51 protein-coding genes, 8 tRNA genes and 1 pseudogene (1 of these 60 running past the window's edge) are annotated in these 57,671 nt (G+C 40.3%); 25 read left to right on the forward strand and 35 right to left on the reverse strand.

The window, feature by feature from the left end:
* On the forward strand, positions 1-272 hold a 272-nt coding region (locus DPG01_RS04345), incomplete at its 5' end, for a nitroreductase family protein (protein ID WP_171327351.1).
* A gap of 77 nt (positions 273-349) precedes the next feature.
* Here the strand turns inward: DPG01_RS04345 and DPG01_RS04350 are convergent.
* Entirely contained in the window at positions 350-1,558 is a 1,209-nt protein-coding gene (locus tag DPG01_RS04350) for a multidrug effflux MFS transporter (protein WP_086208504.1), read from the reverse strand.
* Positions 1,559-1,698: 140 nt separating this feature from the next.
* Here DPG01_RS04350 and yccS point away from each other — a divergent pair, with 140 nt between their 5' ends.
* The 4 genes from yccS (at position 1,699) to DPG01_RS04370 (ending at position 8,217) form a co-directional block, all read left to right on the forward strand.
* Complete coding sequence (gene yccS, locus DPG01_RS04355; RefSeq protein ID WP_110974304.1) at positions 1,699-3,873, forward strand: YccS family putative transporter; 2,175 nt, start codon at positions 1,699-1,701, stop codon at positions 3,871-3,873.
* A gap of 85 nt (positions 3,874-3,958) precedes the next feature.
* Entirely contained in the window at positions 3,959-4,519 is a 561-nt protein-coding gene (locus DPG01_RS04360) for a YcxB family protein (RefSeq protein ID WP_086208506.1), read from the forward strand.
* A gap of 167 nt (positions 4,520-4,686) precedes the next feature.
* Positions 4,687-7,341 carry a PepSY domain-containing protein gene (locus tag DPG01_RS04365; RefSeq protein ID WP_110974305.1) on the forward strand — a complete coding sequence of 885 codons (2,655 nt, stop codon included), beginning with the start codon at positions 4,687-4,689 and terminating at the stop codon, positions 7,339-7,341.
* Between the two features lie 69 nt (positions 7,342-7,410).
* The gene (locus tag DPG01_RS04370) at positions 7,411-8,217 is read left to right on the forward strand and encodes a YdcF family protein (RefSeq protein WP_228156961.1); all 807 of its coding nucleotides are present in this window, start codon (positions 7,411-7,413) and stop codon (positions 8,215-8,217) included.
* Between the two features lie 10 nt (positions 8,218-8,227).
* Here DPG01_RS04370 and DPG01_RS04375 read toward each other — a convergent pair whose 3' ends face one another.
* From DPG01_RS04375 to DPG01_RS04425, 11 genes are all read right to left on the reverse strand, one after another.
* Positions 8,228-8,689, reverse strand: coding sequence for a DUF2750 domain-containing protein (locus DPG01_RS04375; RefSeq protein WP_086208508.1), 462 nt, complete (start codon positions 8,687-8,689; stop codon positions 8,228-8,230).
* An 85-nt stretch (positions 8,690-8,774) separates the two neighbouring features.
* Positions 8,775-8,850, reverse strand: a tRNA-Val gene (locus DPG01_RS04380).
* Between the two features lie 88 nt (positions 8,851-8,938).
* Positions 8,939-9,015, reverse strand: a tRNA-Asp gene (locus DPG01_RS04385).
* Positions 9,016-9,065: 50 nt separating this feature from the next.
* A tRNA-Val gene (locus DPG01_RS04390) sits at positions 9,066-9,141 on the reverse strand.
* A gap of 69 nt (positions 9,142-9,210) precedes the next feature.
* Positions 9,211-9,287: transfer RNA gene (locus tag DPG01_RS04395), tRNA-Asp, on the reverse strand.
* Between the two features lie 13 nt (positions 9,288-9,300).
* Positions 9,301-9,376 (reverse strand) — tRNA-Val (locus DPG01_RS04400).
* Between the two features lie 21 nt (positions 9,377-9,397).
* Positions 9,398-9,474: transfer RNA gene (locus DPG01_RS04405), tRNA-Asp, on the reverse strand.
* Between the two features lie 49 nt (positions 9,475-9,523).
* Positions 9,524-9,600, reverse strand: a tRNA-Asp gene (locus DPG01_RS04410).
* Positions 9,601-9,625: 25 nt separating this feature from the next.
* Positions 9,626-9,701: transfer RNA gene (locus tag DPG01_RS04415), tRNA-Val, on the reverse strand.
* Between the two features lie 282 nt (positions 9,702-9,983).
* Positions 9,984-10,487, reverse strand: a complete 504-nt coding sequence (gene elsL, locus DPG01_RS04420; protein ID WP_086208509.1) for a cell wall-recycling L,D-carboxypeptidase ElsL — start codon at positions 10,485-10,487, stop codon at positions 9,984-9,986.
* Positions 10,487-10,879 carry a YbaN family protein gene (locus tag DPG01_RS04425; RefSeq protein WP_004694474.1) on the reverse strand — a complete coding sequence of 131 codons (393 nt, stop codon included), beginning with the start codon at positions 10,877-10,879 and terminating at the stop codon, positions 10,487-10,489. Before DPG01_RS04425 ends, elsL begins: the two co-directional genes overlap by 1 nt.
* Positions 10,880-10,976: 97 nt before the next feature.
* Between DPG01_RS04425 and DPG01_RS04430 the strand changes: the two genes are divergently transcribed.
* The 3 genes from DPG01_RS04430 (at position 10,977) to dapE (ending at position 13,407) form a co-directional block, all read left to right on the forward strand.
* Positions 10,977-11,855, forward strand: a complete 879-nt coding sequence (locus DPG01_RS04430) for a DUF1853 family protein (RefSeq protein WP_110974306.1) — start codon at positions 10,977-10,979, stop codon at positions 11,853-11,855.
* Positions 11,856-12,012: 157 nt separating this feature from the next.
* The gene (locus DPG01_RS04435; RefSeq protein WP_086208511.1) at positions 12,013-12,153 is read left to right on the forward strand and encodes an entericidin A/B family lipoprotein; all 141 of its coding nucleotides are present in this window, start codon (positions 12,013-12,015) and stop codon (positions 12,151-12,153) included.
* 120 nt (positions 12,154-12,273) lie between these two features.
* Positions 12,274-13,407 (forward strand): succinyl-diaminopimelate desuccinylase, encoded by a 1,134-nt coding sequence (dapE, locus tag DPG01_RS04440; protein WP_110974349.1) that lies wholly within the window; start codon positions 12,274-12,276, stop codon positions 13,405-13,407.
* Positions 13,408-13,460: 53 nt separating this feature from the next.
* Here dapE and DPG01_RS04445 read toward each other — a convergent pair whose 3' ends face one another.
* From DPG01_RS04445 to pilG, 6 genes are all read right to left on the reverse strand, one after another.
* Complete coding sequence (locus DPG01_RS04445) at positions 13,461-13,922, reverse strand: hypothetical protein (RefSeq protein ID WP_086208513.1); 462 nt, start codon at positions 13,920-13,922, stop codon at positions 13,461-13,463.
* A 4-nt stretch (positions 13,923-13,926) separates the two neighbouring features.
* On the reverse strand, positions 13,927-18,423 hold the full coding sequence (locus tag DPG01_RS04450; RefSeq protein WP_110974307.1) for an Hpt domain-containing protein: 4,497 nt from the start codon (positions 18,421-18,423) through the stop codon (positions 13,927-13,929).
* Positions 18,424-18,590: 167 nt separating this feature from the next.
* Positions 18,591-20,663, reverse strand: a complete 2,073-nt coding sequence (locus DPG01_RS04455; protein ID WP_086208514.1) for a methyl-accepting chemotaxis protein — start codon at positions 20,661-20,663, stop codon at positions 18,591-18,593.
* 50 nt (positions 20,664-20,713) lie between these two features.
* Positions 20,714-21,250, reverse strand: coding sequence for a chemotaxis protein CheW (locus DPG01_RS04460; protein ID WP_086208515.1), 537 nt, complete (start codon positions 21,248-21,250; stop codon positions 20,714-20,716).
* A gap of 5 nt (positions 21,251-21,255) precedes the next feature.
* Positions 21,256-21,624: a response regulator gene (locus tag DPG01_RS04465; RefSeq protein WP_004694491.1), complete on the reverse strand. Its 369-nt coding sequence runs from the start codon at positions 21,622-21,624 to the stop codon at positions 21,256-21,258.
* Between the two features lie 27 nt (positions 21,625-21,651).
* Positions 21,652-22,035, reverse strand: coding sequence for a twitching motility response regulator PilG (pilG, locus tag DPG01_RS04470; protein ID WP_086208516.1), 384 nt, complete (start codon positions 22,033-22,035; stop codon positions 21,652-21,654).
* Positions 22,036-22,314: 279 nt separating this feature from the next.
* On the opposite strand from pilG, the gene DPG01_RS04475 reads away from it, so the two are divergent.
* Together DPG01_RS04475 and DPG01_RS04480 are read left to right on the forward strand one after the other, a co-directional pair.
* Positions 22,315-22,953 carry a hypothetical protein gene (locus DPG01_RS04475; RefSeq protein ID WP_086208517.1) on the forward strand — a complete coding sequence of 213 codons (639 nt, stop codon included), beginning with the start codon at positions 22,315-22,317 and terminating at the stop codon, positions 22,951-22,953.
* Positions 22,954-23,484: 531 nt separating this feature from the next.
* Positions 23,485-25,203: a proline--tRNA ligase gene (locus DPG01_RS04480; RefSeq protein ID WP_110974308.1), complete on the forward strand. Its 1,719-nt coding sequence runs from the start codon at positions 23,485-23,487 to the stop codon at positions 25,201-25,203.
* Between the two features lie 53 nt (positions 25,204-25,256).
* Here DPG01_RS04480 and DPG01_RS04485 read toward each other — a convergent pair whose 3' ends face one another.
* From DPG01_RS04485 to DPG01_RS18720, 7 genes are all read right to left on the reverse strand, one after another.
* A complete protein-coding gene (locus DPG01_RS04485) occupies positions 25,257-26,588 on the reverse strand; it encodes a hypothetical protein (protein WP_110974309.1) in 1,332 nt (443 codons plus the stop codon).
* 24 nt (positions 26,589-26,612) lie between these two features.
* Positions 26,613-28,898: a DUF6160 family protein gene (locus DPG01_RS04490; protein WP_110974310.1), complete on the reverse strand. Its 2,286-nt coding sequence runs from the start codon at positions 28,896-28,898 to the stop codon at positions 26,613-26,615.
* Positions 28,899-28,924: 26 nt separating this feature from the next.
* Positions 28,925-29,608, reverse strand: coding sequence for a hypothetical protein (locus DPG01_RS04495; RefSeq protein ID WP_086208521.1), 684 nt, complete (start codon positions 29,606-29,608; stop codon positions 28,925-28,927).
* Between the two features lie 9 nt (positions 29,609-29,617).
* Positions 29,618-31,060, reverse strand: a complete 1,443-nt coding sequence (locus DPG01_RS04500) for a hypothetical protein (RefSeq protein ID WP_110974311.1) — start codon at positions 31,058-31,060, stop codon at positions 29,618-29,620.
* 239 nt (positions 31,061-31,299) lie between these two features.
* On the reverse strand, positions 31,300-31,869 hold the full coding sequence (dcd, locus tag DPG01_RS04505) for a dCTP deaminase (RefSeq protein WP_004694514.1): 570 nt from the start codon (positions 31,867-31,869) through the stop codon (positions 31,300-31,302).
* Positions 31,870-31,982: 113 nt separating this feature from the next.
* Positions 31,983-32,576, reverse strand: a complete 594-nt coding sequence (locus DPG01_RS04510; protein ID WP_086208523.1) for a LysE family translocator — start codon at positions 32,574-32,576, stop codon at positions 31,983-31,985.
* Between the two features lie 398 nt (positions 32,577-32,974).
* Positions 32,975-33,127 carry a hypothetical protein gene (locus DPG01_RS18720; protein WP_162622322.1) on the reverse strand — a complete coding sequence of 51 codons (153 nt, stop codon included), beginning with the start codon at positions 33,125-33,127 and terminating at the stop codon, positions 32,975-32,977.
* A 282-nt stretch (positions 33,128-33,409) separates the two neighbouring features.
* Here DPG01_RS18720 and DPG01_RS19000 point away from each other — a divergent pair, with 282 nt between their 5' ends.
* On the forward strand, positions 33,410-33,541 hold the full coding sequence (locus DPG01_RS19000; protein ID WP_265735887.1) for a hypothetical protein: 132 nt from the start codon (positions 33,410-33,412) through the stop codon (positions 33,539-33,541).
* A 52-nt stretch (positions 33,542-33,593) separates the two neighbouring features.
* Here DPG01_RS19000 and apbC read toward each other — a convergent pair whose 3' ends face one another.
* Positions 33,594-34,871 carry an iron-sulfur cluster carrier protein ApbC gene (gene apbC, locus DPG01_RS04520; protein WP_110974312.1) on the reverse strand — a complete coding sequence of 426 codons (1,278 nt, stop codon included), beginning with the start codon at positions 34,869-34,871 and terminating at the stop codon, positions 33,594-33,596.
* 314 nt (positions 34,872-35,185) lie between these two features.
* On the opposite strand from apbC, the gene DPG01_RS04525 reads away from it, so the two are divergent.
* The gene (locus DPG01_RS04525) at positions 35,186-35,515 is read left to right on the forward strand and encodes a hypothetical protein (protein ID WP_110974313.1); all 330 of its coding nucleotides are present in this window, start codon (positions 35,186-35,188) and stop codon (positions 35,513-35,515) included.
* 35 nt (positions 35,516-35,550) lie between these two features.
* Here the strand turns inward: DPG01_RS04525 and DPG01_RS04530 are convergent, their stop codons facing one another.
* Both DPG01_RS04530 and DPG01_RS04535 read right to left on the reverse strand, forming a co-directional pair.
* Positions 35,551-36,015: a hypothetical protein gene (locus DPG01_RS04530; protein ID WP_110974314.1), complete on the reverse strand. Its 465-nt coding sequence runs from the start codon at positions 36,013-36,015 to the stop codon at positions 35,551-35,553.
* A gap of 149 nt (positions 36,016-36,164) precedes the next feature.
* On the reverse strand, positions 36,165-36,962 hold the full coding sequence (locus DPG01_RS04535) for a hypothetical protein (RefSeq protein WP_110974315.1): 798 nt from the start codon (positions 36,960-36,962) through the stop codon (positions 36,165-36,167).
* Positions 36,963-37,312: 350 nt separating this feature from the next.
* Here DPG01_RS04535 and metG point away from each other — a divergent pair, with 350 nt between their 5' ends.
* Positions 37,313-39,370, forward strand: coding sequence for a methionine--tRNA ligase (gene metG / locus DPG01_RS04540; protein WP_110974316.1), 2,058 nt, complete (start codon positions 37,313-37,315; stop codon positions 39,368-39,370).
* A 51-nt stretch (positions 39,371-39,421) separates the two neighbouring features.
* On the opposite strand, the gene DPG01_RS04545 is transcribed toward metG, so the two are convergent.
* Entirely contained in the window at positions 39,422-41,011 is a 1,590-nt protein-coding gene (locus DPG01_RS04545; protein ID WP_110974317.1) for a DUF6119 family protein, read from the reverse strand.
* Between the two features lie 112 nt (positions 41,012-41,123).
* Between DPG01_RS04545 and DPG01_RS04550 the strand changes: the two are divergent.
* Positions 41,124-41,981: pseudogene (locus DPG01_RS04550) on the forward strand (MBL fold metallo-hydrolase); the annotation flags it as partial.
* A 54-nt stretch (positions 41,982-42,035) separates the two neighbouring features.
* Here DPG01_RS04550 and DPG01_RS04555 read toward each other — a convergent pair.
* On the reverse strand, positions 42,036-42,659 hold the full coding sequence (locus DPG01_RS04555) for a LysE family translocator (protein ID WP_086208531.1): 624 nt from the start codon (positions 42,657-42,659) through the stop codon (positions 42,036-42,038).
* Between the two features lie 440 nt (positions 42,660-43,099).
* Between DPG01_RS04555 and DPG01_RS04560 the strand changes: the two genes are divergently transcribed.
* Both DPG01_RS04560 and DPG01_RS04565 read left to right on the forward strand, forming a co-directional pair.
* Positions 43,100-44,719 carry an oleate hydratase gene (locus DPG01_RS04560; protein ID WP_110974318.1) on the forward strand — a complete coding sequence of 540 codons (1,620 nt, stop codon included), beginning with the start codon at positions 43,100-43,102 and terminating at the stop codon, positions 44,717-44,719.
* A gap of 146 nt (positions 44,720-44,865) precedes the next feature.
* Entirely contained in the window at positions 44,866-45,321 is a 456-nt protein-coding gene (locus DPG01_RS04565) for a DIP1984 family protein (RefSeq protein ID WP_110974319.1), read from the forward strand.
* A 206-nt stretch (positions 45,322-45,527) separates the two neighbouring features.
* Here DPG01_RS04565 and DPG01_RS04570 read toward each other — a convergent pair whose 3' ends face one another.
* A complete protein-coding gene (locus DPG01_RS04570; protein ID WP_110974350.1) occupies positions 45,528-45,731 on the reverse strand; it encodes an NF038215 family lipoprotein in 204 nt (67 codons plus the stop codon).
* A 546-nt stretch (positions 45,732-46,277) separates the two neighbouring features.
* On the opposite strand from DPG01_RS04570, the gene DPG01_RS04575 reads away from it, so the two are divergent.
* The 5 genes from DPG01_RS04575 (at position 46,278) to DPG01_RS04595 (ending at position 51,878) form a co-directional block, all read left to right on the forward strand.
* The gene (locus DPG01_RS04575) at positions 46,278-46,826 is read left to right on the forward strand and encodes a TetR/AcrR family transcriptional regulator (protein WP_110974320.1); all 549 of its coding nucleotides are present in this window, start codon (positions 46,278-46,280) and stop codon (positions 46,824-46,826) included.
* A gap of 12 nt (positions 46,827-46,838) precedes the next feature.
* A complete protein-coding gene (locus tag DPG01_RS04580; RefSeq protein ID WP_110974321.1) occupies positions 46,839-48,488 on the forward strand; it encodes an MFS transporter in 1,650 nt (549 codons plus the stop codon).
* Between the two features lie 32 nt (positions 48,489-48,520).
* Positions 48,521-49,681 carry an HlyD family secretion protein gene (locus DPG01_RS04585; RefSeq protein ID WP_110974322.1) on the forward strand — a complete coding sequence of 387 codons (1,161 nt, stop codon included), beginning with the start codon at positions 48,521-48,523 and terminating at the stop codon, positions 49,679-49,681.
* Positions 49,682-49,744: 63 nt separating this feature from the next.
* Entirely contained in the window at positions 49,745-50,614 is an 870-nt protein-coding gene (locus tag DPG01_RS04590) for a 1-aminocyclopropane-1-carboxylate deaminase/D-cysteine desulfhydrase (protein WP_110974323.1), read from the forward strand.
* A gap of 64 nt (positions 50,615-50,678) precedes the next feature.
* Positions 50,679-51,878, forward strand: coding sequence for an NAD(P)/FAD-dependent oxidoreductase (locus DPG01_RS04595; RefSeq protein ID WP_110974324.1), 1,200 nt, complete (start codon positions 50,679-50,681; stop codon positions 51,876-51,878).
* A 21-nt stretch (positions 51,879-51,899) separates the two neighbouring features.
* Here DPG01_RS04595 and DPG01_RS18760 read toward each other — a convergent pair whose 3' ends face one another.
* The 4 genes from DPG01_RS18760 to DPG01_RS04610 form a co-directional block, all read right to left on the reverse strand.
* Positions 51,900-52,052 carry a hypothetical protein gene (locus DPG01_RS18760; protein WP_171327353.1) on the reverse strand — a complete coding sequence of 51 codons (153 nt, stop codon included), beginning with the start codon at positions 52,050-52,052 and terminating at the stop codon, positions 51,900-51,902.
* Between the two features lie 167 nt (positions 52,053-52,219).
* On the reverse strand, positions 52,220-52,411 hold the full coding sequence (locus tag DPG01_RS04600) for a hypothetical protein (protein ID WP_086208539.1): 192 nt from the start codon (positions 52,409-52,411) through the stop codon (positions 52,220-52,222).
* 59 nt (positions 52,412-52,470) lie between these two features.
* The gene (locus DPG01_RS04605; protein ID WP_110974325.1) at positions 52,471-54,177 is read right to left on the reverse strand and encodes a mechanosensitive ion channel; all 1,707 of its coding nucleotides are present in this window, start codon (positions 54,175-54,177) and stop codon (positions 52,471-52,473) included.
* Positions 54,178-54,343: 166 nt separating this feature from the next.
* Positions 54,344-54,622 carry a hypothetical protein gene (locus DPG01_RS04610; RefSeq protein WP_086208541.1) on the reverse strand — a complete coding sequence of 93 codons (279 nt, stop codon included), beginning with the start codon at positions 54,620-54,622 and terminating at the stop codon, positions 54,344-54,346.
* A 284-nt stretch (positions 54,623-54,906) separates the two neighbouring features.
* On the opposite strand from DPG01_RS04610, the gene DPG01_RS04615 reads away from it, so the two are divergent.
* The 4 genes from DPG01_RS04615 to DPG01_RS04630 all read left to right on the forward strand — a co-directional run.
* Positions 54,907-55,329, forward strand: coding sequence for a hypothetical protein (locus tag DPG01_RS04615; RefSeq protein WP_086208542.1), 423 nt, complete (start codon positions 54,907-54,909; stop codon positions 55,327-55,329).
* A gap of 538 nt (positions 55,330-55,867) precedes the next feature.
* Positions 55,868-56,812 (forward strand): transporter substrate-binding domain-containing protein, encoded by a 945-nt coding sequence (locus DPG01_RS04620; protein WP_110974326.1) that lies wholly within the window; start codon positions 55,868-55,870, stop codon positions 56,810-56,812.
* A 68-nt stretch (positions 56,813-56,880) separates the two neighbouring features.
* On the forward strand, positions 56,881-57,624 hold the full coding sequence (locus tag DPG01_RS04625) for an amino acid ABC transporter permease (protein WP_086208544.1): 744 nt from the start codon (positions 56,881-56,883) through the stop codon (positions 57,622-57,624).
* Positions 57,624-57,671: the start of an ABC transporter permease subunit gene (locus DPG01_RS04630; protein WP_086208545.1), read on the forward strand. The gene runs 636 nt beyond the window's last position; 48 of the gene's 684 nt are visible here — the first part of the coding sequence; its start codon is at positions 57,624-57,626; its stop codon lies beyond the right edge, outside the window. Before DPG01_RS04625 ends, DPG01_RS04630 begins: the two co-directional genes overlap by 1 nt.

The raw sequence follows: 57,671 nt of genomic DNA on the forward strand, positions 1-57,671 counted from the left end.
CAGTCAATAAAGTCATGGGCATTGGGTCTAAAATGGACATTGCCATGATGATGCAAAATGTGATGATTGCAGCCAAAGCACGTGGCTTAGACACCTGCCCACAAGCAGCATGGAATCACTTTCATTCTATCGTACTGGGTATTCTTGGTGCATCATCAGATGAAGAATTAGTCGGCGCAATCGCTTTAGGTTATGCAGACCCAGAACACATTGTGAATAGCTTTATCACACCACGGGTCCCCGTAGACGAGTTTGCTGTTTTTTTTAACTGACGAATAGAGATCACAGCTTTCATTTATCAAAAGAGACTGATTACAGTCTCTTTTTTATACATTTAAATATCTCAGACTTAGGCTTTTATCCCTTCGTCTTGCCCAAGTTTGAACACATAATATAAAGCCAGTAACACAAAAATAGCCATGACAATGGCCATATTTAAAAGTGCAGACCAAACTAAGAAATTTAGAATCACGCCACAAAGTAAACCACATGCAAATTGCATACTGCCCATAATAGCACTAGCCGTTCCAGCACGAGCGCCTTGCTCAGACATTGCAATTGCCATTGCATTTGGTCCCGTAAAACCAATCGCTGCAACGGCTAAAAACATACCTGCACACACAACAGATAAAGGTGCTGTTGCCATGCTTCCTGCTATTAACAGCAAAATAACCCCTAACAATTGCAAAGCACTGCCTAATTTTAAACGTTGAAATACATTTAAACTGCGTGCTAAACGTTTATTTAAAGTTGAGAAAAGCATGATGCCAACCGCATTCGCACCAAAGGCATAGGCAAAAATTTGCTGACTCAAACCATACCCGTCCATCAAAATGGCAGCTGAGGCACTGATATAACAAAATAAAACCGCGCCAGCAAAACAACCAACAAACATTGGTCGTCTAAAACTTGGATCTTGGAAAATCGCACTATATAAGTTGAGTACTTGATTGAAATTCAGTTTTAACCGACGCTTTGGATCTAAAGTTTCTTTAAAAAAGAAATGTACACAGCAGAGGCTTCCCAAACCAACAAGCATCAATATGGCAAAAATACTGTGCCAACTACTAAAACTCAGCACCAAAGCACCCAAACTTGGTGCAATAATTGGAGCAATGGTCGTCACAATCATCATACTGGCAAAAGCTTGTGCCGAAGCTTGCATATCCAAACGGTCACGAATTGCAGCACGTGCAATCACCACCCCGACACAACCACCTAGAGCCTGTAACACCCGCGCAGCAATTAAGCTCCATTCACTGTTTGCAAACACACACAGTAAACTGGCCACAATATAAAGGCTCAATCCAAAATACAGAGGCTTTTTACGCCCGATTCGGTCACTTACAGGCCCATAAATTAGCTGCCCAAGAGCCAAACCAAGAAAATATGCAGGCAAGCTGTTAGCAACCATTTGTGTGCTTACCCCGAAGTCATCTGCCATTTGTGGCAAAGCGGGTAGGTACATATCAATAGAAAGTGGGCCCAGTGCCGTCAGTGAAGCGAGTAAAAGAATCCAAGCGTTAGAATATTCCGCTTTTTCCTGTGTAGTTGACATAGGATTAATGTGTTTTTTAAAGGAGAGTTTGCAGACAAGTTTACACGCTCCATAGTATGATTTATACCTGAGCAAGTGAAATTTCACATATTCTCATATTTGAAAATTGTCTAACCCTAAAAGACAGATAAAGGTGCGCTTTGAAAGCATGGCTGACGAGCCTGAAACAGGCTACTTATAATACAACCTTTATGTATAACCTCCGCATGGTCATCACCTTTGCAGGAACCGCTTTTGTACCTTATTTTATGGGGTTCCAACTGGCAACTATTCCACTTACACTGGGTGCAGTTGCAGCGGGTTTAAGCGATATTGATGACCGCTTTTCTGTGCGCATCATGAACTTGATTTATACCTATATTGGTTTTTTCGTCACAGCCACCTCTATTTATTTTTTATTTCCGCACCCGATTTTATTTGCGCTAGGTCTTATTGTTTCCTGTATCGGTTTTATTTTACTGGGTTCATTGGGACGTCGTTATGCAACCATTTCATATGGTTGTTTGGTTATTTCCGTCTATTCCATGCTTGGTGTCGGTCTTTTTGACCAATGGTATATGCAACCTTCGCTTTTAGTCATCGGTGCAATTTGGTATAGCCTGATTTCAACCATCAGTTTTCTGCTTTTCCCAGTACGTCAGGTTCAAGATAACTTATCCAAATGTTATTCGTCTTTGGCCGATTTTCTCTTTGCCAAGTCTAATCTATTCGATGTCGATATGACGCCAAATAGTTATCAACAAAGTATGATTGAGCTGTCTCTGGAAAATGGCAAATTAATTGCGATATTCAACGACATGAAAACCGCTCTACTCACCCGTTTAAAAGGTGACCGTGGGCAGCGTGATACCCGTCGGAGCTTGCAATATTATTTTGTCGCACAAGATATCCATGAACGTGCAGATTCAGCACATATTGACTATCAAAAACTGGCTAAGATCTTTCAGCACAGTGATATCTTGTTTCGCTTTCAACGTATTTTATCCATCCAAGCCAAGGCCTGTAAGGACCTCAGTAGCAGTATATTAAACCGCCAAACCTACGTGCATAATAAACGCTTTAAACATGCATTTGAAAACCTCCGCTTATCTTTAGAAAAGCTCAAAGATGAACAACAATATGACCAAATTTGGGTCAATGCCCTGTTTTCCTTATTTCAAAACTTAAAATCAATTGATGCACAGCTTCGTAACTTAGAAACTGAGCGCAATATTAAATTTGATAAAAGTAAGCACATTGAAAGTCAGCTTAAAGATGATGACCTCAAAGGTTGGGATGACATTGTGGTGCGGATTAAACAAAATCTCACGCCTGAATCCGTACTATTTCGACATGCAATACGGGTTTCGATTGTGCTCTTGGTCGGCTATATTTTTGTTCAAGTAACCAATATTCAATATGGTTATTGGATTTTACTGACCGCTTTATTTGTCAGCCAACCCAACTTTAATGCCACCAAACGACGTTTGCGCTTGCGGATCATAGGTACATTGATGGGCATTCTTTTAGGTTATGCCATCTTGTATTTTGTCCCATCCATTGAAGGCCAATTGGTCATGTTAGTAATCAGTGGTGTCCTCTTTTTCGAACTTCGCAGTAAACAATATGCTCAAGCCACTGGATTTATTACTATTTTGGCTTTAATTAACTTTAATTTAGATGGCATGGGTTACGCCGCGGCACTTCCGCGGATGATTGACACCCTGATTGGCTGTGGGCTAGCGTGGTTGGGTGTGAGTTTTATTTTCCCCGATTGGAAATTTCGTCGTCTCCCCCGCACCATTTACCGCTCCCTTGCAGCGCAATGCAATTATTTGGCTGAAGTAATTGAGCAGTATAAATCTGGGCGCAACAATGGCTTGAATTATCGCGTTGTTCGCCGTGCAGCGCACAATACCGATGCCGAAGTTGCTTCACTCATTTCAACTTTAGCCACAGAGCCTGACTTTGACCCCACTCAAAAAAGTTTGGCATTTGAATTTCTGTGTCTCAATCATACCTTTATCAGTTATATTGCAGCACTGGGTGCACATCGTGAAAAAATTGACGACCCACAAATTTTAGAATTGATGGATCGCGCTTTTGATAATATCCAAGGCGCACTGCTACGTGACGAAATGCCTGATTTAACTGCACAGAATATGCTTCAAACCATTCGTCAACGTTTAAGCCAAAATAATGAAGAAGATCAAAAAGCATTGATCATTTTGCAGCAGCTGTCATTGATGTTTAGCATCCTAAATCAATTCAGTCGTTTGAAGCAAAGTTTGAGCCATGAACGGGATCACGAGGCTACAGAATTAGCTTCATTATAATTTGGGTGATTTTGGAACAATATACTCACTGAAATGCTCTAAATAATGCTAAACTTTTTGCAGTTTTAAATCTGTTACTTTCACTATGACCGCGAAAAATTTATACGCTTATACTTTACAGCCTGTGAACTATGAAATCACTGAGTCTGAACAACGCGATGCTCAATTAAAAATTTGGCGTAGCACAAACAAAATCAGCCTGAAAGCCTGGATCATCATGGGTGCAGTCGTTGCCCTTTCAATCCTCGGCTTAATTCTGCTTAAAAACTATTCCACAATTTTTTGTTGGGTTGCCATAGCCTGTGTTGTAGTCTATCTACTGGTCCGTAAATTCGGCCTAGAATGGTATGTAAAACGCAAAATGAATGAGTTTCCAGTACAGGAAATTAAAGGCATTCGCTTAGGTGTACAACCTCATGGTCTGGTTATGCGCCAACAAATGGGCATGCAGGAAGGTGTCGGTGCAATCAGTTGGAAAGATATTTATGAATGGTACAACACACCTGAGTTCTTATTGATTAAGTTTAAGGTGAAAGGCCAAGAAGGTGCTTACATCCTGCCAAAGCGCATGGATAGTAAAAACTTCTCATTTAATACGATCCGTACGCATTTAAAAGAAACTGTGGGTGAAGCTCAGCCGCTTTAATCGCTTTTTATTTTATAAAAAACCTCCTTATTTGGGAGGTTTTTTATACCCTAAACCTTTAAATATAAATGATAATGAGAATAAATATTAATTGCTAAATCCATAGTATCTTCTCAATCTTCAGGTATAATTCGCGCACAACAAATCGCTCACGATCAAGTCTAGCCATGTTTAAAAAGACATTTTTCCAAGTGCATTGGTTTTTGGGAATCACTGCGGGTCTCATTCTATCTCTTATGGGTGTCACAGGTGCCATCTACTCTTATGAACAGCAAATCTTAAAGTGGATGAATCCTAGCAGCTATACCGTTCAAGCAAGTCAAAACAATAAATTAACCCCTGCTGAGTTGTATCTGTATTTCCAAAAGAATGATCCAAGCATCCAAATTAACAGTATTACCATTGCTCAAGAGCCCACTGCATCCAGTACAGTTAATATTGCGAAAGAAGGTGCACGCCGTGGCTATAACATGATGGTAAATCCATATACCGCCGAAGTTTTACCCGAAATCAAAGGTCGTGATTTTTTTAACTTTATTCAACAACTACACCGCACTTTAACAGTCGGTCCTGTGGGTAAGCAAATCACAGGTGCCTGTACCCTCATGCTCATCTTCTTTGTATTGAGTGGTCTGTACCTCCGTTGGCCCAAGCGTCACTCCATCAAACAATGGTTTTTTGTTAAGCCTAAATTGAAAGGACGCAACTTCATTTGGGATTTACATGCGGTTGTTGGCACTTGGGTGGTGATTTTTTATCTCATCTTGGCCTGTACGGGGCTGTACTGGTCCTATGATTGGTGGCGCGATGGCATGTTCAAAGTGCTTGGTGTTGAACGCCCACAAGCACAAATGCAAGAAGGCCCCCGTCCAAATGCAGGTGTAGTTCAAGGCCCACGCGGCGAACAAACGGGTGCTCGTGGTGGCGAGTCACGTGAGCAAAGTCGTGGCGGCCCACAAAGCGAGCACGCTACACATGGCGAACGTGGGCAAGGTGAGCATAAAGGCTTATCACCTCAACAAGTGCAAATTGCTTTAACCCAAACATGGACAGGCTTTAATGCACAAGTTGGTCGCGACTATTCAACACTGACCTTAAATATTCCGAAAAAGCCAGATGGCACACTTGAACTTTCATTTGTAGATGCAATTCCACAGCATGAGCGAGCGCGAAATTCAGCAGTCTTTAATTATCAAACTTCAAAAATTGAAAAAATGGAGTTATATGAAGAGAAGAAGCTGAATGAAAAAATCATGAGCAGTATGCTTCCTGTACACCGTGGTAGCTTCTTTGGCCCAATTTATCAATTCTTTGCCATGTTCGCATCACTAATGATGCCACTGTTCTTTATAACGGGGTGGATGCTCTATCTGAAACGTCGTAAACAAAAGAAACTAACGCAGCAAGCACGTGGTGGAGCGTTGAATGTTACGGTTGATCCAAATGCGAAACCGTGGCTAATTGCCTATGCAACCCAAACTGGTGTTTCTGAGCAAATCGCTTGGCGTACTGCAACCAGCTTACAAGAAGCAAGACAGCCAGTAAGCGTAAAAGCGGTACAACACTTAACGCTTGATGACTTAAAAACTGCCGAACAAGTACTTTTTATTGCAAGTACTTATGGCACGGGTGAAGCACCTGACTTAGCCAGTAGTTTTGAAAAGAAATTTTTAAATACAACCTTGGATTTGTCACACCTGCACTATGCCGTATTGGCTTTAGGCTCTCAAGAATACCCTGACTCCTATTGTAGTTTTGGGCATCGCATTGACCATTGGTTAAAAGCCAATGGAGCGCATACTTTATTTGCAACCATTGAAGTCAATAATGCAGACAACAGCGATATTCAGCGTTGGAATAGTGCTCTTGCCTCTGCAACTAAACTTGAACTTCAAGCCATGAATATTGATAAAACCTTTGATCAATGGACTTTGGCACAACGTGAAGTACTCAATCCAAACAGTGTTGGCGCACATGCTTATAATATCGAGCTAAAAACCAACTTCGATGTTACATGGCAAGCAGGCGATATTGCTGAAATCCAACCAGGTAATAGCACAGCACGTATCCAAGCATTTATGCAAAAGCATCACATTGCAGCACAGAGCATCGTTGAATCCTTAGCTATTTCGATTGAGCAAGCACTTTGGGATAAAAACCTCAGCACAGAGATTGAGCCTTTTGCCAATTTGGAACATTTGCTGGAACAGTTGAGCCCTTTACCTACACGTGAATACTCGATTGCAAGTGTACCGACCCAACAAGTGTTACGGTTGGTTGTGCGCCAACAGCAAGATTTAGAAGGTGAACTGGGCTTAGGTTCAGGTTGGTTAACCCGACATGCCGAGCTTCAGCAACCTATTGCACTACGTATTCGTACCAATGAATCTTTCCACTTGATCAATGACAACCGTCCTATCATTTGTATTGGTAATGGCACAGGCATCGCAGGTTTAATGAGTCTACTCCATGCACGTACCCGCCTAGACTATACTCAAAACTGGTTGATCTTTGGTGAGCGTCAGCGTGAACATGATTTCTTCTATCAAAGTACGATTGAAGCATGGCAAACCACAGGCATGTTGCAACGCTTAGATTTAGCATTCTCACGAGATCAAGCAGAGAAAGTTTATGTACACCATAAACTGACTGAACAAGCCCATGAGCTTAAAACATGGGTAGAAAAGGGTGCCGTCATTTATGTCTGCGGTAGTATTAATGGGATGGCAACTGATGTTGATACAGCATTGGTAGAAATCTTAGGCGAAGAAAAATTAGATCAACTCCGCCAAGAAGGTCGTTACCGTCGTGATGTTTATTAAACATTAAATCAAGATGAGAAAACCGAGCCACAGTGCTCGGTTTTTTTATATATAAATTTGCTAAAATCCATGCAAAGCCTAAACTCACAAGCCTACATGCAAAAATCAAAAAGAATCATTAGTTTTGTCATCGGTTCATTACTTTTCGCAGATGGCTTGTATTTTATTTTACAACTCCGCTTTGATTTCGGCATTCTCCTGCCTTTGTTTATTGGATTAGGTCTGCTGATTTATGCACTCACCGTCCCTAGGCTTAGGGCTTATATTCAAACCAATAAAATCCGACAATCAATATGGCGTTACACTTGGGCTATTTTCTTGCTATGGATTTGTAGTTTAGCCATTTTCTTTCTCTTTTTAAAATTTTCAAATGAACAAAATACCCCTCATGTCGCTGCACCCGCTATTGTAGTTCTTGGCAGTGGGCTAAAGCACGGTAAACCGAGTCCAACTTTAGCCAGTCGCTTAGATCAGGCAGCTCATTACGTAAAACAATATCCAGAAACTATTATTGTTGTAAGTGGTGGGCTATCTCCACAGCAAAACATCAGCGAGGCCAACGCAATGCGTCAATATTTGGTGGATCAACACCATATTCCAGCCCATCGCATCTACACCGAAGAACAAAGTACCAGTACAGAGTTAAACCTGTTCAATAGCAAAAAGATTTTAGCTCAACAACATATCTCTATTGAACAACCGATTGCGATTGTCACCAGCGATTTCCACATTCCACGTAGTCGTGCGATTGCAATTCGCCAAGGTTATCAATCACCCATCATGATCGGTGCTAAAACACCACTTGAAACTCGCTATAATGCATGGCTACGAGAGTATTTTGCCTTTATTAGCGGTTGGTTACTCAACGAATACTAAAAACAATATATTAATGCAGACGAATATGACGTGGTGAAGGCAATTGTAATTGCTTGAATAAATCAGGCTTTTGTATCGAAAACTGATACAGATAATTTTTAATATCTAATAATAATTTTTCAGGAGCAACCAAAACATTCTGCCCTTCTGGTGTTAAATTCATCGACACTGTCGTATTTTCAACACGTAAAAAAGGAATCACTTTTTCAACCAAGTCCGTTAAACCAATACTCTGAATTTCATAACCCGCCCAATTATCTTTCACTAAAAGCTGTGCTAAGCCTTTACTCTGCCACATCGCAAATGAACGCTGTCCAGTTGGTGTAGCACAGAGTGCCCACCCATCATGATACAACGCCAAAACATGGCCCTGATGCACAATAGTTTCAATAAAAAGGCGATAAACTTGGAGAGGATCGTAAGCAGTATTTTGATTTTTAGATGCAGCTTTGCGTTGATATGGATTTCTCATAAATCTGTCATGTTTTAAAATTATTATTGCACAGAAGTGTATGAAAACAGCTTGAGATAAGCAAGGTTTTTACGACTAGGGAATATGGTGGGCGCTGACGGGATCGAACCGCCGACATTCTGCTTGTAAGGCAGACGCTCTACCAACTGAGCTAAGCGCCCTTGAGAAGTAAAAATAGCATTGCTATTTTTATGATGCAAGAAAGAAATCTTGCTTGATTCCATTTACTAGCACAAGGGATCTAGGAAATGGCGCAGCGGACGGGGCTCGAACCCGCGACCCCCGGCGTGACAGGCCGGTATTCTAACCAACTGAACTACCGCTGCAACGGTAATTGCGAATGCAATTAGGGTCATTAAGCTTTACAGCTTGAATATGGTGGGCGCTGACGGGATCGAACCGCCGACATTCTGCTTGTAAGGCAGACGCTCTACCAACTGAGCTAAGCGCCCTGATTTAAGATTGTCAGTCTTATTTTTCAAATTTAAGCTCAGGAACTTAAATTTAATTGATTCTTTGAATGGCGCAGCGGACGGGGCTCGAACCCGCGACCCCCGGCGTGACAGGCCGGTATTCTAACCAACTGAACTACCGCTGCATCGCAAAAAATCTGGTGGGCGCTGACGGGATCGAACCGCCGACATTCTGCTTGTAAGGCAGACGCTCTACCAACTGAGCTAAGCGCCCTCATTAAGGATTTTGTATAAATGGCGCAGCGGACGGGGCTCGAACCCGCGACCCCCGGCGTGACAGGCCGGTATTCTAACCAACTGAACTACCGCTGCACTTACACAAAGTCACTAATGTGGTACAAACAATATTAAAAATCTTAAGTGGCGCAGCGGACGGGGCTCGAACCCGCGACCCCCGGCGTGACAGGCCGGTATTCTAACCAACTGAACTACCGCTGCACGTAAGATCTTTAACGTAAAGGCTTGGTGGGCGCTGACGGGATCGAACCGCCGACATTCTGCTTGTAAGGCAGACGCTCTACCAACTGAGCTAAGCGCCCTTAACGTCTTTATCGTTTGTGAGGTGCATTATAGAGAATCTTTACAGGCTGTCAAACGCTTTTCGGCCTGTTTTCGTTTTTTTACAATCGAGTGATTAAAAAATAGGTCAAATGGTATAAAAACAAGGATTTTCTGTATGTTATTTAACAGATTCGTCTAATTTATTTTCTTAAACATGCCAGTCATTTTGGCTAAATCACGCAGTTTTGTTAAGTTTTAGCCTTTTGAATTAAGCCTAATAGTATTCAGTAAAATCACTTTGTTTATTTTTAATCCACATTTTAAATTTCAAGTTTATGTTCGGAAATATAAACCAATGCATTGCAATCAATCAGCTCAAATAATTCCATAACATCAGCATTACGCATACGAATACAGCCATGTGACATCGGCATCCCCATTGGCTCGGTATCAGGCGTTCCATGAATATAGATATAACGTTGATAGGTATCGCATCCTTCCCCGCGATTAAAGCCTTCTTCTAAACCACTCAACCATAAAATCCGAGATAAAATCCAATCCCGTTCTGGAAACTGAGCCGCCAAATTGGGATTATAAACCTCCCCTGTCGGCTTTCGAGCAATAAAAACAGCATTTTGTGGTTGCTCAGCGCCATGCTTTTCAGCAATACAATGCCAACCCCGTGGGGTTTTACCACTATTTTCAGTTTCGCCAATGCCATTTTTCCCCGATGAGATCAGATAAAATTTATTCTTTTTAGGCAGTGTTAAAGTCTGTTCAGCTAGATCAATCAAGACGTCTGCATCAGCAATCACATAAGACATCAGTTGTCCTCTATTTGTTTTTTATCTATCAACGTATTTGGTTCAGGGCGTAGCCATAGCCATATTGCAACAATTAACATAGTGGTATTGGTAAATAATTTGACTAAAAATGGCGCATTGGTAAAGAGCATAATCACCCCACTGATCAACATCATGATACTGGCAAACCATTTCGCCTTACGTGGTACAGTCCCATTGGCACGCCATGCCCTTAATGTTGCTCCGTATTTCGGATGATTCAGCAACCAAGCATCCATTTGTGGCCAACCTTTGGATGCAGCCCATGCAGCTAAGATTAAAAAAACAGTTGTTGGCATACCCGGCAAAAGCGCGCCGATAAAGCCTAGGATGACAAAGATCACCACTAAACAACGCCAAAACAACGTTTTCATACCACTTTCCTAAACACTGAATTGCGGTAGTATAAAGTGTTTTTTGGATTTATCCGTTGTCCTTCTGCATATTTCGCTTCTTTTTTAAGGCTCACACATGCATCTCATTTCACAGCATCAATTGTTTGAACCGTGGCTCCAATTTAAACATCCATTGGTTCGTCAGTTGGCTTTTGCTGTAGCAAGTCCAAACATTTTGTCTGCGTTGCCGTTAGAACTCGATATACAACATACTTTTCATTTTCATCCCTCACAGATCTGGCAACAGCACTTTCAAACCTATTTACCTCGCCTTAAACAGCTCGATCAAGACCCGAAAGAACTTGAAGACTTTATGGTTCAACTGAAAAGTACCCGTCTAGGTCTGCGCTTTGAAATGTTCATGTGGTTTTGGTTACTGGATCATCGCTATCATGCATACGTGTTATTGGGGCATAGTATTCAAATCATTGATGGTTCACGTACTATAGGTGAACTCGATTTTCTAATTAAAAATACTGAAACCAATCAAGTTGAGCACTGGGAAGTCGCGTTGAAATATTATTTAGGTGAAACAGATCTGGGCCTAACCACATGGTACGGTTTAAATCGTACTGATACTTTAAACCGCAAACTAAAACACTTTACTCAAAAACAGTTCCAATTCCAGCAAGCTTTAGATACTGACATTCAGATGCGCTATGCTGTTTTAAAAGGACAACTCTTTCTACCCTTAAAAAATAGTTTCGTGGATGTTGGTGATTTTAACCAATACTCTCTTCCACATTGGCTCAATCCTGACCGGCGCTTGGGAATTTGGGGGACTACCATTCCCAAGGCCGATTTAAATTTTTTCCGCCTACAACGTCAAGAATGGATTTGCCCAAATGCTGTGCCAAGTAGTCTCACTGCCCACTGGTGGACCAATGGATTGTATTTACAAAATCAACACAATCAGTTTTATATGTACCGAAATTCGAGTTTGATTTTTACTTGATTTTGCAGAAGTTACTTTATACAAATATACATAAGACTACATATAGTTACCTATTTCATGTAAAACACTGCTACATTTTAATATGTTTATTTTTTAACCTTATAAAACATCAGAACAGAATCATTTGATGACAACACCAAAAATTTTGGAGATAAACATGAAGAAAATTATTGCTGGTTCACTTGTGATGCTTTTTGTTTTAACGGGCTGTAATACAGTTGCTGGCGTGGGTAAAGATGTATCCAAAGTGGGAGATGCTGTGACCAACTCTGCAGATAAGACTGCCGATAAATTATAATCTGTTCTAAACCCACATAGACCTTATCGTTTCGATAAGGTTTTTTTATTGCTAAGTTTCGCATTCTAGACATTAATCGCCTATTATAGTGCCGACTGTTTTATTGACTCTGAAATGCGCATGACCTCTTCTGCTACTCTCGATTTAAGCCTCCAACTTTTACGCCAGCCATCGGTTACTCCAGTTGACCACAACTGTCAAAATATTATGGCTGAACGCTTAGAAAAAATTGGCTTCAATATTGAATCTATGCGTTTTGATGATGTTGATAATTTATGGGCGCGCAAAGGCACTGAGTCTCCTGTATTTTGTTTTGCAGGACATACTGATGTCGTTCCTACAGGCAATTTAGACGCATGGAACTCCGATCCATTTGCCCCTGAAATTCGTGATGGTAAACTCTACGGACGTGGTAGTGCAGACATGAAAACGGCTTTAGCAGCTATGGTGGTTGCCTCTGAACGTTTTGTTGCAAAGCACCCTGACCACAAAGGGTCGATTGCATTTCTGATTACTTCTGATGAGGAAGGTCCATCTATTAACGGCACAGTTAAAGTGATTGAAACATTAGAAGCACGCAATGAAAAAATGACTTGGTGCTTGGTCGGTGAACCATCAAGTACCCATCAATTAGGTGATATTGTCAAAAATGGTCGTCGTGGTTCATTAAATGCCGTCTTGACAGTCAAAGGAAAGCAAGGTCACGTGGCTTACCCACACCTTGCGATTAACCCGATTCATATGGCATCTAAAGCCGTTGCAGAACTTTGCGATACCGTATGGGATCAAGGTAACGAATACTTCCCTGCAACTTCTTTTCAAGTATCTAATATTCAAGCAGGTACAGGTGCGACCAATGTTGTTCCTGGAACGATGACCGTAACTTTCAATTTCCGCTATTCAACAGAAGTAACCGCAGAAGAGTTGAAAGCACGTGTTTTAGAGCTTTTAGACCGTCATGGTTTAGATTACGACATCAAATGGACACATTCAGGTTTACCTTTCCTCACCCCTGTTGGTGAACTGGTCAACTCTGCGAAAAATGCCATACGTAATGTAACTGGAGTTGAAACTGAACTTTCGACCTCTGGTGGTACATCTGATGGTCGTTTTATTGCTCCTACAGGTGCACAAGTTCTTGAACTTGGCGTTTTAAATGCCAGCATCCACCAAATTGATGAACATGTGAATGTCGCGGACCTAGAACCACTTGCTGAAATTTACGAACAAATTTTAGAAGGGCTTTTAGCATAAGACTTTCAATAAAAAAGGAACTCAGATGAGTTCCTTTTTTATTGAGTACAGATTTAAGTAGATAAACCTAAACTTGCCTGAATTTGATTTAAATTAGGGATGTGATACAACTCTTCACCCATACGTACTAGTTGGAACACTGCAGGGTCATTCGCTGGCGTTTCATCATCTACAATTTCAGAAATACGTAAACGAATCGACTTCGGCATCTCATTACACATTAAAGCAAAACGTTGAGACGCATCATCTCCTTCAATCACCAATGCCACACCTTCCGTCTGTTCAGGACGATTCACGGCATAGACGGGTAGATGTAGATCATGCCACTCTACAGTTTTAACCTGCGTATCACTATCGAGTGCAGACAGTACAATATTTTGTGGTAATAACATGGAATTTTTTCCATGGCATTCAATGATATAAGCATCAATAAAACCTGTTGATACCGTAATCAGATATTGCAACTCTTGCTGGCTGATTTGCTCATTCATGGTCTTTGAAACATTTGCATTCATTTATTTACCCCTGCTTTTCAGCAAGTAACTGCTGAATGTTGGCAAGTAATTCTGCTTCTTGGAATGGTTTGCCCATGTAGTGCGTCACACCCAAGCTGAAAGCACGTTCACGGTGTTTTTCACCCGTACGTGATGTAATCATAATGATTGGTAAGTTCTGATGAATTTCATGGTGACGTACCAAGTTGGTCACTTCGAAACCATCCATACGCGGCATCTCAATATCCAGTAACATCAAGTCTGGTTTAACATTCTCGAGTTGCTCCATAGCATCGACACCGTCTTTTGCTGTCACAATATCAAAGCCTTGTCGCTCCAATAAACGTGACGTTACCTTACGCACCGTGACTGAGTCATCCACAATCATGACTAATCGGCGTGTATCTTGATGGCGACCAAAATCACGTTGATCTGTTGCATGCGTTACACGCTTAGTACTGAGGATCTGACGTGCAATATTCTGACCGTCTAGAATCAAACAAACATGTCCATCACCAAGAATCGTCGCACCCGCAATTGCACCGATGCTTGCAAACTGTTGACCGATTGGTTTTACAACAATTTGTGCACGCGAACCAATCAACTGATCAACCAATAATGCAATCGTTTGTCCACTGTTCCCTTTAATTAAAAGTACTGGTAGTGAATGACCAATATTACTCAAACGAGGAATCGGCTGATTAGACAAGAACTCAGAGAGATAACGTAGTTTATAATTTACACCATCAATTTTGAATTGGTCATCTTTACTATGGAAATAAGTATCTAAAGCCGTTGGAGCAATACGTACAATACGGTCAATCTGTGCCAATGGAATCGCATATTGTTGATCACCTGCTTTCACCATCAGGGCATCGCTCACCGCAACCGTGGTCGGTACGCGAATAATGAAGGCTGTGCCAGAGCCAATTTCCGATTCAACAGTAACATGCCCACCTAGCGCCTTAATTTCACTTTGTACAACATCAAGACCTACACCACGGCCAGAAATTTGCGTCACTTCTTTAGCCGTACTGAATCCAGGGTGGAAGATAAACTGTAAAATCTCCTGTTTATCTAGTACTTGGTCGGCTTTAATTAGGCCTAAGTTTAATGCTTTGGCTTTGATCGTACTTTCATCAATACCCTTACCATCATCTTTGAAGGTAACGATAACATCTGTTCCTTGGCGGCTAATGTTGAGTTCAATTTGACCAGTCACTGATTTTTTCGCAGCAATACGCTGTTCCGCATCTTCAATACCGTGGTCAATCGCGTTACGCAACATGTGCTCAAAAGGCGTAACCAACCGCTCAAGAATAGTACGGTCTAATTCACCTTCTGTATTGTGTACGATCAAGTCTGTCGGACGGTTCAAAGTCGATGCCGTCTGACGCACAATACGTTGTAAGCGCGGCAGCATACGTGAGAATGGAACCAAACGCGTACGCATTAAACTTTCTTGGATTTCTGCCTGAATGCGTGACTGTTGTAATAACAAGCCTTCAGCATCACGAATTTTCTCAGCCAAAGTGCTCTTAAAGTCAACCAAATCCGAAGCTGACTCAGCGAGAGATTTAGATAATTGATTCAACGATGAATATTGGTCCATTTCCAATGGGTCAAAGTCTGTATAACGCGAATTCTCAGAACCATGCTTCGCGATAATTTGGCTCTCAAGCTCACCTTCCATTCGACGCAACTGATCAGCCAAACGTTTAATGGCAAGTTCCATCTCGTTTAAGGTATTGCCAAGTTGACCTAAGTCCATCTCAATACGCGAACGGTTAATCGCATTTTCACCTGATAAATCAATCATTTTCTCAACCAAATCGGCTGAGATACGAATCATCTCATTACCACTATCCAAGTGAGTTGTTTCTTTCCACTCACCCATCATAGCTGGCGGTTCAGTGCCATCACCCTGTACAAACTCAAAACTTGGCGCTGCATTGAGCAAATCTATTTGCGTTACACGCGTCGGCAATTGGGCAATAACATCGACATAGTCAACAGATGCCAAACTATTTTTCAGACCATCATAATTACTAAAATCACGTTTGAAGATGGCTTGCTTCAACCAGACAAACGCAGTTTGCAATAATGGGTCATAAACATTAGAACTAAAATTATGTACCGCAAATTGCTCAAAAATTGTTTCAAGTTCATAAGCAATTGCAGCAACTGGTTCGTTCTCTGCCATACGTGCGCCACCTTTTAAACTGTGGGCAGCACGTTGTAATTGAAGTAACACACTACGGTCACTACGCTGTTCAGTCCATTGCTTCAGTAAGCCATCGGTGGACGCTAAAATTTCTTCAGCCTCTTCCAAGAAAGTTTCTTCAACAATTGATGAAATACTTGTATCGTCAGTTTCATCCGTAGTTATAGCAACAAATTGCTCAGACGCGAGCACTTCACCTGATTCAACTGGCACAGACAAGTCTGCATCAAGTGTAATTGATTCACCCAAAGGAAGTGCTTCGTTCTCAGGGAAAGTTTCTGCATCAAAATCCATCGTCAATGAAGTCTCATCATCGCTGGTCTGCACAGCCACATCCTCAACCGATGCAATTGCCTCAGCTAGAGGTTCAGTAGCCGTCACAACCGTACCATCAACCAAACTTTGGATATTGTGTAAGACATTGATGGTTGCTGTGGCTGGATAATCGACTTTCTCTGTTCGAATAACTTGAATACGGTCTGCGACATCATCCTGCACCAAACGAATGATGCTAATCAACTGTGGTGTTGTTTGAATTTGCTGACGAATCACACGCTCATAAATAGATTCTAATTCATGCGCAATTGAACCAATAAATGATGCAGAAATCATATTTGCACCACCTTTTAAGGTATGCAAATAACGCATTAAATTATTGAGTGCAGTTGTATCATTGCCATTTTTAGACCAAGTATTAAGATCTTGGTCCATACCCATCAATAATTCTTCGGCTTCTTCTAAGAAGATATCCAGTAAATCATCATCAAAGTCAGTATTTGAAGTGTTCGATTGTTTGTACTGATGATCGGACGCAATCTGTTGCGAAATTTGTGCAAGATCAAAACTTGGTTGAGACGTATTGCTCGCTACAATGCCTTCATCAACTGGCTCTACCGTTGCAGCTTCTACAGATTCTATATCTTGTTGTACAAAGGCTGCTAAATCATTCAACACTTTATAAACATCATCGGTAAGGATGACACGTTGACCAGCAGCTAAGGTATCGAATAAGTGGATAAACTCTTGATGTGCCTGACCAAATAACTCATACGCATAATCCACATTGAGTAATTCTGGCTTTTCCAGTAAGGCTTGATAACTTGCATACAACTCAGAGGTAAACTCATGAATCCCTTGTGCAGCACGGTTATTTGTAAATTCTACCAGTTGTTTCGCTTGCTCACTCAAGTGCTGAATATATTCTGGATACTCTGCTTTTGCACGCTGATCAAACTCAAATTCTGTATCCAGTAAAAGATCAATATTTAATTCGATTAATTTTGAAACCATCCCTTGAGGGTTCAGTTCATTATCTATCTCTTCAAGACTAAAGCCATAGTTATCCCAAGCCGTACTAAAAGTTGAATAAATGACTTCAAGCTGCTCGTTACTACCACGCCCAAGAACATGTAAATAATCACGTACAAATTCGGCATACTGGGTGAGTAACGAAATTTCCTTAGAGGTTGAAACAATTTCTTCTTGCACCAGTGTTTTAAATAGATTTTCAACTTTTGAGCTAGCATTAAATACATGCTCAATTTGCGCCATAGACGAGCTACCACGCAAAGTATGTAAGGCACGGATTAACCCATTGTAATCTTGTACTTTAGTTTCATCAGCATTTAGGAATTGATCAATCGTCTCTAAGTGATCTTCCGCTTCTTCAATGAAGATCGACAATGTTTCCTCAAGAACTTCGTGTTCCGGATGATCAGAATTGATTGCAGCCTCTTCAAATTCAACGACACGCTCAATGCCTTCAGCATCACCAAGCTCCAACCCTGTTAATACATCATAATCATTTAAATGATTAGATAACTGTAGGAGCTCTTCTAAGGCAGGTTCTAAACTCTGATTTTGCTGTAACTGTTGACCAATTAAGACGAGAGGTCGCAAATCTAGCTCAGTTTGTTCGACATTCTTAAAAATGGGATACAGTTTATATTGATAAATTTTAAATACTGTTTTAGCAAATTTCTGAATTGTGGCAGAGATGGGCACTACACCTGAAATCACACGATTCAAGGTATCTTCAACTGCCCATGCGGTTTCGCCAGCTGACTTTGCTCCCACCATCCGACCAGACCCTTTTAAGGTGTGGAAATGACGACGAATACTCACCAATGTCTCTTGATGTGTTGGTTCAGCGTACCACTTTTCGAATAATGGATCTAATTCAACGAAAATTTCTTCAATTTCTTCAACAAAAATTTCAAGAATTTCTGCATCTTGATCTAGATAACTATCTTCCGGAAGCGTTGTCGTTTCAACTAAATGTTTTAATATTTCTTTCATAGCTAGGCTTCTTGCGTTGTCAGCTACCCAAAACAGGTGCATAAACTTCATTATAACCATCACCAGAAACCTGACTTTGTAGACAAAGCCGGTTTAAGCTGATGTGATATCCTGATTTCGGCATGCCACTCAAATTTTGAGTCACATGCCTCCCCCAAAGCAAATGCTTAATCAGGTAATTTAAAGTCAGTTACAGACTCACGTAATGCTTCTGCCATGTTGGCAAGTTCGGATACCGAACGTGCTGTATCGAAAGTCGCACTCGTTGTTTGTGAGGTAATTTCTTGTACGACATTCATCGTCGTTGCAATATGACCTGCAGACGCTGACTGAAGTTTTGCAGCATCAGAAATGCTTGCAATCAATTTCGCCAAGTTACCTGATACGTTCTGAATCTCATCCAGTGCAACACCAGCATCTTTAGACAAGTTGGCACCGCGTACAACCTCAGACGTGGTTTGCTCCATTGAAATTACAGCTTCGTTGGTATCGGTCTGAATCGTTTTTACCAGTGTTTCAATTTGCTTTGTCGCTGAAGCTGAACGTTCTGCAAGACGCTGTACTTCATCTGCAACCACGGCGAAACCACGGCCTGCTTCACCAGCCATAGATGCTTGGATCGCTGCGTTTAAAGCCAAGATGTTCGTTTGGTCTGCAATATCGTTAATTAAGGCAACGATGTTACCAATTTCTTGAGAAGACTCACCCAAACGCTTAATACGTTTAGAGGTTTCTTGAATCTGTTCACGAATGATATCCATACCTTCAATTGAACGGTTTACAACATCAGCACCATTTGCTGCAATTTGTACAGAACGTTCTGCTACCACGGCTGACTCTTCAGCATTCGAAGATACTTGGTCAATGGACATTGCCATTTCATTAATCGCAGCAGATGCGCCCGCAATTTCTTGCGCTTGGTGTTCTGATGCTTCTGCCAACTGGTTAGTAATACCTTGTGTACTTGCCGTATATTGCGCAACCTCTTGAGAAGTTTCTGTAATACGAGATACTAGGTCACGTAACTGGTCAATCGCAAAGTTAATGGAGTCAGCAATGGCACCTGTAAAGTCTTCAGATACTGTCGCATGCGAACGTAAGTCACCATCTGCAAGGTCGGCAATCTCATCCAGCAAACGTAGAATCGCGTTTTGGTTACGGTCATATTCATCTTGAAGACGTGATACACGTTTTTTATCTGACTCGCCACGAAGTACAAGTAATTTGAATACACAGAACAAGAATGCGATCAACGCTAAAATTAGACCCAATGCAGGAATCGCAATCGCTAAACCAGTACCACCTGACAACTTATTCAAATTGGTTAGTAACGTGTCTGATTGTTCAAAAATAGATGATGATGCTTGACGTACTTTAACGATTTGAGATGAGTTTTTTAGTACTGTTGCCGCTGCAGATTTCAATACATCATCATATTCAGACTGAATACTGGTTAGAGAGTCGCGCATTTCAGGATCATTAATCCGTTCCACACCTAAGTCAGCACTGCCATTTAACTGCGCATTTAGGTAAGAAGCGAAAGTTTCTGTATCTGAGCTAAAGTCATCTGCAGATTCACGTGAGTTGTCTGAACCCGTCAATACCGAACCAATCGAACGAAGAATACGTTCAGCAATGAATACTTGGTTCTTTGCAATCACGACTTGGTTGGCTGGCACATTTTGACGTGCCATTTGGTCAACCATTAAGTTATATTCGGCCTGAATACCAGGAATTGTTTCACTAATTGCGATGTTGGTATCATACAATTGATTAATAATTTTTTGTTGTGATGCAATTAAATCAATATTTGCAGAAACTTTCGTCCACTGCGCATCTACTTCACGTAGCGCATCTGTACTTGCATGAATATCTTTAACAATTTCTAGGTTTTCAGCAAACGACTTTTGCGATTCGGTCAATTTTTTAATCGCTTCAGGCGTACCTGATGCTGTAGCTTCTGTCGCTTGACGTGAAATGGTTTGAGATAAAAGTCGTAACTCACCCACACTACGGGTAAATTCGTTATTTCGCGGTACGCTATAGAATAGGTACAACAGTAGGAAAATTGCTAAAACAATACAAAATGCTGCACCCAAAATTAATGGCTTGGACTTTTCACTATCACCAAATACACGTGAAAACTGTTCCGTCTGCGATTGAATTTTTGCTACTAAAGCATTTCCACCTGAGCGGTTCGTGCTTCCATCTGTATTTTTCTTTTTAAGTTTAAAGCCCATGCAGCTTCTCCCCGATTTACGCCCTTATATTTTCGTGCGCGACAATGATATTAATTTATAAATTTTATAGATGCGTTCATATACTTTGGATTGTCTAATAAGCGACTGAATAAGAAAACATGCCATTGTTGGTTATGTTGATGGAAATACCCTTGGCAATATTCTTTTAAGTTTTGATCTAAATCATCATGCTTAGAAAAAAAACTCTTCTTATTAAAGTGCTGAATCCCCAGAACCTGATCTACAACTAAACCGACATAGTGGTCATTGTGACTTATACAGAGTACTTTTTGAGTTGGTGAATACGTACTACGATGCCCCGACATGTAATGCGCCAAGTCAGCAACAGAGAGTAAACGTCCTCGAATATTTGCCAAACCGACAACCCAAGGTTGGGTATTTGGCACTAAAGTATATTTCGGAGGATAAATAACCTCTGCCACCTCACCTAATGGAGCAACAAAATATTGCCCCATCATTTCAAAAGCAATGCCCGACCAGCGGTTTACCTCATTTTCGTTTGAAACGTAGTTTTTATTGCCACGTTTAGCAAGTCGAAGTAATTCGATAAATCCATTTGCTGCCATAGAGCTTATCCTGCATTCAGGTGTTGCTTAATCACATCAATCAATTGGTTTTCATCAACAGGCTTAGTCAAATAATCACATGCCCCCTGACGCTTACCCCATACACGGTCAGTTGCCTGATCTTTAGTACTGACAATCACCACAGGAATGTGTTTTGTGGTTGCACCACGCGCAATTTGACGTGTTGCCTGGAAACCATTGACGCCTGGCATCACCACATCCATCAACACTAGATCAGGAAGTTCTGCCTGTGCCATGGTCACACCATCTGCACCATTTGACGCTTCAATCACCTCAAAACCGTGCTTCCCCAAAATTTCTTTAAAGCGGAATGTTTCAGTAGGTGAGTCATCCACAATTAAAATACGTGCCATAAATTTCCCCAATTACACTTATATTATTTATGCCGAAACGTGGTTACGAATCGCATTTAATAATTCATCTTTACTAAATGGCTTTGTTAAATATTCATCTGAACCTACGACACGCCCTTTGGCTTGGTCAAATAGACCATCTTTGCTAGAGAGCATCACGACAGGAATGTTTTGATAATTCTGTGAATTCTTGATTAATGCACATGTTTGATAGCCATCTAGACGCGGCATCATGATGTCGACAAATACAATATCAGGATTTGCTTCTGCAATTTTTGACAATGCTTCAAAACCATCTACAGCAGTCACAACCTCACAACCTTCGCGTTGTAATAATGTTTCGGCTGTGCGACGAATAGTTTTTGAATCATCAATGACCATCACTTTAAGATTCTGGAATTTATCGTCCATTTAATATGACCCTTCCCATTTTTAGAATGTTTGTAGAAACAGATTCGTAGACGTTTTACAAGTTACGTACACTTTTAACATATATTTACTTATATTTTCAACGAACAGTTTCAGCATAAAACCACACTTCATCTCCTTTTTAAGAACGGCTTCACACTTTCCGACACACGTCGATTTTTTTTTGACTGATTATATTTTTTATTCCTAAATTTAGGACTAATATAGCACCATTTATTGCTTTTAAATAAGTAATTTAGTCAACTTTAAATGGGGGTATCAATGCTTAGGGAGTTTAATTACAAACTTGCTTTGATCGTGAAAAAAATGATGACTGCAAAAGTCATTTTACTGACTTTGCTTAGTGTACAAAGCATCATGGTCATGGCCGATCCGCCTAAAGCAGTCTGGTATCGTTATTACGATAGTAAAGGTATCGCCAATGTTAGTAGTACGGTGACACCGGATCATATTAGATATGGATATGAAGCACTCGATACGAATATGCAAGTGATTCAACGGGCACGGCCATACAACGCCAAAAAAGATGCACAATACGCACCCCAAGGAGCTATCGCTGCAAAGCAACGGGATGCTGATCTAAAACTAAAACGTGCTTATACCAACAGTCAAGTAGCAACAGAAAAACGGAATACGGCACTTTCATATATTTTAAAACAAATTAAATTTCAACAAGATGAACTAAAGCAATTACAAAATGACCGAATTGGTTTTTTACGCCAAGAAAAAGAAAATATGCGTAAAGGTAAAAGTAATCCAAAACCACTACAAGATATGCTTGATTATAATTCAAAAAATATTGTGATGAAAAAAGAGCAAATACAGTCATTACAAAGTAACTACCGTAGTACAAAAGCCGAATACGACAGAATTATTGCTCGCTTAAAAACATTTGAATAATTGCACTTGATATAAGGACTTTATTTAATAAAGACAATATTGTGGTAAAAGGATCATAAGCTATAAAAGTATCTCTATTTTTCATTCCAACTCAGGCATGATTATACTTATTGCTCAATGTTTACCCTGCTGATCTCTTTACTCTACCAACTCAAAAATTGAACTTATGATTAATAAGCGGTCAATCATTGCGTTCACGATGACTACAGCACAAATACTCTTAAAAGCCTCTCCCAATGAACGATAGTCGAAGTGAATCCTCCTCTCACGTTCAGGTTAAGGCCAAATACTGAATCATATATCAATGGCATATCCAGTGATTGGCCGTATCATTCCACTCTTGCTATTTACCTCAGTAATCCTTTCTATGATCTGCACTTCTTTAGATAACTTTAAGAACCTTATGCTGCGTCAAGTACATAAAATCATGTCATAATAATCCGCATTTCTCTGAGGTGACATCAACATGTCGCTTCATTTTTCATTGTATACTCTTTGACTTTCAAAGTTTAAAATTTTAGGACAGTTTCCATGCGCGCGAGTCGCTTTTTATTTGCAACGTTAAGAGAAACCCCAAATGACGCAGAAGTGATTTCACATCAACTGATGCTACGTGCTGGGATGATTCGTAAATTGGCTTCAGGTTTATATACTTGGCTGCCGATGGGCGTTCGCGTATTAAATAAAGTTGCAGCGATCGTTCGTGAAGAAATGAACAAAGCGGGTTCACTGGAAGTTTTCATGCCCGTAACGCAACCTGCTGCATTATGGGAAGAATCAGGTCGTTATGTCCAATACGGCCCTGAGCTCTTGCGTTTTAACGACCGTCATGGCAACCCGTTTGTTCTTGGTCCGACACACGAAGAAGTGATTACCGATCTTGCGCGTAATGAACTCAAAAGCTACAAACAATTACCAGCAAACTTCTATCAAGTCCAAACCAAATTTCGTGATGAAATTCGTCCACGTTTTGGTGTAATGCGTTCACGTGAATTCATCATGAAAGATGCTTATTCTTTCCATGCAAACCAAGAATCACTGCAAGAAACCTATGACATCATGTATGATGCATACTGTAAAATCTTTACCCGTTTAGGTTTAGATTTTCGCCCAGTCCAAGCCGATACAGGCTCTATTGGCGGTTCAGGCTCTCATGAGTTCCACGTGTTGGCATCAAGTGGTGAAGATGATATCGCTTTCTCAACTGAATCAGACTATGCAGCGAATATTGAGATGGCTGAAGCTGTTTTAGTGGGCGAACGTGCTGCTCCAACTCAAGCTTTGGAAGTGGTTGATACACCAAATCAAAAAACTATTGCAGATGTATCAAACTTCTTAAAATCTGATCCAGCTCACTCCGTTAAAGCCTTACTCGTTCAAGGGATCGTAACTGAAGAAGGCCAAGCAACACCAGTTGTAGCCTTGTTCTTACGTGGTGATCACGAGTTAAATGAAATTAAAGCTGAGAAACACCCGCGCATTGCCTCTCCATTAACTTTCGCAACTGAAGAACAACTTGCTACACTTGGTTTAACAGCAGGTTTCTGTGGACCACAAGGTTTAGTTGAAAAAGGCTTAACTGTAATTGTTGACCGTGCTGCATCTGTTCTTTCTGACTTCGTTGCAGGTGCAAATGAATTGGATAAACACGTTACAGGTCTCAATTGGGAGCGTGACGCACAGTTTACTGAGGTTTATGACCTCCGTAATGTAGTTGAAGGCGATCCATCACCAGATGGTAAAGGTACGCTACAAATCAAACGTGGTATCGAAGTAGGTCATATCTTCCAATTAGGTCAAAAATATTCAGAAGCTTTAGGCTGTAAAGTTCTAGGCGAAGATGGTAAACCATTCACTGTAACCATGGGTTGTTACGGTATTGGAGTTACGCGCGTAGTTGCTTCAGCAATTGAGCAAAATTTTGATGAAAAAGGGATTATTTGGCCTACAGCCATTGCACCATTTGAAATTGCGATTGTGCCAATGAACGCCCATAAATCTCCACGGACGCTGGAAGCAGCTGAAGCTTTATACACTGAACTTACAGCAGCAGGTTTCGATGTTTTACTGGATGACCGTAACGAACGTCCAGGCGTAAAATTCTCCGATCTTGAGCTTACAGGCATTCCTCATCGCATTGTAATTGGTGAAAAAGGCCTAGATGCAGGTACCTTTGAATATAAAGGCCGTCGTGATGCAGACTCTGTAAATATTTCGAAAGAAGAATTACTCGAAAAAATTACAAAATAATTTCGAAATTAGAAATCCCGCACAGGTTGCGGGATTTTTTTGCAATTTAGTTTTTAGCAAAACTTTAATCCGCCATAACAGTTTGGCCTAAAATTTTGCCCCTGCAAGGTTAAGTTAGTCAATGGAAAATCCAATGTAGTCGTCATAGGCACATTACCAACAACAAGCGCAGAACCACCAACACATCCTGTCAAAAGATTGCCACAATTTCGTGGATTATCAGTCAAGTCTTTATTAATTCCCGCAATGGTTTGTTTTAGAACTTCATTGGTGATCGCCACTTTAGTCGTTGGGCTTAAACTGCCTAGTTCCACTTCATCTTCCATCGCTAACCACCAACCCTTATTTGCTCCGACGGCAGCTCCAGTCCATAAAACATCTTGAGATTGTAAGGACAATGAAGCAGGATTATTTAAATATAATGCATGAATTAAACCCAGACTTTGATTTACAGTAATGTCCGTTTTCAGGCCTGTAATATTACCTGAGACTTGTTTATCTAAATTTAATAGACCTAATACCTTCGCGGTTAGTTGTCCGCTAAAGTCAATTTGACCAACTGTACCACTGCCTTTCAAAGTCACGTCTTTCATTCGAGTTCCAGATACAATTGTAGAGTTAATAGTAAAAGGCGCCGAAGTAGAAGATAAGTTTAAATTATAATTATTAGAGGTATAGGAAATACTTTGACACGGATCTAAGAAGCCATCTTGGCATGTAGTCCCCGAACTGCTACCAAAGAGTCGTCCTTCAACGACCCCATTTATTGTTAAATTGGTATCTGCATAGGTCATACTGCGGGCTTCAGTCACAGCTGTGCCTGTTGCAGTTTTGGTTTTCATATAGCCACTAAATGTATTAATGCCATTCGGTGTCGCACTATTTTCCGTACCAAGTGTCATTAAGCCTTTAATCTTTTCAGCACTCAAACGAAAACCCAGTACTTCACGTGTGGCAGCAGAAGTCGGGTTTTTAATAGCGAATTGAATAAATGGATTTGTAATTAATGCAGAAGTTGCTGCACGCTCATCAGCGGTATAGTTTGAGTTATCAGGAAGTCCACTCAGTGAAATATGATCTATATCAATATCACAGCTACTCGCGCGAATTGCATTATTATCACCACCACAGCCCAATTGTAGCTTTTTAATATTGGCATTCAATTCCATTTCTGCACTAAGAGCCAACTTATAAAAACCAATGTTTGATTGATTATATGTTTTCCCTTGTGCATCTGTTGTATTTGTCCCCTGCTGAAACTCGAGATTAATCAAAGATTGGCCTTCAATTTCTGAAAGTTCCTCATCATTTAAAGCAGTCATCGCATAACTTTGACTCAAACCCAAAGTTGCAGTAATCAAAACTGAGATTAAAGACTTATTCATCTTACTTATTCCTTGTCTTTCTTTTTATCGAGGAGTAATACCCAATGTGCTACGCATAGCTCCACCCGTAATGGCAATATCTGCAACTTTCTGCATTGTTCCCGTTGGAGACAGTGCAACTTCTGCTCTAAAAGCAGCCCCTTGTCCACCCACTAATGCCTTATGGTTAAATTGCACTTGGTTGTCGATGACAACTGAATCCTTTTGCATGTGAATTTTTCCATTAAAACCTAAGTGACCTTGCATTTTATTCAAGTTAATACTAGAGGTTTTAGAGGTTGTCCCATTACTGTCCGTATTGCTTAAACTAATAAAACTCCCTTTCTTATTTTCATTACTCTGATCTAAGCTACTTAAAGTATTAAATTCAAAATTTGATTTAAATGACAAATAATTGGTCTGAGGAGTTCCACCTATCGCCTCAAGCCCCGGAATAATGAAAAGCTCACCTTTACCATCCAACATAAATGCAATAGACGTCAGTACATCTTCTTTTCGAGAAAAATTATTAATCGGAACGACTTCTTTAGCACAAGTGCTTACACCTGCTGGACAGTTATATAAGGACCCAGGGAGTTGACCGATTGCTATTTCTGCACTGGCAGCAAATAATAAATTATCTGCTTTGATATAGATCTCATTCTCATTAAAACCAATAACACCATTGGCTTTAAAATATGAATCAATATTTCTTAAGCCTGCATAGTAGTTCACCTCTTCGCCATGCTGACTCATGGCACCATCAATCACAATAATAGACGTTGTTTTCGGATTACCCTGACTATCTTCCCCATAACCGTCTGTCGATACCGCAATGTCGTATCCTAAGCCGTCCTTAACAGTTCCAGCAGTATTGGTATATTTCTTTGCAAAAAAAGCAGCATTAGCATTCAAGTTATAAATTGGAATGCCTAAGCCCCATGTTCCCTCATTAGTGTTATTCACCGCGATTGAATTATCTGAAATAAACCGTGCTTTACGGGCAATCGCTTGAAAATCCATCCCACGCACGGCAATAAATGCCATGTTTGATGCATTCGCTGTCGGTGAAGGGTTGTATGTCAGCTCATAATTTTGTGCGCCCAATATATTCTTGATTTGATCATTAATCACAAAGCCCATAGCATTAGAACGAATGTTATTAATATAAATCTGACCAAAATCAATATAAGCATTTTGACTCGTTAAAGCTGAGTTAGGATCAGTAGATGTACGTACATTGAGTGGCGCTAAGTTTGAAAACTCAATAGCATAACTACCAGTTCCCGTATGTCCCAATTCAAATGTGGTTGGTGCTACAGCTCCAAGTAAACTATTTCCCGTACGCGTAAAATCGGCTGCAACGTTTAAATGCACACCACCCACATTTTTAAAAGCATAACCCGTAGATGCTGTAGTCTCACTTTCTTGAACATTGCCATTAATCCGATTGACCGTATTAAACTTAGCAATACCAGTCTGATCTGCATTAAACGCAATCTTGCCATTCGTTAATGCCCCCGATGCTCCGATTCGAATTAAATTTCGTTGAGTTGAGTTTTCTGAACCATAGCGCATATCAACATTTAAACCAGGGTTTGTTGCAGTACCACTGCGACTCCCATGCACATCGGTCTTATCTTCAACACGCCCAAGCACAATAAGATTATCACCAAGACTCCCTTTGGATGTGAGTACAATACCTTCAGCGTCATCAATATATAAATAGCCATCTGCCGATAAATTAAAGTTCAAATCTTTCAAAGTTAAATTTTGATCACCCTGCCCATAACTGATACTGGCATTTTGTAATTTAAAATCTAAATGTGCTTTCGAATCACGGTTGAATAAGCCATTTGTCGTGGTTAAATACACTTCAAAAGGTGAAATGGTTGATAACTTCAAGCTTCCTAAATTTTGATCGGTTTCACCTGTTGCACAATTCGGCGAACATACCAACATAATTTGAGCAGCAGTTGCGGTAAATGGCGATACACTGGCAGAAAGCTGTATGCCCACACCTTGTGTACCATTGGCTAATTGTGTAGTTCCAACATCGAAATCAAGTTTAGATTGAATATTGTTATAACCATTAGCAGCTTTAATCTCTATATTGTGTAAGCCTGTTTTGACGGGCATCTGGCCAACTTCTGCTGGGTCAACCCAATTTAGTTGCTTAATCTGAATTTTTGATGCTTCGTGCGTAATAGAAATGCCATCTTGACCAGTCACATCACTTAAAGTTTGGTCATTTAAAGCCTGTAATGCATAGCTTTGATTCGCCGCGCAAATGCATAGTGTCAGAAGGTTTAATTTTATTATTTTATGCATTTCAATATCCTTTTGAAACTTTATGACTAGCAGCGACTACTCGCAGTACCTGAACAGTTATAGCTAAAGATTTTTAGATTTCCATCTAGGTGCAAATTCCCATGTACATTGAGCCCCATAAACCCTTGCTCTTGGCCTTTGTCGAAGTTGGGTACTGATTTGGTCGTGCCATAGCCATTGTAGGTTGCGGTATTAAAATAGCCCTGATCACCACTTTCAACTGAAAGACTAGCAAAGCCCAAATTACGGATTTTTAATGGTTTATCATCAAAAAACTTGAGTAGCATCGCAGTTTGTGGTTTTCCATCTCTATTCAGAAGTGTAGTCCCTTCCAGTGAAAATTTATCAATTTGCATCGTTCCTTGAAATTGCTTAAATACCAGCCATTTTTGCTGCCCATTTTCTTTATGATTATTTGGGGAAATCGCTATACGGCAGAGTTCTAATAAAGCACAGTCTTGGTTTGCTCGCATTTGATAATATGCTTCAGTCACAATTGCTCGCCCATTCGCATCAACTCCATTAGTCTTAGAGATAGAATTAAGACTCATGTCATTGGCATATTGATGGTTAATCGAGAGTGTTAAGCTTAAATCCGCCCCTCCCTGACCAGTAACACCCACCAATTCAGTATTATCCAGGTCAACCAAGCCAGCTTGAGATAACATCGGACTAGAGATCAACATGGCTATACATATTTTTTTAATCATGTCAGTCCCCTACAAACCTGTAGTCTTAATTTTAAAATGCTGAATCAACACACCATCAATAGCCACAGAACCCAAGTTCACAGGTGTTGCTGTTCCTGTTCCACGAAATACCACACCTGTAGAATTGGTCGCTGTATTGGCTTTTAAGGTGTTGCTGGTTGGATCGCGTGTCACGCTACCGATTGAAATACTGCTGTGTGTTGCATTATTCCCTTGATAATTGACAGCTGTAGAGCCTGCACCTGTTTGTACGATATTTGAACCACAATACGCTACATTACAAGTTGAGCCTTTATATTCAGTACTGGTTCCACCTTCCACATCTGGATAATAGGTATAAATCTGTTTATATATCTCTGGAACTTTGGGTATACGGGTAACTTCAAGAATAATATTTCGCCCTTCAGAACCAACAACAAAAGGTTGGTACATATTCCCCAAAACCAAATTAATGTTAGGACTGTATAAATAAAGCCCCTCACTCGCATCAAAGATAGGAGCCAGTGAACGATCTAAAGCAGGAGTAACAGCAGTACCATCATTGGTTGTAGCTGTGCTGATTCGAAATGCTTTGGAGTTTAACAACGATTTATTCGCATCGGTATTTTCATAAACCAGCCCTGATGGATCATCATTCGTATTAATCCGAAGTAAGCTCGCCATCCCAAAAGTCTTGTTTTGTTGATCTAGGGCAGATGCTTGTGTCTGAAATAAATGTATTTGTGAACCATTTAGACTTAACCCATTGGCAACCGCTTGCAAACGAATGCGTTGGTCTACCCTCAAATCAGGATCAGCTGCCGCATTTGTTGTCGTTGGCGCACCAGTAATCGGATCGACTTTATTTTGAGAATTCCAACTCCGAGAAAAGGCATCTAACCATAAGCCTAATTTAATATTGTTATCTGTTTCACTGGCCAAAACTGTCGCCAAAGGGGCCTCTAGCCCCAGAAAACTCACATCAGCACTTGCATTTGACTGTTGAAATTGTTTAATGCCCGTAGCAGTTCCTGCACGAAATAACCAAGGGTTAACGTCACTTCCCCATGTGAAGCCCTGATTGCTAAAACGACTGTTGGCATTATTATCAGATTTTGAAAGAGCTAAACCATAAATGAAAATATCAGCCTTGGTTCGCTTCGTGGTCAGATCATCGGCATTTGTATACTTAGAATAATTTTCACCGATCGGAATAATCCGAATAAAGCCTGTATCATACTGTTGTGGATTAGCAACGCCTCGATTATAACTCGAGGCTGTCGACATATCATTAGGTCCCTGAAAGACCATTTTAAAATTTTCAGGAAGTAATGCAATGCCCTCACCTGTAGTATCCGCTAGATGTTCATCTGAGAGTGACTCAAGCGCAAAAGTAGACTGCGTCAACATAAGTCCGACAAGACTAGCTAAACAGGATTTTTTAAGCCCTGTAGAATAAATACGATTCGTCATCTCGACCATCCTTATTATTTGATGCTCCGCATCTTTTATGTACTGCATCCTTTGCTTGGCATTCTACTTTGCGCACTATAATTTTTATTTGCGTCAACCAAAGCACCTTAAATTCTTAATTTATTATGCTGAAACTCACACTAAATGCAAAACCAACTGTCCGATAATATTTATTTTCCGATGAATGAATTGACATAAAAAAAGCGGATCAATGATCCGCTTTCTTATATATCAAAAACTTAGGTCTTCGGCAAAGTCACACCTGTTTGCCCTTGGTACTTACCACCACGGTCTTTATACGACGTTTCACACACTTCGTCAGATTCGAAGAACAACATCTGTGCCACACCCTCACCCGCGTAAATACGTGCAGGTAGATTCGTTGTGTTCGAGAACTCTAAAGTAACATGACCTTCCCACTCAGGCTCAAGCGGTGTCACGTTTACGATAATACCGCAACGTGCATAGGTTGATTTACCCAAACACACGGTCAACACATTACGTGGAATACGGAAATACTCAACGGTACGTGCTAAAGCAAATGAGTTCGGTGGAATAATACAAACATCAGCTTCAATGTCGATAAAACTTTTATCATCAAAGTTTTTTGGATCTACAATTGCCGAGTGAACATTGGTAAAAACTTTAAATTCACGTGCACAACGAACATCATAACCATAGCTTGATACGCCATAAGAAATGAGTTTTTGACCATTTTCATCTAAACGAACTTGGTTTTCTGCATACGGTTCGATCATGCCGTGTTTTTCGCTCATTTCGCGAATCCAACGATCAGACTTAATAGCCATTTATTCTTTCCAAAAATCTTAATTTCAATAATTGCGTTGTACTTTAACTGAAATCGCTTTCAATGAAAATAAGCACATCTATGTTCGCAAAGTTTCTGTCTTTAATCTTCAAATTAAAGGCTTAAAATCGCAGAATATCCCAATGGAATTGAAAAGGTCATCAATACAATCGACGCAGTTTTTTGTAAGTTGCATTGATTCAGCCAACGAATTTTATTGGTTGCTAAAATTGAGCCAATAAATGTCCAAAAAAAGGCAATCGGTATAATCAAAATCAAAAAAATCGACATGTGCGACAAATAATAATCCATATTTGTCCAAGCAATGGTTGGAAAAATGGCTGAAGCAAATAATAAGGCTTTCGGGTTAAGCAAAGTTGCGCAAAAAAGCTCTCGTGCACGAATGGTTGGCTGATTAAAGCTAACCTCGACATCTGCTGTACGCCATAATTTAATGGCCAAATAGATAATATAGCTCGCACTAAACAGCTTTAAAATAGTGGGTAACAATGGTAAGTGTGTAGACACTTTTCCAATGAGAAAACCCCATGCTGTGATTGAGATGAGATAGCCAAAAGCTTCTGCAGGAATAAGCCGCAATGACTTACGGATACCCACTTGAATGCCAGATGAAGCAAGTAAGGTATTGGTCGGTCCTGGGGTCAAAAGAATGGTTATGACTAAACCAATAAAAAACCAAGTGATCATATTCACAGACCCACAGATGTATTCTTATAAGATTAATAAGTCCCCTCAATGAAAGCAATCGAATTTAGTGAACCGAGATAACACTTTTTTAATTTTTATTCAACAATTAGCACAAATCAAGCCTAAAACCTGTACCAAATCTAGCTTTCATAAATATGAAGTCATAGATTTTATTCTTATTTTGAATCAATGGTTTTATAAATCAAATGGACATGACTAATGAAAAAAAACTATTCAAATGATTTTTAATCAATTAGTTTTTAAATAATGCGTATTTTTATTCATCAATCTGATCACGTGAAGTCAAGGATAAAAGAGCCAAGTGAATGGCGTTGAAGATAATAAAACGAGGAAATTGTATAAAAGACAAACTCAGCTCATGCTATTCTCGACTGTCCTTATAAGTCTCGAAACACGTTCAAAAACAATAAAACCATTCCAGTACGTTCCACTACAACAGAAGCCAGTGCACAAGCTTCGAGCAAATTACAAAACAAATTAGTCAACATCGCGACAGATGGTGCATCTGCTCCATGTAATGTAATTAACATCAACTTGTTGTTTGAAATTTATAATAAAACTTATACTTTATATCCAAACTATCGGCAAATCTTGACATCAAAACCTCAGGCATAAAACATTGACGGTTTAAAAGGAAAATACCTTACAGTGGGCACATAAAACTCTGGAGGCGACACGTCCAGACACATGAGTTCATATTCCCTGTATGGACCACGATTGTGAGTATTGTCTTTATCTCTGTGGTCGGTATTTTAGCGCTGGGGGTTACAGTTGAAAGTTCCTTTAAAATTGGTTTGAACTGGTTTTAGCGGATGTTCTTAGGTGCAGGTGCTTTATGTATGATTATCCCTGAAACTGTGACTGATATTATTGGGATTTTGATGGTGACTAGCATTAATATTTTGCAAGCCAAAAAACAAAATCAGCCCTATTCACTATCCTAAAAAGCAAAAAAGCCCAACTCATCAGGTTGGGCTTTTTTTATTGAGGCTTAATTTAAAAAATACGGGTTTGGTCTTTTTCAGCTCTCGGCAATGCTGCTACAATTTTTTCAGCAATTTGCATATAGCTGTCTGCTGCACTGTCTTCAACTAGAACCGAAGGCTTCCCTGCATCTGCATTTTCACGGATTTGTACATTTAAAGGCAAACGTCCCAAAAGCGGAATAGCATATTGCTCAGACAGTTTATCACCACCACCCGTACCAAAAATTTGCTCTTCAAATCCACAATTTGAGCAAATATGGGTCGACATATTTTCCACTACACCCATGACTGGAATGTGTACGCGATTAAATAATTCAATGCCTTTGGTGGCATCCATAAGTGCCACGTTTTGAGGTGTAGTCACAATCACTGCACCTGTCACAGGAATACGCTGCGCAAGGGTCAACTGAATATCGCCTGTACCCGGTGGCATATCAATCATTAAGACATCTAAGTCAGGCCATAAGGTTTGATTGAACAGTTGCATCAATGCCCCTGTCGCTTTTGGCCCACGCCAAGCCACAGGAGTATTATGATCACCCGTTAAATGCCCAATTGATAACACTGCTAAACCATAGGCATCTAAGGGTACAAAATTTTCCGCTTCAATCATCGGCGTTTTACCCGCATTGCCCAACATGGTCGGAATACTCGGACCATAAATATCAGCATCTAAGACCCCCACTTTTAAGCCGAGCTTTTGCAAAGCAAGTGCAAGGTTTACGGTGGTGGTCGATTTACCTACGCCACCCTTGCCTGAGGATACCAAAATCACATTTTGAATACGTGGATGCTTAGGCACATCACGCTGTTGTGGCGCTGCTTTTTGAATCGGTGGATTGTTTGGATCAGCTTCAACCGATTGTTCAACAGCTTTAGGTATTGAGTCTGAGGCATCAATCACTGGCGGTAAATTGCTTTTCGGCGCTGCCTGTTTTGATTGGCTTGAACAGCTCTCACCTTCAGCGTGTTGATGTCCGCAGCCACCAGATTTTTCTTTATGCCCAGTTTTTTGCTGAATCACATGCATATTTAATTCTTTGATACCACACGCTTCAAATGCAACTGCCAAGTCATCATGGATCTGCTGTAAATCATCTGCTTCAGCAGGAAAAGTATTCAGGGTAATTTGCAGGATATTGCCTTGCACATTCACTTGAGTAATGCGGTCTTTTAAAGCATTGTTTGAATTGGGCAAGATATAATTTTGCAGCACTGTTTGGATTTCTTCTTCCTTTACCTCCTGCGCAGGAGAAAAAACAGATTTAAGAGAAGAAAGCCACGACATATATTTGCTCCAAATTCGAGTTCACAGCTGAGTGCTATAGTTTAACCACAAAACTTAGAGAGGTTAAGTTAAGTCTTCATAGAATATGCCATGAAAACCAGTATTCCTACCAAATCAGTTGGTTTTTTTATTAGTAATCCTGTCAAACGCTAATATTTAGCTCTAGAACATTCAAAGTAAAATCAGTGAATTGTTTCAAACTTGAACGTAAAGAATTGTAATTTTCGACTCATCTCACCATTTAAGGTGATGTTTTTGCATAGCAAAATACCTATATTCTGTTGGTCTATAATGAAGCTATATGGAGAAAAACAATGAAATGGGGGATCGCTTTTATTTGCGCTTATTTGCTGTCGGGCCTAAGTTTTGCCGATACATCAACCAACTCGTTTAGGACTCCTACGAGTCAAACCGTGACCATAGGTGACCAAGTTCAGGACATGCAGAAAAAAATCAACTTGTCACCGACTTCAATGGTATCTAAACCGCTAAGCACTGCTCCCAACAGCCCTATGGAAACAGTATATATCTATGAAATACAAAACTTTCGCTATACCATTCGTACCGTGAATAACCAAATTCAAAGTATTACATGGTTTAATTTAGACACAGACCCTGCATCATATACACAGTCTGTGCAGTAACATTTAAGTTATAACAGTCGGCTAACTAGATAACATTAAGCTTGGTCGTCTTTTTTAAACTTTTGCAGTGTTTCTGTGGCTTTCTTTTTCAATTCGTCAAACTTTTCAGTGGCTTGCACCTTAAACTCTTCCAATTTAATTTCAGCCTCATGCTTTAGCTCTGTAGCTTTAAGTTTAGCCTCATCCAGTTTATGTCCTGCTTCAACTTTAAAATGATCTAATTTTTCCTGGGCGACTTGCTTCGCATGCTCAGCTTTGGCTTGTGCAGACTCCAACTTTTGCTCAAAGGCTGCATTAGCTTCAGCTTTACTTTCTTCTACATTCTCTTTTAAGTCAGTCAGTTGCTTTTCAGCATCAAGCTTGGCTTCAGTGGCGTGATGCTTAACATCTTCCAGCACTTTCTCACCTTCAAGTTTTGCCGCTTCAGCTTTTAACTTTAAGTCTTCACTCAGTTCAGTCGCTTTGGTTTTTAAATCATCGAGTTTATTATCATTCGTCATGTCACAGCCCTCTATCGTATTTAAAATTTTGCTTAACTCAGAGTTATACCTTGCTTTTTAAGTGCTGACGTCATTTGCATCATTTAGAAACAATAGATGTACAGGATGCATCAATTTTAGATCCATCCTATACTTTTATACGGAACAAACTAACGCTTTAAAGTACTGATAAAACTGATTACTGCAAACAGCCAAATAAACAAAATGAAACTGCGTGCTTGAGTGAAATGGGTCACGTCCGCACCGTGTACCATATTATGACGGCTGGCGGTGACACTAGAACTCGCATCCATTTTCAATGCTTCAAGGCTCAAGAAATACGGATTGATTTCACTGGCAATTTTGACTTTATGCCACAGGCTTTTGACTTCATGGCCTTTCAAGCCCGGCACGATTTTATAGACATCGACAAACTTGGTTTGATTTTGCTGTAAATAACCATGCTCAACTAGGGCATCCGTCAAAATCCCTTCAATTTGACCATAAAGAACCGTAATACAACCTGCATAACACTGCTGTTGATACAGCTTTAAAGTTTCTTCAATCACGCTGCGGCGTTGGGCTTGGAATGCCCCCAACTCCATTGCATCATAAGCTTCAAGCAAAGTTGTTTGGAAATAGTCCGCTTGAATTAAATCGGGCAATTGAAACTCAGTAATATCCGCTTCTTTTTCATTGGCCATTTGCCAGAAAAACAACAGATTGAGCACGTCATTGGCGATTGGTTCATCACTTTCATACTCAAGCTGATCGGCCATGATTGCAAAGTACGGATCTTCAGACTCGAGCTGACGGAGTGACTCGACCAATTGTGCATGTGCTCGACTGCCCATTGAAGCAAGGTAGTGTTCAGCTTGTTGTAAAAGTTGATTGCCCAGTAATTTAGTCGCTTGTGGATTTTGCGGAATTCGGGTCACGGGTTCGAAATCAAAATCATCGTCAATCATGGACGGCATACTCTTAAAAACGGGCTGAATCCACGTATTATCGCTGTTATTGGCGCATGAATATAGAGAAAATACACATTAGTTTTAAGCTGCATAATTTGAGTTTTGAACAATCCATTCAATCTTTCATGAAAAGATGAACAAACTGTTTTATGCCGTTTTAAACCACGTATTTCCGATTATTTTTTCACTGTCTTGCTCAAATTAATGATTGATGCTCAATCTAGTGCTCAATTCATACAAGCTTTAGCCTCATTTGAAAACTTTTCACCGATTCACTTGTGCAAGTCGTGGCTATCTAAGGTAAAATCGTTGACCTTATATAAAATACGAATGAGAGAGTCATATCCGTGCGTAATATTTTAGTCACTAACGCCCTACCATACGCCAATGGCCCCATCCATATGGGACACTTACTCGGTTATATCCAAGCAGATATTTGGGTTCGTGCCATGCGTGCAATGGGACACGATGTGACTTATGTATGTGCGGACGATGCTCACGGTACAGCCATCATGCTACGTGCCGAAGCAAATGGTATTTCACCTGAAGATCAAATTGCCAACGTACAAAAAGAGCACATTCGTGACTTTGACGGTTTCGGTGTACATTTCGATCATTATGATTCGACCAATAGTGATGAAAACAAAGCCCGCTCTTCCGAGATTTATATTAAGAACCGTGAAGCAGGCAATATTGCAATTCGCCCTGTAAATCAGCTTTTTGATCCTGAAAAAGGCATGTTCCTCTCTGATCGTTTCATTAAAGGCACATGCCCAAAATGTAAGTCGGAAGACCAGTACGGTGATGCGTGCGAAGTCTGCGGTACAACTTACAACGCAACTGAGCTTTTAAACCCAAAATCGACTTTAAGTGGCGCCACGCCTGTAGAGAAATCTTCAGATCATTACTTCTTTAAACTGCCGAATTTCTCAGAATATTTACAAAAATGGACGCGTGACCAAGGTCGCTTACCAGTTTCGATTGCCAATAAACTGGATGAATGGTTTGAAGCAGGTTTATCAGACTGGGATATTTCACGTGATGCACCGTATTTCGGTTTTGAAATTCCAGATGCGCCGAACAAATATTTCTATGTTTGGGTCGATGCGCCGATTGGTTATATGTCGAGTTTTGAAAACTACATCAAGACTAAACGTCCTGATTTAAGTTTTGACGACTTTTGGAAGAAAGACTCTGACAAAGAAGTTTATCACTTCATTGGTAAAGACATTGTTTACTTCCATGCGCTGTTCTGGCCTGCAATGCTTGAAGGTGCAAACTACCGTACGCCATCGGGTTTATTCGTCAATGGTTTCTTGACGGTGAATGGTCAGAAGATGTCGAAGTCTCGCGGTACATTCATCAAGGCTGAAACGTATTTAGAGTACTTAAACCCTGAGTACTTACGTTATTACTTCGCATCTAAACTGTCAGATAAAGTTGAAGACTCTGATTTAAACTTGGATGATTTCGTTCAGAAAGTAAACTCTGACTTGGTTGGTAAAGTGGTGAATATTGCCAGCCGTTGTGCAAAATTCATCAATACCAAGTTTGATAATAAATTATCAGCAACTTGTGCAGAGCCTGAATTGGTTCAAAGCTTTATTGATGCGGGCGACTCAATTGCGAAAGCATACGAAGCACGTGAGTTCTCTGCTGCGATTCGTGAAATCATGGCACTTGCAGATAAAGCCAACCAATATATTGATGAGAAAAAACCTTGGGCTTTAGCGAAAATTGAAGGCGAAGAGCAACAAGTACACGATGTATGTTCGGTCGGGATTAACCTGTTCCGTCAATTGGCTGTGTACCTTGCACCTGTACTTCCAACCTTAGCAGCTCAAGTGCAAGCGTTCTTAAAGTTAGATAACTTTGACTTTGCTTCTGCTCAAACGGCATTGGTTGATCATGAAATTGCTCAATTCCAAGCATTGATGCAACGTGTAGACCCTAAAGCGGTTGCGGCAATGGTGGATGCATCGAAAGATTCTTTAGCTGCTGCAGCTGAACCTGTAAAAGTTGAAAAGAAAAAAGAGAAAAAAGCCGAGAAAAAGCCTGAACCTAAAGTGGGCGAGGCAGAAGTGATTGGTATTGAAGACTTTATGAAAGTTGACCTACGTGTAGCTGAAGTTTTAGAAGCTGTAACTGTTGAAGGTTCGGATAAATTACTTCAACTCACTTTAAATGTAGGTGAAGCTGAGCCACGTAATGTATTTAGTGGTATTCGTGAGTTCTATCAGCCAGAAGATTTAAAAGGCAAATTGGTAGTGATGGTCGCTAACCTTGCACCTCGTAAAATGCGTTTTGGTATTTCTAACGGTATGGTACTCGCAGCGGGTAATGGCGAAGGTGTTTGGGTGATTTCACCTGAATCTGGTGCTAAAGCTGGTGATAAAGTTTCTTAAGATTTTTTAATCTGACATAAAAAAGCCTCTACGTTGTAGGAGCTTTTTTTATCATTTAATATGCTGAGAAATATAAACTCTAGGTTTTAACCCAAAAAACTGTACACGTTTTTTCCATGAATCAAGTGCTAACAAAAATTGAATAGAATTTATTTCAATGATAGATGATATAGGCTTTTCATAAACAATCCATAAAGCTACTGCTTCTAATTCACAATTAACAGAAATTTGATTTTGTTTAATTAGTTCTAATGAACTTTTCGATTGTTCAATGTTATAAATCAAATCCTGAGTGTTAGTTGTAATTTTCACCGAAATTATTTCATTATCTTTAAGCAAATCAGCTACTTCTATTTTATACTTTTTACCATCTGGATCTAACGATCTTATCATTTCTAACTGACGATCTAATAATTCATATCCATTTTCATCACTCATTTTTTTGTTAAAATAATATTCACGATATGTTAATTTATCAAGATTAGTACCGTTAGCTATTTCATTATCTTTTTGTGACTTCCAATCTAAATATTCATGTTCAATCAAGTCATGTGCATTAACAAGCTCAATTCCGACTAAGGATTTCTTTAAATATTCCATAAAGTTTTGGTTAAATTTAAACCACTTGCCATTTTTTAGAAAATAGTTGGATTCTTCATATTCTTTATAAAAATCTAAAATTTCTTTTAAATCTTTAGTGTATTGATTACTTTCTTCTCGTGTGAATCTTACTTTTATTTCATCAAGATTACTTATATTGTTTTCTTTTACAAAGCTTGAAATTTCTACAATATTTAAGCTATTTCCAATATCAAGTTTTGCAACTTCTTTTCGACCTTTTTTAAATATTAGCTCATAATTACACTCATTAAATCTAAAAATAATATTGATACCTGATATGCTGATCTCTTCTATACAAACATTACCCTCACTATTAACAATAGAATTTAAAAGTAGTGAATTAAGCTCATTAATCAACATTTCATCTGATACAAGATCTAATTTAGGCAACCTAATAATTTCATCATCTTTCATACTATCTGAAATATCATTTAATATTTTTGGTAATTCACTAGGTTCTTTGCTTACATCTAATTGAATAGAATCGGCAAAAACTATATTTTTATCCCCCCACACTTCTGTATTAGAGGCCTTTAATTTTAAGTGCTCAACTGATTCACCTGAGTCATAACTATCTTTATTAAATTTTTCATAAGCAGACACATCATGACGCTTGGTTCCCGTAAAATATCGACTTTTCTTTAAAAGAATAGACTGCTCATTAGCCATACGTATCGCTAGGCTAATTCCAAAATCTGATTGAATGAATTTTGATAAATAGAAATGAGATTTACCTAAACTTACCGCATAGATCTCTTTAGGATCGTCTTGATTCTTACAGATTAGCAAACCGAAGTAAAAAATATTTTTAGGAGGTTTAGTTTGTGGATTTAAGAAGGTTTTATATGTTTGATGCCACCAAACATCATTACCTTCAATATTTTCTGAAAAGAAGAAAGTCATTTCATAGTTATCATAAACTTGAGTTTTCTGCTCAACTAAACCAACGGAATTTATCTTTTTCAGTAAATTATCGAGCTCTTCAAATTTTAGCCTGTAAATGTTGTATGTATTGCTCATTATTTCATCTAATTATGATAATTCTTGATCGTACTTATTTGTATAAAAAATGTAAAGTTAAATTATTTAACCCTCATCCCAATCTAATCCCACAGGGAGAAGGAGCGCTGGCTACTCCCACCAAATCGGCAATACCCAAATCACTGCCCTGCTTGATGGCACCAATTTCATGTCGCCTAAACTCTTTCAAAACACTCCAGAAAAAGATGTGCATGAAATTTTAAAGAAATACGCTGCCGACCAAGCCAAAGGCGTACAAACCTCTGTCAATGCCTTCCTCGTGAATACAGGTCATTCGCTGGTTTTGGTAGATAGTGGCGCTGCTAGCTGTTTTGGTGCACATTTGGGTTCAGTATTAAGCAACTTAAAAGCATCTGGCTATCAACCAGAGCAAGTCGATACCATCTTACTGACGCACCTGCACCCAGACCATGTGTGTGGTATTAGCCAAAATGGAGTAGCAAACTTTCCCAATGCAACGGTTTATGTCTCGAATGATGAAGCAAAATATTGGTTAGATCCAAAACAAGCTGTTAAATTACCGAAAGAAAAACAAGCAGGCTACTTAGGAACTGTTGAAAAAATTAAACAAGCCATTGCACCCTATCAAGCCAAAAACCGCTTCAAAACGTATCAATTGGGCGATCAGGTTCAGGGCTTTAAAGTGATTAATACCGCAGGGCATACACCCGGACATTTTAGCTATGAGTTAAAAACTAAAGATGAAACGGTGGTCTTTATTGGTGACATTGTGCACTCACATACCGTGCAATTTGATAAACCTACAACGGCAATTGATTATGATATCGACCCGAAAAAAGCGGTACAAACCCGCTTAAAGCAATTTGCTGAATATGCGAAAGGCGGGCAAACCATTGCAGCACCACACTTGCCATTCCCCGGCATTGGGCACATTTATTCAGCAGATGGTAAAAGCTATCAATGGATTCCTGTGCATTTTAAGGATTGATGAAATATAAAAAACCCTCTCATTTTTGGAGAGGGTTAGCCTGAGCTCAAACAGTTACTTCATTCCAAAAATAAGTTTTAAACCCAATCCCGTCATCACAGCCCCAGCAACACGATCAAATACTTTCTTAAACTTTAAATATACACGACGTGGCTTTTCCGCAGACAAGGCCACCGCCACAAGCGAATACCAACCTGCATCAATAAAAAAGCACAGCATCGGCAATACCACATAGAAATAAGTTGGAATTTCTTTGGGTAAAAGTGCAGTAAAAATACTGGCAAGAATAATGGCAATTTTAGGATTACTGAGCTGAGTAATCAGCCCCAACCGAAAAGCCTGTACATAACTCATCGTCTTTACAGAACCATTTACAGCTTCCATCGGTTCTTTAGCATGTTTAATGATTTTATAAGCCAGCCAAAGTAAGTACAAACCGCCAAAAACTTTCAAAGCAATATAAGCGGACGGTACAGCCAACAAAATTGCTTGTAACCCCATGACTGCAAGCAAACCAAACAATGCAGCGCCTGTGCCTGTACCTAAAGCAGTAAATAAGCCATGTTTACGTGAAATCGCAATTGAATTTTTGGCGACATAAATAAATGTTGGACCAGGACTAATAGCACCTAACATTAATGCCAAAGTAATAGAGCCTAAAATCAATAATGATTCCAAGAGTGACCTCTAAGTTGAGAGAATTTTATCAGCAACGATTTTACGCTAAACAAGGTTGTTACGATATTCACTTTATCAATTATTTTTCACGTTTATATTTCAATGTATAGGCTTTACGCCATTCAATTATATCTTTTAATGATCAATACATGGCCTATTTTCAAACACATTTCGCGTACAGAAAAAATATACCCACAATAGAGTAATTACTCCATAAAAAATAATAACATCAATTATTTAGATCATATTCAATTTTAATAAAAAGACAAATGTGTATTAAAAATAACCATTATCTACATATTTTTGATTACAAAATATAATGAGTGGATTGCTTCCCATTTCATACATTTTTCATATATAAAAAGACATACTATTTTTAAGGTTTTTCTAAACCAATTTTTTTACTTCATCGTTTTTAACATCATAATTAAAGGTGAACCATGCAAAATAAGAAGCGCACCCCATTAGACGCGCAACAGTCCCATCTTTGGATTATTGGTGGTGGTATCGCAGGTATGGCTGCTGCTGCATTTGCAATCCGTGATGCCAAAGTCCTTGCCAAAAATATCCATATTTTAGAAGAACTCGATATTTCAGGTGGCTCGATGGACGGTGGACATACCCCGCATGCCGCACAAGCTTGGGTGACACGTGGCGGACGGATGCTCACTGATGAAACGTATCTATGCCTGTGGGATTTATTTTCCAGTATTCCATCTTTGGAAAATCCAGACATTTCGGTGCGTGAAGAGTGCCGTGAGTTTAATGAAAAAGTGAAAACCCATGCCAATGCACGTTTGATTGATGCGGAACATGTCATTGCAGATGCTGCAAAACTTGGGCTGAATACGCTACATCGTGCGCAAATGCTACGCTTATTGGCTTCAAAAGAAGAAAAAATTGGCAGCCGCCGCATAGATGAGTTTTTTGATGAGGCCTTTTTTGAAACCAATTTCTGGCGTATGTGGCGCACAACTTTCGCTTTTCAAAAATGGCACAGCGCAGCAGAATTAAGACGCTATTTCTTGCGTTTTATTCAAGAACTACCGCGTATTCATACTTTAGCAGGTGTGAAACGCACCAAATACAACCAATATGATTCAATGATTCTACCTCTACAGCGTTGGCTAGTCGCACAAGGTGTCGATGTGCGTTTTGGACACTATGTTACAGATGCGGACTTCATTAACAATGCTGAAACTCAAGAGCGCCATGCCTCCCGCCTATATGTACAATTGCCTGAAGGCACAGAGCAAATTAATCTGAAAGCCAATGATTTAGCCATTTTCACTTTAGGCTCTATTACCGCAGACTCGCGTTATGGTGGTAATCATGACGTACCTGCCCTCATTCGTAATCGAGAAGATCATGGCTGGACGCTTTGGGAAACGCTGGCACAAAAAGCCCCAGACTTTGGCCGTCCAATGACTTTTTATGGCAATGTCGATGAACATAAGTGGGAGTCATTTACACTAACCATGAAAGATGACGTGCTACTTAAACGTATTATTGACTATACAGGCAATGAACCGGGTACAGGCGCACTGATGACTTGGTACGAGTCGGGTTGGCATTTATCCATCGTGGTTCCCGCACAGCCACACTTTGCCGACTTACCTGAAGGTTTATATACCTTATGGGGCTACGGTTTCCAAATTGACCATATAGGCGATTACATCAAAAAACCAATGTCCGAGGCCACGGGGCAAGAAATTCTAACAGAGCTGATTAAACAACTCGGTTTTGAGGACATTTTAGATCATGTTTTAGCAACGACTGATGTTACTACAGCCATGATGCCATACGCCTCTGCCCTGTTTGCCTGCCGTAAACCGGGGGATCGTCCACAAGTGATTCCACAAGGCTCACAAAACTTTGCTTTCCTTGGACAGTTTGTGGAAATTGAAGATGACGTGGTCTTTACTGTGGAATATTCAGTTCGTGGAGCGATGCTTGCCATTTATGAGTTCTTTGGGGTGGAACGTGAAATCCCTGAAATTTACAATGGTCTGCTTGACCCAAAAGTGGGTTTGAAAGCTTTAGAAACAGTGTTCCACTAAGTTTTGAATATATAGCGATAAGAGCACGCTTCTGTGCTCTTATCACTTTTAAGCAAAATGTCACTTCTTCGAATTACAAAACTCATTTGAAGCTTTGATCGCACAGATGCAGTATAAGATTCATCTAAAATTTTAAAAATAAAACTATGAAACTCGCCGAAGCACTTTTATTGCGTAGTGATTTACAAACCAAGCTCGCCTCTTTACAGCAACGGATCAACAATAATGTTTTGATCCAAGAAGGCGATGAACTGAGTGAAGACCCTAATGCGCTGATGGGTGAGGCCTTTAGTGTAAATACAGAGTTACATCATCTGATTGAAAAAATTCATGCGACCAATGCTCAAGCGAAAACCAGCACGGGCCAATCCATGCTCAGTGTTTTAAACACACGTGATTTGCTTACTCAACAGCATCGCATTATTCAACAGGCCATCGACAGTTCACGACGTGAAAATGGTCGTTATAGTTCCAGTGAAATTCGCTGGGTTAAAACCATAGCGGTTGCAGACTTGCAAAAACAAGCTGATGCAATTAGCCAGCAACTCAGGCAAAATAACTTAGAGATTCAAGCTTCAAATTGGCAAATCGAACTGATCTAACCAATTTGAGCCACAACAGTTTGGGCATATTGGGCGAGTACAAGGCCTTTTATACGTTTGTAAGGCTTTAATTCAACAAACGTTTGCAGGAAGTAAGACGTCTACTTCACATTTTCACAAATCTGACGTAGCACAATGCATCTTTTATACTGCACATCGCACCTTGCACCACCATGTACTGACAATATGCCTCCCTATTTTACATCTTAGTAGGCATCAGCCTGTGTAGGCGTTTTCTGATCAAAAGCCATTTCTTGTGATGGAAGTTTATAGTCACGATCATGCACAGGAACACCACCAATAATCATGGTACGAGCCTCAGTTCTAGGCTGATTCAAATCCTTTTTTGCATCACACGCGGTTAGCTGAGTGAGCAATAAAACCAATACTAGGGTAGATAAGGTTTTCATCATATCCCCTCATTTATCATTATTGTGCTTTCAGCATATCACTTTTATTTTTCCAATCCTATCGACTTTGTTACAACTCTTATCTAGCCAAATGAGGGTTCTGTACGTATTTTTTTATTTATAATAAATATCAATCATTCATAAATAAAACAATAATATAAATGATTTAAGCTAACCAAAATTCGATTTAAATATTTATCCGACGTATTGAAGAAACCATCTTGTCGGAGTCTTATCTTGTTTTATTCAATTTCTTCATCAGCCTGCGGCTCGCCCTACTTTTGTTTCGACAAAAGTAGGCAAAACCATTGTCATCTGCAAAACCTGTTCATTCCTTGGATTTATTCAAATATAGCGAATAAAACATTATGTTATTTACACCATGCAGGTTGCAGATGACGTTTTCGAGTCGCCTATTTCTTATCGAAATTAGATTAAATTAGAAAAAGACAAAGTAATTTACAAAATCTTACAGGATGGAATATTTACAACGGACACTTTTGTCCGTTAAATAATAGCACTCCCAAATCAAATGAAATAATCACCATGACCAGTCGTCAACAGCGTGCTGCACAAAACCGTGAGGAATTGCTCGAAGCTGCGGTTCAGGTTTTTCGTACACACGGAATCAATGCTCCCTTACAAATGATCATTGATGCAGCCAATGTCGGGCGGGCGACGTTTTATCGTAATTTTGATGACCGTCGTGCCTTGGTGATTGCACTCATGGAACAAGCTTTGGAACGTCTCGCTGTTCGTGCGGCAGCGTTTTCTCAGTATGAAGATGGTTTTATTCGTTTAATTGAAAACCATGTTTATAACTTGCCCTATTTAACCGCACTGATGGAATATTGGCGGGTGATTGAGCGTGATGATCCCGTCATGGTCGATATCTACGCGCGCCGCAATGCGATTTTACAACCTTTGATTGATCAAGCCATACAGCACGGCGTATGTCGCCCCGATTTGACTACCCAAGATTACGCCATGATTACAGCGATTTTAAGGACTTCCTTTCAAGGGTTGACCAATCTAGAGCAACAACAACTTGCACAACGTGCGATTGAGCTCTTACTCAATGGTATTCGGGCATAAAGGTCACCACTCATGACACAGCCACCGCGTTTACTCGAACCCGCGCCAAACTGGACTGCCGAAGAAAAGCCAACCCTACCCGGCTCCCCTGCCGTGATTGCGCACTCCACGCCTAAGCGCTTCATATATTTTTTTATTGGTTTGTTTGTTGCACTATCTGCAAGTCTCAGTAACGGTTTTATTACCGCAAATTTACCCTTAATTCAGGGTGAATATGGACTAACACCCTCTGAGGTAGCATGGATTCCTGCAGCTTATGTGATGGCCAATGTCAGTGCGAACCTGATTCTATTTAAAGCCCGCCAACAATACGGTCTGCGTCTATTTTCTGAAATAGGCCTACTGATTTTTATTGTAGTTTTAGTTTTACACGTCTTTGTACATACCTTTGAAATGGCTGTACTGGTGCGTTTTATTAGCGGCATGGTTGCAGCACCGCTCAGCTCTTTAGGCATGTATTACATTATGCAGGCTTTTAAGCGAGAAAATTTTGGTCGCAGTATCTATTTGGCTTTAGGCTTCCAACAGCTTGGTATTCCCTTAGCATGGATCATTTCTCCGTACCTTATTGATGTCAATAACTGGAATGTCCTATATACCTTTGAAATTGGTTTAGCCCTGTGCTGTTTTGCAATGGTGGTTTCTCTAAAGTTACCCCGTAGTTTAAGAATTGCTGTTTTTGAAAAGCAGGACTTTTTCACCTTTGCCCTGCTTGCGCCTGGTTTTGCCTTTTTGTGTATTGTGCTGACCCAAGGCCCTATTCTGTGGTGGTTTGAAGTGAAATGGTTGGCCTATTTGCTCATTGTAGGGTTCAGCCTAATTGTGATTGGTTTGGTCTACGAACATTATCGGGTCAATCCACTGATCATGACACGTTGGCTAGGAACATCATCCACGCTTCGTTTTATTATCGGTGCCTTTGCAATTCGCTTCTTAATGTCGGAGCAAAGTTATGCTGCCGTGAGTTTTCTCAAAACGATGGGCATGGGCCCCGATCAATTTGTCCCGCTCTATGTGGTGATCTTTTTAGGCATTGTGTCTGGAACCTTATTTAGTGCCATCACTTTTTCACGTGAACGGATTATTTGGCACCTACTGTTAGCAGAAGCTTTGGTATTAATTGCTTGCGGGCTAGATTTTCACCTCACCAGCGATATTCGCCCTTCCAACTTCTACGGCAGTCAGTTTTTGGTAGGCTTTGCCAGTGGTGTATTTATTGGTCCACTTTTAATCACGGGTATCTTAAATGCTATGCAAAAAGGCCCTACCCATATTGTCACGTTCATTGTTTTATTTTCAGCGACTCAAACATTTGGTGGCTTAGTCGGTTCATCGTTTTACTCCACCTATCAACAAGTCCGAACCCAGAACTATCGTGCTGAAATGATTCAACAACTCCCCGAAACCAATCCGTTGATTGCACAGCGTCTTTTAGCGTATCAACAAAGTTCGCATAGTTACACGCTCGATCAGCAGTTAGAGCAACAACAAGCCTTAAAAAATCTCAATCAAGTGGTGACTCGAGAGGCCCAAGTACGTGCCTATAACGATGTGATTAGCTTCAATGGCATCGTGGCCATGCTGCTGTTGCTGTGGGGGACATTCCTAATTGTACGGAATCAATATCAACTGCGACAACAGGCGAAAATCGGTCCTGCCTAATGCCACTGCTCCCTATTTATTGAGAAATTGTTATGTCTGAAGATCAAAAAACCGTAGCTCCCGCTGAAACAACCACAAGGTCTGAAAATACCGCTCAGCCTGAACAGCCCGTGGCAGTAGCAACACCGATTACGCCACCTTCGAGTAAATTGATTCCAACAGCGAAACGTACGTTGATTTTGATGTTTTTAATACTGATCATCGGTATCGGGATCATTTTATGGGCATGGAAAATTGGACCATTTGACAGTGCGGTTGAGTCCACTGACAACAGCTATGTCAAAGGCAAAACCACAGTACTTTCTTCGCAAATTAACGGCTATGTCAAAGATGTGTTGGTCAGTGATTTTGATCACGTCAAAAAAGGACAGGTGTTGATGCATATTGATGCCACCACCTATGACCAAAAAGTCACACAGGCTGAAGCAGGCGTAGATCAAGCCCAAAATAACCTCTCCAATCAAAGCCAAAATATTGCACAGCGTAAAGCCGATATTGTGGCGGCAGAAGCCAAAGTGGAACAAGCGCGAACAGCCTATCAACTGTCATTGACACAACAACAGCGTTATCAGCAGTTGGGCGACTCTGGTGCAGCGTCTAAATCGGAACAAGACAAAGCCTTTGCCGATACCCAAAATAATTTAGCCTTACTGCAACAAGCACAGGCCAATGTCCTAGTGGCAAAAGAAGCGCTCAAAACGGCACAAGTGGCTGAAACAGGACTCAAAGCACAAGTGACCAATGCCGCTGCGCAGTTGGATCAAGCCAAAACCACCAAAAATTACAGCAGTATTATCGCCCCGATGGATGGACAACTGGGTGAAGTCAATCCACGAGTGGGACAATATGTAGCCGCAGGCACACAGTTGCTCTATCTGATTCCGCAGCAGACGTGGGTCACGGCAAACTTTAAAGAAACTCAAATTGCCAACATGAAAATTGGGCAAAAAGCATGGTTCACGGTGGATGCCCTCAATCATCAGAAATTTACAGGCCATGTCGAGCAAATTTCTCCAGCGGCAGGCTCAGAGTTTAGTGTGCTTAAAGCCGATAATGCGACGGGCAACTTTACCAAAGTGGTGCAACGTATTGCTGTACGGATTGCAATTGATCCGAATCAAACGGGCATAGAAAATTTACGCCCTGGCATGTCCGTGATTAGTTCGGTCAATACCCGATCTGCACAGCATTAATCCTGTGCAGAAACCAAGACTTTTCACTTACACTATGCACTCAACCTGATTGATTAAAGCCCTATGTTTGAACAGATTGCGCAGTCCATTCCCTATCAGCACATCAGTGTTGGCGGAATCAATATCAGCATCAAACGTTTGGACTTGGTCCATCCATACATTTCAGGCAATAAATTTTTTAAACTGAAATACAATCTGTTAGCGGCACAGCAACAAGGCTATAAAAAGCTACTGACCTTTGGTGGGGCCTATTCCAATCATATTGCAGCGACTGCCTATGCAGCACAGTTATTGGGTTTTGAAAGTTTAGGCATTATTCGAGGTGAAGAGCTAGCCAGCAAATCCTTAAACCCAACTCTACATACGGCGCAACAATTTGGTATGCAGTTGCAGTTTGTGACGCGAGAAGCCTATCGACAAAAGCAAAGCTCAGCCTACTTAGCACAGTTACAACAAGATTATCCTGACTATTATGTGATTCCTGAAGGGGGCACCAATCCCCTTGCCATTCAAGGCTGCTCAGAAATTCTCTCTGATGCGGATCGACAAAATTACGATCTGATTTGCTGTGCCGTAGGCACAGGTGGCACCATTGCGGGTCTGATTGAAGCCAGTCATTCGCAGCAGCAAGTTTTGGGCTTCTCCGCACTCAAAGGTGTTTTTTTGAGTCGAGAGATAAAGCAACTGACTGAAAAAGAAAATTGGCAAATTACCGATCAATATTGCTGTGGCGGTTATGCTAAAACCACGCCTGAACTCCTGCAATTTATTCAAGACTTTGAGCAGCAATATGACATTCCACTGGAACAAATTTACACAGGCAAAATGCTGTTAGGTTTAAGCGATTTAATTCAACAAGGCACATTTTCCATAGATCATCGTATTTTGGTGATTCATTCAGGTGGACTGCAAGGTCGTTTAGCTGCGCTTTAGATAGTCCTGAAAAAGCAAAAAAGATGGTCTATAATGCCCTGCTTTATTCTCCCGTGAGTGTGTCATGTCCGCAAATCAATATGATGTCTTAGTTTTAGGTGCAGGTGCATCTGGCTTAATGACAGCCTATATGGCAGCTCAACGTGGACGTAAAGTGGTGGTGGTAGAAAAAGCCAATAAAGTCGGTAAAAAAATTCTCATGTCGGGTGGTGGTAAATGTAACTTTACCAACCTCTATGTCGAACCCAGCAACTTTATTTCGCATAATCCACACTTTGTGATTTCAGCTCTCACTCGTTATACCAATTGGGACTTTATAGGCATGGTCTGTGAGTACGGGATTGAATATGAAGAGCGTAAACACGGTCAGCTGTTCACTCTAAAAGGTGCCAAAGAAATTTTAGCCATGCTGTTGAGCGAGTGTGAGAAAACAGGTTTGGTGGACATTAAAACCAACTGTGAAGTGAAAGCTATCACCGCACTCGATGAACAAAGTTTTCAAATTGCCACAACACTGGGGTATTTTGAAGCCGAATCTGTAGTCATTGCATCGGGAGGGTTATCTATTCCGACCTTAGGAGGTTCAGGGATTGGCTATGAAATTGCAAAGCAATTTGGTCACCATGTTTATCCGACTCGCGCAGGTTTAGTACCTTTTACCTTTTCAGATAGTTTTAAAGAAGTAACCACACGCTTAAGTGGCAACGCAGTCGATGCAACTTTATCGAATGACTTAAACGCTTTCACCGAAGCCCTTTTATTTACGCATCGTGGGCTCAGTGGGCCAAGCTCGCTACAGCTGTCAAATTATTGGGATGTAGGACAAAGCTTCAAAATTGACTTCTTGCCAAGTGTGGATTTGCAAGACTACTTAAAAGCCAAGAAACACAGTCAGCCCAAAGCCCTGCTTCGTACTTTAATGGGTGAACATTTCCCGAAAAGTGTAGTGGTTGAACTACAAAATCTGATTTGGCCTGAATTGGCTGAAACAGCGATTGGCCAACTGTCAGATGAAAAACTGGAGCACATTGCAACGCGCTTACATGCATTTGAAGTCAAACCATCAGGAACCGAAGGTTACCGTACCGCTGAGGTCACTTTAGGCGGTGTAGATACCACGGAAGTTTCATCGAAAACCATGGAAAGTAAAAAGCAAAAAGGCTTGTACTTTGTCGGCGAAATACTGGATGTCACAGGACATTTGGGTGGTTTCAACTTCCAATGGGCATGGTCATCTGCACATGCCGCATCAGAATATGTCTAAGCCATCTGCTTAAACGATAAATTATTCTAAATAATCAGTGCATAGCAGTACGCACTGCTTTTGCTTCTGCTGACGAGCAAGCGCTAAGTCCATTTTCGCAATGGCAATTTGCACATGGCTAAGTTCAGTCACGGTACGGCGCAACATCAATGTCTTTTTTAATATTTTCATCATTGGTTTTTCCTTGTTTATGTACAATTTATCAAAATAAATTGTGAAATATTCATCAATTCATATTTCAAAGTATAGGCATCTAAGTATTTCTAATTTATGAAATATCCATATTTCACATGCATTAAACATACCAAATTAAATGCCATTCAACACTATATACTTTTGTATTATTTTTCATCATCCTTTTCAGTCACTACTCGCTCAGAAGATTGCGCGGGAAGCATCTCTGACGCTGTGGATTGCTTAGCTTCTGCTTTCGGCTTCGCAAAGACAAACTTATAAGCACTCACGAAAAATCCAACGGTAATGCCTGCAATAATAATAGGCGCAAAATATTTATTTGGGGCTTTTTTTGACATCGTTTACTCCAATAAAAAACATCAACCACTATTAGCGGTTGATGTTTAGTATGATTAATTTAGTCTGGATCTTTGGGGTGAACATCAATATCTTGCTCAGCTTCACCCGTTGAACCAAAAGGTTTATTTAAAGGTTTATGCGCAGGATCGACCTCTGCTGTAGTTGGAATATCATCTGCATGTTGATATTCCTCTGCAACCGTTGGTGCATCCATTTGCTCTTTCAGTGAGGCATGCTCTTCTTTGCCCTGTGTTGATTGCGTGCTGTCAGCTTTGGCCTGATAAAGTGGATTCGGCTGTGTACCTTCTTTTTTGGCTTTATCTAACAAGTCGGTCAAAACCCGTTCCGCAGGTTGACGACCACCCAGACCAAAAGCCAGTGCAAAAGCAATCGCAACTGCGCCAAGCGTTAAACCAAAGGCTAAGTTTACGATCGAATCTGCGATACCCATGGCACGCAAGCCCATTGCCAACACCAAGCCAATGATCAAGACACGAACAATGTTCGCTACCCAACGAGAGCTATTGTATTCAACACGTTCAATCACCTGTGCAACCAAGTTCGCCAGCCAGAAGCCCACGCCCAGAATGACTGCACCCAACAGAATGTTTGCACCAAACTGGATAAACATCGCAATCAAACCACTGATCTGCTCAAAGCCGAGTCGATTTGCTGCTTCAGAAACTGCAAATAACATGGTAAAGAACACGATGAAGTAACCCACAACGCAAGATGCTTTGGTGTTCCCTAAGAAACGTTGTAAGCCAACTTTGCTTGGAATGTCATCTACACCTGTTCCCGACAAGACTTCCACCACAAGGCTTGCGACAAAACGCGACACCACATAGGCCAAAATTAAAATCAATGCCGCCGCAATAATATGCGGAATTGCATTCATGATTTCATAAAGCATGGCCGTTGCAGGTTGAGAAATGGCATCAATCCCTAAAGCTTCAAACGCAATAATCAGCGCCGTGATAATGACGATTGCAAAAACAAAAGATCCGAGCACTTTGGCTAAATCTGAGTTTTTAAACAGTCCTACTTTTTCAACCTGTTTTTGTACATCTAGGCTTCTCAATAAACCCTCAATAATACCCCGTACAATTTTGGCCAGAATATAACCCGCAAAAACAATCACACCTGCAATAAAGATATTTGGCAGATACAGTACGGCTTCATTGACCATATTTTGGATCGGAAAGAGCAGCCCAGTCAGACCGAGTATCGACAAAACAATGGGTAAAAATAGCAATAAAATCAGCCAATAGACAATTTCACTGATGTTTTGACTCAGCGTACTGACTCCAACATCCTGACTGAGTTTTTCATCTAACTGAGTCCTATCAAGTCCTTTTTGTAAACCCACTTTGACCAGATTTGCCACAATCCAACCAATAAAACCCACAGCAACAGCAGCCAACAGTTGTGGAATAAACAACAAGAACTGTTGAACCATATTACTAAATGGCCCACTTACACTGGTGAGATTAAGCACATTGAGTGCACCAATCACCGCAATAATCAAAATCAGCCAAAACACAACACGGGAAACAATATTTTCAATATTTGAACGATGCCCTGTGGCACTCGATAGTTTTTGATTGGTGCCCAGTTTGGTTAAGACTTTTTTCACAGCACCTGCAATGAGCAAGGCAATAATCCAACCAATGATCAGAATTGCGATTGCAGACAGAATAGGATGAAACTGATCCCAATAATACATCGCATCAAATCGACCTTGATGCCCTACATAATCATTCATCTTGTTCTCCCTCTTGTTATGTCTAGATCTTCGCCAAGTACACCTTCAACATTCAATTGAGTTCTCTAGAGTAGTCTTAGCCAATGTATCAATGAGAAGTAGATTTTATTTTTTGTAATGATTCTTAAAGAAAACCCCTGTTGATGCACAAGGGTTTTCACCACCTTTAACGGTCTGTTGCTGTTGCGGTATTGCTATCTGTTGCTACCGCTTCATCACTCGTGGTCGTTGTGGCAGTATTATTTGAGCTTGCAACTGCTGTCGTTGCATTAGGATGTCCTGGTGGTGCATCAGCCTTATTCGGCTGACGATCTGCAAACATATAAAGTAATAATGCAATGAAAAAGATGCCAACCAACGCCAGCATATACACTGGCACGCGTTTTTTCTTTTGCCGCTCCTCTGGCGTTTGAACATGGGGCGGTTTACTGAAATCATGTGTCATAGCTCCCCCGCATTTCTATTATCAAGTTGTCGAATTTTTATACTAACAAGTGCTTGTGTAGCATTGTGTTTCAAAGCATAGTGAGATAGTAAACAAGCGCATTATTTCAAGATAAATTATTATTTTATAAGGCTTTAAAAACAGTCATTCATCAGTCAATTCAATGTTAAAAGTCATATAAAAAGTATTTCATGTCAGCATAGACAAAAAGAGTCTGTCTAAAGGTCTTCTTGGGCTCAATTTGCGCTATAATCACGCACCTTGTTTTAGCTGTTTTGGACTTTATGGCATATCGTCAACAAAGTGTAACGCTTGATTTAGACACTGATGTTACGCACCAATGTCATGTGCATTTCACTCGCGATCAACACCTCATTGGTATAATTGAATTTTCTAAGCCAAGTTACATTCTCAAATGGGGCGATTTAGAGTTTTTCCGTCGTCGCACTGAAGAATTTTCTGTGATGCCGTTTCCTGAATGTATCAATGCCATGATCATTGATATTCGAAATGTGCAAGCCTTTTTAGACAATGAAACGCCGATTATTCCTTGGCGTTTACTCGAAGAAGAATGTCCAATACGTCTTGTTGTACCTCAAGATCGCTTAGATCATTATATCGGGTTATTTGAGCCAACATGGTTGACGACCGATATTGAAACAGCCATTTCTGAAATCCGTGAATATATGGATATGTTTGTTCACTAAAATTCTAACTTCAAACTTTAGCTCAGTGCGATTACTCAACTTAAAATCATCCCATGTAATCGCCTTAGTGACTTGTAATCGTTATCAAAATTTCATACGTGTTTCGCTCATACTGCTTGCAACTTGGTAAAAGCATCTTTTTAAAATTTAAGCTTCTTTTTTTAATTTATCTTTATAAACTCTACTTATCCCATTATATCCCCGCACACTGTGAGATGATAAAAAGCGTGTTGTGAGGCTCCTGAATTATTAGACATTCGCCTAATATGATTTAAAAAAATATTAAAATGGCATGCATTATGCTTAATTTCCTTTGTAATATCAGAGGAATATAACTATGCCCTAATTCAATGCATTATTAACAAAATATTAAAAATCCCACTTGAGCAGTAAAAGCAATCTCGATTAAGATGCAGACTAAGCTGTAAAAAAAACACCATAAAAAGAACATCTTTTGCACAGAATAAAGCTTTATCCCAATTCTGACGTTTTTAATAAAAACAATGCAATTGATGCTGCAAACAAAAGGAGTTTGTACATGACCATGCAACGTAATCTTTCTGCCCTATTTTGTGCAAGTGCACTTGCGCTGAGCCTCAGTGCATGTAGCGATAACAAAGCCCCTGCAACAGATGTCGCTAGCACTGGTGCTGATGCTTCACAGTCAGGCACTTTAGATAAGATTAAAAAATCAGGAACCATTGTTTTAGGTTACCGTGATTCTTCCATTCCATTCTCCTATATCGCAGACAACCCAAACCAACCAGTCGGCTACGCACATGATTTACAGCTCAAAGTGGTTGAAGCTGTTAAACAAAAGCTGAATATGCCTGATTTAAAAGTTCGCTATAACTTAGTCACCAGCCAAAACCGTATTCCTTTGGTTTCAAATGGTACTGTTGACCTTGAGTGTGGTTCAACCACAAACAACAAAGAACGTCAGCAACAAGTAGACTTTTCGGTAGGTTTCTTTGAAGTGGGCTCGCGCTTACTCACTGCGACAAATTCGGGAATCAAAGATTTTGCTGACCTAAAAGGCAAAAAGCTTGTGACCACAGCAGGTACAACATCTGAGCGCTATATCCGCCAACATGAAAAAGAACTCGGGATTGGTGAAGTCATTTCTGCTAAAGACCATGCTGAATCTTTCTTGATGCTGCAAAGTGGTCGTGCTGCTGCGTTTATGATGGATGATATTTTACTTGCGGGTGAAAAATCAAAAGCCAAAGATCCAAACAACTGGCACATTGTCGGTACAGCACCAATTCAAGAAGTCTATGGCTGTATGTTGCGTAAAGGCGACACAGGCTTTAAGCAAGTCGTAGATGATGCCATTAAAGCCACCTATAGTTCGGGTGAAATTAACAAGATGTACAACAAATGGTTTGAACAGCCAATTCCACCGAAAAACATTAACCTGAATTTTGCTATGTCAGACCAACTTAAAGCCTTAATTGCAAACCCACATGACCGTGATCAGTAATAGATAAACGAGAAATTAATGTTCACTCAGGCAAAGTTTCTTTGCCTGACCTATTTTAGGGGATTGTCATGAATTATAGCTGGAACTGGGGCGTCCTTTGGCAATCCACAGGCGTCGGAGATAGCACCTATCTCAGTTGGATTTTGATTGGTTTAGGCTGGCTATTTGTTATTGCTATTGTGGCTTGGAGCATTGCCATGGTGCTTGGAAGCATTCTCGGCATTATGCGAACGCTTCCGAATAAAACTGCTCGTGCCATCGGCACAGCTTATGTCACCATTTTCCGTAATGTACCACTCTTGATCCAATTGTTTATTTGGTTCTATGTAGTTCCAAACTTCCTACCAGGGCCAATCAAATCATGGTGGATCAATGATTTAAGTGCGGGTACAACTGCGCTCATTTCAGCCAGTATCGGTCTTGGACTATTTACTGCAGCACGGGTCTGCGAGCAAGTTCGCACAGGCATTGAAGCCTTACCTACAGGACAGGTCAATGCAGGTTATGCCATGGGTTTTAGTACTGCACAACTATATCGCTATGTCATTTTACCGCAGTCCTTCCGTACGATTTTGCCACCACTGAGTTCAGAGCTGACCAACTGTGTCAAAAACACATCAGTGGCCTCTTTAGTTGGGGTCTCAGAGATTATTTCGCAGATGAAAACCATCAGCGAATATACGCAAAACACCATCGAAATCTATACCTATGTCACGCTTATTTTCATCGTTATCAACGTGTGCTTAATTACCTTAATGACGCTGCTTGAAAAACGTTTACGTGTCCCAGGTTTAATTGCAGGAGCTAAATAATGGAATGGCTCACCGCATTTACCCATGATTTGCAGTTATCTGCACCT

This window comes from Acinetobacter sp. WCHAc060042, assembly GCF_003231195.1.
Classification (GTDB): Bacteria; Pseudomonadota; Gammaproteobacteria; order Pseudomonadales; family Moraxellaceae; genus Acinetobacter.

Coding starts and splice junctions, on each gene's coding strand:
- DPG01_RS04450 (WP_110974307.1), bottom strand. CDS start 18,423: ATGAAAGAAATATTAAAACATTTAGTTGAAACGACAACGCTTCCGGAA.
- DPG01_RS04375 (WP_086208508.1), bottom strand. CDS start 8,689: ATGAGAAATCCATATCAACGCAAAGCTGCATCTAAAAATCAAAATACT.
- DPG01_RS04430 (WP_110974306.1), top strand. CDS start 10,977: ATGCATCTCATTTCACAGCATCAATTGTTTGAACCGTGGCTCCAATTT.
- DPG01_RS04590 (WP_110974323.1), top strand. CDS start 49,745: ATGTTTGAACAGATTGCGCAGTCCATTCCCTATCAGCACATCAGTGTT.
- DPG01_RS04535 (WP_110974315.1), bottom strand. CDS start 36,962: ATGATTGACGATGATTTTGATTTCGAACCCGTGACCCGAATTCCGCAA.
- apbC (WP_110974312.1), bottom strand. CDS start 34,871: ATGTCGTGGCTTTCTTCTCTTAAATCTGTTTTTTCTCCTGCGCAGGAG.
- DPG01_RS04500 (WP_110974311.1), bottom strand. CDS start 31,060: ATGACGAATCGTATTTATTCTACAGGGCTTAAAAAATCCTGTTTAGCT.
- DPG01_RS04455 (WP_086208514.1), bottom strand. CDS start 20,663: ATGGGCTTTAAACTTAAAAAGAAAAATACAGATGGAAGCACGAACCGC.
- DPG01_RS04485 (WP_110974309.1), bottom strand. CDS start 26,588: ATGAATAAGTCTTTAATCTCAGTTTTGATTACTGCAACTTTGGGTTTG.
- DPG01_RS04360 (WP_086208506.1), top strand. CDS start 3,959: ATGACCGCGAAAAATTTATACGCTTATACTTTACAGCCTGTGAACTAT.
- DPG01_RS04495 (WP_086208521.1), bottom strand. CDS start 29,608: ATGATTAAAAAAATATGTATAGCCATGTTGATCTCTAGTCCGATGTTA.
- DPG01_RS04570 (WP_110974350.1), bottom strand. CDS start 45,731: ATGAAAACCTTATCTACCCTAGTATTGGTTTTATTGCTCACTCAGCTA.
- DPG01_RS04425 (WP_004694474.1), bottom strand. CDS start 10,879: ATGAAAACGTTGTTTTGGCGTTGTTTAGTGGTGATCTTTGTCATCCTA.
- DPG01_RS04460 (WP_086208515.1), bottom strand. CDS start 21,250: ATGGCAGCAAATGGATTTATCGAATTACTTCGACTTGCTAAACGTGGC.
- elsL (WP_086208509.1), bottom strand. CDS start 10,487: ATGTCTTATGTGATTGCTGATGCAGACGTCTTGATTGATCTAGCTGAA.
- DPG01_RS04525 (WP_110974313.1), top strand. CDS start 35,186: ATGAAATGGGGGATCGCTTTTATTTGCGCTTATTTGCTGTCGGGCCTA.
- DPG01_RS04600 (WP_086208539.1), bottom strand. CDS start 52,411: ATGTCAAAAAAAGCCCCAAATAAATATTTTGCGCCTATTATTATTGCA.
- DPG01_RS04510 (WP_086208523.1), bottom strand. CDS start 32,576: ATGATCACTTGGTTTTTTATTGGTTTAGTCATAACCATTCTTTTGACC.
- DPG01_RS04370 (WP_228156961.1), top strand. CDS start 7,411: ATGCAAAGCCTAAACTCACAAGCCTACATGCAAAAATCAAAAAGAATC.
- dcd (WP_004694514.1), bottom strand. CDS start 31,869: ATGGCTATTAAGTCTGATCGTTGGATTCGCGAAATGAGCGAAAAACAC.
- DPG01_RS04580 (WP_110974321.1), top strand. CDS start 46,839: ATGACACAGCCACCGCGTTTACTCGAACCCGCGCCAAACTGGACTGCC.
- DPG01_RS04610 (WP_086208541.1), bottom strand. CDS start 54,622: ATGACACATGATTTCAGTAAACCGCCCCATGTTCAAACGCCAGAGGAG.
- DPG01_RS19000 (WP_265735887.1), top strand. CDS start 33,410: ATGTTCTTAGGTGCAGGTGCTTTATGTATGATTATCCCTGAAACTGTG.
- dapE (WP_110974349.1), top strand. CDS start 12,274: ATGACCTCTTCTGCTACTCTCGATTTAAGCCTCCAACTTTTACGCCAG.
- pilG (WP_086208516.1), bottom strand. CDS start 22,035: ATGGACGATAAATTCCAGAATCTTAAAGTGATGGTCATTGATGATTCA.
- DPG01_RS18760 (WP_171327353.1), bottom strand. CDS start 52,052: ATGATGAAAATATTAAAAAAGACATTGATGTTGCGCCGTACCGTGACT.
- DPG01_RS04560 (WP_110974318.1), top strand. CDS start 43,100: ATGCAAAATAAGAAGCGCACCCCATTAGACGCGCAACAGTCCCATCTT.
- DPG01_RS04605 (WP_110974325.1), bottom strand. CDS start 54,177: ATGAATGATTATGTAGGGCATCAAGGTCGATTTGATGCGATGTATTAT.
- DPG01_RS04490 (WP_110974310.1), bottom strand. CDS start 28,898: ATGCATAAAATAATAAAATTAAACCTTCTGACACTATGCATTTGCGCG.
- DPG01_RS04475 (WP_086208517.1), top strand. CDS start 22,315: ATGCTTAGGGAGTTTAATTACAAACTTGCTTTGATCGTGAAAAAAATG.
- DPG01_RS18720 (WP_162622322.1), bottom strand. CDS start 33,127: ATGTTAATTACATTACATGGAGCAGATGCACCATCTGTCGCGATGTTG.
- DPG01_RS04365 (WP_110974305.1), top strand. CDS start 4,687: ATGTTTAAAAAGACATTTTTCCAAGTGCATTGGTTTTTGGGAATCACT.
- DPG01_RS04465 (WP_004694491.1), bottom strand. CDS start 21,624: ATGGCACGTATTTTAATTGTGGATGACTCACCTACTGAAACATTCCGC.
- DPG01_RS04585 (WP_110974322.1), top strand. CDS start 48,521: ATGTCTGAAGATCAAAAAACCGTAGCTCCCGCTGAAACAACCACAAGG.
- DPG01_RS04625 (WP_086208544.1), top strand. CDS start 56,881: ATGAATTATAGCTGGAACTGGGGCGTCCTTTGGCAATCCACAGGCGTC.
- DPG01_RS04445 (WP_086208513.1), bottom strand. CDS start 13,922: ATGAATGCAAATGTTTCAAAGACCATGAATGAGCAAATCAGCCAGCAA.
- DPG01_RS04575 (WP_110974320.1), top strand. CDS start 46,278: ATGACCAGTCGTCAACAGCGTGCTGCACAAAACCGTGAGGAATTGCTC.
- DPG01_RS04435 (WP_086208511.1), top strand. CDS start 12,013: ATGAAGAAAATTATTGCTGGTTCACTTGTGATGCTTTTTGTTTTAACG.
- DPG01_RS04545 (WP_110974317.1), bottom strand. CDS start 41,011: ATGAGCAATACATACAACATTTACAGGCTAAAATTTGAAGAGCTCGAT.
- DPG01_RS04480 (WP_110974308.1), top strand. CDS start 23,485: ATGCGCGCGAGTCGCTTTTTATTTGCAACGTTAAGAGAAACCCCAAAT.
- DPG01_RS04620 (WP_110974326.1), top strand. CDS start 55,868: ATGACCATGCAACGTAATCTTTCTGCCCTATTTTGTGCAAGTGCACTT.
- DPG01_RS04565 (WP_110974319.1), top strand. CDS start 44,866: ATGAAACTCGCCGAAGCACTTTTATTGCGTAGTGATTTACAAACCAAG.
- DPG01_RS04350 (WP_086208504.1), bottom strand. CDS start 1,558: ATGTCAACTACACAGGAAAAAGCGGAATATTCTAACGCTTGGATTCTT.
- DPG01_RS04615 (WP_086208542.1), top strand. CDS start 54,907: ATGGCATATCGTCAACAAAGTGTAACGCTTGATTTAGACACTGATGTT.
- DPG01_RS04595 (WP_110974324.1), top strand. CDS start 50,679: ATGTCCGCAAATCAATATGATGTCTTAGTTTTAGGTGCAGGTGCATCT.
- DPG01_RS04530 (WP_110974314.1), bottom strand. CDS start 36,015: ATGACGAATGATAATAAACTCGATGATTTAAAAACCAAAGCGACTGAA.